The sequence below is a fragment of the Synechococcus sp. CS-1329 genome (genome assembly GCF_025128055.1).
In the GTDB taxonomy this organism is placed as follows: Bacteria; Cyanobacteriota; Cyanobacteriia; order PCC-6307; family Cyanobiaceae; genus Regnicoccus_A.
On record NZ_JAHLYS010000037.1, the window covers coordinates 1 to 55,852 of the forward strand.

Annotated in this window: 55 protein-coding genes (1 of these 55 cut by a window edge); 36 read left to right on the forward strand and 19 right to left on the reverse strand. The window is 68.1% G+C overall.

The window, feature by feature from the left end:
• Window positions 1-340: 340 nt before the first annotated feature.
• Genes KQ304_RS09080 through KQ304_RS09095 form a run of 4 tightly spaced genes read left to right on the forward strand, consistent with a single transcriptional unit; the run spans window position 341 to window position 4,081 of the window.
• Window positions 341-1,324, forward strand: coding sequence for a pyruvate dehydrogenase complex E1 component subunit beta (locus tag KQ304_RS09080; protein ID WP_259736783.1), 984 nt, complete (start codon window positions 341-343; stop codon window positions 1,322-1,324).
• Window position 1,325: 1 nt separating this feature from the next.
• Window positions 1,326-2,840: a protein translocase subunit SecD gene (gene secD / locus KQ304_RS09085; RefSeq protein WP_259736784.1), complete on the forward strand. Its 1,515-nt coding sequence runs from the start codon at window positions 1,326-1,328 to the stop codon at window positions 2,838-2,840.
• Between the two features lie 6 nt (window positions 2,841-2,846).
• Window positions 2,847-3,896 (forward strand): protein translocase subunit SecF, encoded by a 1,050-nt coding sequence (gene secF, locus KQ304_RS09090; RefSeq protein ID WP_259736785.1) that lies wholly within the window; start codon window positions 2,847-2,849, stop codon window positions 3,894-3,896.
• Window positions 3,896-4,081, forward strand: a complete 186-nt coding sequence (locus tag KQ304_RS09095; protein WP_259736786.1) for a hypothetical protein — start codon at window positions 3,896-3,898, stop codon at window positions 4,079-4,081. The genes secF and KQ304_RS09095 overlap by 1 nt, the downstream gene beginning before the upstream one ends.
• Here KQ304_RS09095 and KQ304_RS09100 read toward each other — a convergent pair whose 3' ends face one another.
• From KQ304_RS09100 to mnmH, 4 genes are read right to left on the reverse strand one after another with little or no spacing between them, the layout of a single operon-like run.
• A complete protein-coding gene (locus KQ304_RS09100; protein ID WP_259736787.1) occupies window positions 4,082-5,083 on the reverse strand; it encodes an AI-2E family transporter in 1,002 nt (333 codons plus the stop codon).
• On the reverse strand, window positions 5,080-6,150 hold the full coding sequence (locus KQ304_RS09105; protein WP_259736788.1) for an AI-2E family transporter: 1,071 nt from the start codon (window positions 6,148-6,150) through the stop codon (window positions 5,080-5,082). The genes KQ304_RS09100 and KQ304_RS09105 overlap by 4 nt, the downstream gene beginning before the upstream one ends.
• Window positions 6,147-6,548 carry a photosystem II reaction center protein Psb28 gene (gene psb28 / locus KQ304_RS09110; protein ID WP_259736789.1) on the reverse strand — a complete coding sequence of 134 codons (402 nt, stop codon included), beginning with the start codon at window positions 6,546-6,548 and terminating at the stop codon, window positions 6,147-6,149. Before psb28 ends, KQ304_RS09105 begins: the two co-directional genes overlap by 4 nt.
• Before the next feature lie 22 nt (window positions 6,549-6,570).
• Window positions 6,571-7,656: a tRNA 2-selenouridine(34) synthase MnmH gene (mnmH, locus tag KQ304_RS09115; RefSeq protein WP_259736790.1), complete on the reverse strand. Its 1,086-nt coding sequence runs from the start codon at window positions 7,654-7,656 to the stop codon at window positions 6,571-6,573.
• A gap of 72 nt (window positions 7,657-7,728) precedes the next feature.
• On the opposite strand from mnmH, the gene KQ304_RS09120 reads away from it, so the two are divergent.
• Window positions 7,729-8,454: a GUN4 domain-containing protein gene (locus KQ304_RS09120; RefSeq protein ID WP_259736791.1), complete on the forward strand. Its 726-nt coding sequence runs from the start codon at window positions 7,729-7,731 to the stop codon at window positions 8,452-8,454.
• Window positions 8,455-8,505: 51 nt separating this feature from the next.
• Window positions 8,506-8,919, forward strand: coding sequence for an ATP-binding protein (locus tag KQ304_RS09125; RefSeq protein ID WP_259736792.1), 414 nt, complete (start codon window positions 8,506-8,508; stop codon window positions 8,917-8,919).
• Between the two features lie 21 nt (window positions 8,920-8,940).
• Here KQ304_RS09125 and KQ304_RS09130 read toward each other — a convergent pair whose 3' ends face one another.
• Window positions 8,941-9,288 carry a DUF6439 family protein gene (locus KQ304_RS09130; protein ID WP_259736793.1) on the reverse strand — a complete coding sequence of 116 codons (348 nt, stop codon included), beginning with the start codon at window positions 9,286-9,288 and terminating at the stop codon, window positions 8,941-8,943.
• A gap of 9 nt (window positions 9,289-9,297) precedes the next feature.
• On the opposite strand from KQ304_RS09130, the gene KQ304_RS09135 reads away from it, so the two are divergent.
• Window positions 9,298-9,627, forward strand: a complete 330-nt coding sequence (locus KQ304_RS09135) for a hypothetical protein (RefSeq protein WP_259736794.1) — start codon at window positions 9,298-9,300, stop codon at window positions 9,625-9,627.
• Here KQ304_RS09135 and KQ304_RS09140 read toward each other — a convergent pair.
• From KQ304_RS09140 to glnA, 3 genes are all read right to left on the reverse strand, one after another.
• Window positions 9,624-9,962, reverse strand: coding sequence for a copper-binding protein (locus KQ304_RS09140; RefSeq protein WP_259736795.1), 339 nt, complete (start codon window positions 9,960-9,962; stop codon window positions 9,624-9,626). The genes KQ304_RS09135 and KQ304_RS09140 overlap by 4 nt on opposite strands.
• Window positions 9,963-10,057: 95 nt before the next feature.
• Window positions 10,058-11,119 carry a class I SAM-dependent methyltransferase gene (locus tag KQ304_RS09145; protein ID WP_259736796.1) on the reverse strand — a complete coding sequence of 354 codons (1,062 nt, stop codon included), beginning with the start codon at window positions 11,117-11,119 and terminating at the stop codon, window positions 10,058-10,060.
• Between the two features lie 68 nt (window positions 11,120-11,187).
• The gene (gene glnA, locus KQ304_RS09150; RefSeq protein ID WP_259736797.1) at window positions 11,188-12,609 is read right to left on the reverse strand and encodes a type I glutamate--ammonia ligase; all 1,422 of its coding nucleotides are present in this window, start codon (window positions 12,607-12,609) and stop codon (window positions 11,188-11,190) included.
• A gap of 252 nt (window positions 12,610-12,861) precedes the next feature.
• Between glnA and KQ304_RS09155 the strand changes: the two genes are divergently transcribed.
• A complete protein-coding gene (locus KQ304_RS09155) occupies window positions 12,862-13,380 on the forward strand; it encodes an allophycocyanin subunit beta (RefSeq protein ID WP_259736798.1) in 519 nt (172 codons plus the stop codon).
• Between the two features lie 58 nt (window positions 13,381-13,438).
• On the forward strand, window positions 13,439-14,647 hold the full coding sequence (locus tag KQ304_RS09160; RefSeq protein WP_259736799.1) for an alanine--glyoxylate aminotransferase family protein: 1,209 nt from the start codon (window positions 13,439-13,441) through the stop codon (window positions 14,645-14,647).
• Here the strand turns inward: KQ304_RS09160 and KQ304_RS09165 are convergent.
• Window positions 14,617-15,126 carry a nucleoside deaminase gene (locus KQ304_RS09165; protein ID WP_259736800.1) on the reverse strand — a complete coding sequence of 170 codons (510 nt, stop codon included), beginning with the start codon at window positions 15,124-15,126 and terminating at the stop codon, window positions 14,617-14,619. The two genes, KQ304_RS09160 and KQ304_RS09165, sit on opposite strands and share 31 nt — an antisense overlap.
• A 37-nt stretch (window positions 15,127-15,163) precedes the next feature.
• On the opposite strand from KQ304_RS09165, the gene KQ304_RS09170 reads away from it, so the two are divergent.
• Complete coding sequence (locus KQ304_RS09170; protein WP_259736801.1) at window positions 15,164-16,657, forward strand: aminotransferase class V-fold PLP-dependent enzyme; 1,494 nt, start codon at window positions 15,164-15,166, stop codon at window positions 16,655-16,657.
• A gap of 96 nt (window positions 16,658-16,753) precedes the next feature.
• Here KQ304_RS09170 and KQ304_RS09175 read toward each other — a convergent pair whose 3' ends face one another.
• The 4 genes from KQ304_RS09175 to KQ304_RS09190 are packed head-to-tail and all read right to left on the reverse strand — an operon-like array spanning window position 16,754 to window position 21,597.
• Window positions 16,754-18,346 carry a GTP-binding protein gene (locus KQ304_RS09175; RefSeq protein ID WP_259736802.1) on the reverse strand — a complete coding sequence of 531 codons (1,593 nt, stop codon included), beginning with the start codon at window positions 18,344-18,346 and terminating at the stop codon, window positions 16,754-16,756.
• Entirely contained in the window at window positions 18,346-20,559 is a 2,214-nt protein-coding gene (locus KQ304_RS09180; RefSeq protein ID WP_259736803.1) for a transglycosylase domain-containing protein, read from the reverse strand. Before KQ304_RS09180 ends, KQ304_RS09175 begins: the two co-directional genes overlap by 1 nt.
• Window positions 20,546-21,025, reverse strand: coding sequence for a signal peptidase II (gene lspA, locus KQ304_RS09185; protein WP_259736804.1), 480 nt, complete (start codon window positions 21,023-21,025; stop codon window positions 20,546-20,548). The genes KQ304_RS09180 and lspA overlap by 14 nt, the downstream gene beginning before the upstream one ends.
• Window positions 21,022-21,597, reverse strand: coding sequence for a biotin transporter BioY (locus tag KQ304_RS09190; protein WP_259736805.1), 576 nt, complete (start codon window positions 21,595-21,597; stop codon window positions 21,022-21,024). Before KQ304_RS09190 ends, lspA begins: the two co-directional genes overlap by 4 nt.
• A 61-nt stretch (window positions 21,598-21,658) precedes the next feature.
• Between KQ304_RS09190 and KQ304_RS09195 the strand changes: the two genes are divergently transcribed.
• Entirely contained in the window at window positions 21,659-21,976 is a 318-nt protein-coding gene (locus KQ304_RS09195) for an NAD(P)H dehydrogenase assembly family protein (protein ID WP_311133902.1), read from the forward strand.
• On the opposite strand, the gene KQ304_RS09200 is transcribed toward KQ304_RS09195, so the two are convergent.
• Together KQ304_RS09200 and KQ304_RS09205 are read right to left on the reverse strand one after the other, a co-directional pair.
• Window positions 21,934-23,256, reverse strand: coding sequence for a pitrilysin family protein (locus KQ304_RS09200; protein WP_259736806.1), 1,323 nt, complete (start codon window positions 23,254-23,256; stop codon window positions 21,934-21,936). The genes KQ304_RS09195 and KQ304_RS09200 overlap by 43 nt on opposite strands.
• Window positions 23,253-24,530, reverse strand: coding sequence for a pitrilysin family protein (locus tag KQ304_RS09205; protein ID WP_259736807.1), 1,278 nt, complete (start codon window positions 24,528-24,530; stop codon window positions 23,253-23,255). Before KQ304_RS09205 ends, KQ304_RS09200 begins: the two co-directional genes overlap by 4 nt.
• Before the next feature lie 55 nt (window positions 24,531-24,585).
• Between KQ304_RS09205 and KQ304_RS09210 the strand changes: the two genes are divergently transcribed.
• From KQ304_RS09210 to KQ304_RS09260, 11 genes are all read left to right on the forward strand, one after another.
• Window positions 24,586-25,350 (forward strand): phycocyanobilin:ferredoxin oxidoreductase, encoded by a 765-nt coding sequence (locus tag KQ304_RS09210; protein ID WP_259736808.1) that lies wholly within the window; start codon window positions 24,586-24,588, stop codon window positions 25,348-25,350.
• Window positions 25,347-26,261 carry an efflux RND transporter periplasmic adaptor subunit gene (locus KQ304_RS09215; RefSeq protein ID WP_259736809.1) on the forward strand — a complete coding sequence of 305 codons (915 nt, stop codon included), beginning with the start codon at window positions 25,347-25,349 and terminating at the stop codon, window positions 26,259-26,261. Before KQ304_RS09210 ends, KQ304_RS09215 begins: the two co-directional genes overlap by 4 nt.
• Window positions 26,258-27,445, forward strand: coding sequence for an ABC transporter permease DevC (gene devC, locus KQ304_RS09220; protein ID WP_259736810.1), 1,188 nt, complete (start codon window positions 26,258-26,260; stop codon window positions 27,443-27,445). The genes KQ304_RS09215 and devC overlap by 4 nt, the downstream gene beginning before the upstream one ends.
• Window positions 27,446-27,542: 97 nt before the next feature.
• Window positions 27,543-28,238: a DevA family ABC transporter ATP-binding protein gene (locus KQ304_RS09225; protein ID WP_259736859.1), complete on the forward strand. Its 696-nt coding sequence runs from the start codon at window positions 27,543-27,545 to the stop codon at window positions 28,236-28,238.
• Between the two features lie 58 nt (window positions 28,239-28,296).
• Window positions 28,297-28,452 carry a hypothetical protein gene (locus tag KQ304_RS09230; RefSeq protein WP_011129965.1) on the forward strand — a complete coding sequence of 52 codons (156 nt, stop codon included), beginning with the start codon at window positions 28,297-28,299 and terminating at the stop codon, window positions 28,450-28,452.
• A gap of 113 nt (window positions 28,453-28,565) precedes the next feature.
• Window positions 28,566-29,498, forward strand: coding sequence for a glycosyltransferase family 2 protein (locus tag KQ304_RS09235; protein WP_259736811.1), 933 nt, complete (start codon window positions 28,566-28,568; stop codon window positions 29,496-29,498).
• Between the two features lie 141 nt (window positions 29,499-29,639).
• Window positions 29,640-30,356, forward strand: coding sequence for a 30S ribosomal protein S2 (gene rpsB, locus KQ304_RS09240; protein ID WP_259736812.1), 717 nt, complete (start codon window positions 29,640-29,642; stop codon window positions 30,354-30,356).
• A 112-nt stretch (window positions 30,357-30,468) separates the two neighbouring features.
• A complete protein-coding gene (gene tsf, locus KQ304_RS09245) occupies window positions 30,469-31,131 on the forward strand; it encodes a translation elongation factor Ts (RefSeq protein ID WP_259736813.1) in 663 nt (220 codons plus the stop codon).
• Between the two features lie 62 nt (window positions 31,132-31,193).
• Window positions 31,194-32,480: a hypothetical protein gene (locus tag KQ304_RS09250; RefSeq protein WP_259736814.1), complete on the forward strand. Its 1,287-nt coding sequence runs from the start codon at window positions 31,194-31,196 to the stop codon at window positions 32,478-32,480.
• A gap of 8 nt (window positions 32,481-32,488) precedes the next feature.
• On the forward strand, window positions 32,489-35,008 hold the full coding sequence (gene recG, locus KQ304_RS09255) for an ATP-dependent DNA helicase RecG (RefSeq protein ID WP_399228972.1): 2,520 nt from the start codon (window positions 32,489-32,491) through the stop codon (window positions 35,006-35,008).
• 22 nt (window positions 35,009-35,030) lie between these two features.
• Complete coding sequence (locus KQ304_RS09260; protein ID WP_259736815.1) at window positions 35,031-35,774, forward strand: M15 family metallopeptidase; 744 nt, start codon at window positions 35,031-35,033, stop codon at window positions 35,772-35,774.
• Here KQ304_RS09260 and KQ304_RS09265 read toward each other — a convergent pair.
• Together KQ304_RS09265 and sir are read right to left on the reverse strand one after the other, a co-directional pair.
• Window positions 35,744-36,121, reverse strand: a complete 378-nt coding sequence (locus tag KQ304_RS09265; RefSeq protein ID WP_259736816.1) for a hypothetical protein — start codon at window positions 36,119-36,121, stop codon at window positions 35,744-35,746. The genes KQ304_RS09260 and KQ304_RS09265 overlap by 31 nt on opposite strands.
• Complete coding sequence (gene sir, locus KQ304_RS09270; protein ID WP_399228977.1) at window positions 36,121-37,962, reverse strand: sulfite reductase, ferredoxin dependent; 1,842 nt, start codon at window positions 37,960-37,962, stop codon at window positions 36,121-36,123. Before sir ends, KQ304_RS09265 begins: the two co-directional genes overlap by 1 nt.
• Window positions 37,963-38,050: 88 nt before the next feature.
• Between sir and glyS the strand changes: the two genes are divergently transcribed.
• Complete coding sequence (glyS, locus tag KQ304_RS09275; RefSeq protein ID WP_259736817.1) at window positions 38,051-40,219, forward strand: glycine--tRNA ligase subunit beta; 2,169 nt, start codon at window positions 38,051-38,053, stop codon at window positions 40,217-40,219.
• A 24-nt stretch (window positions 40,220-40,243) separates the two neighbouring features.
• Here glyS and chlP read toward each other — a convergent pair whose 3' ends face one another.
• Window positions 40,244-41,650 (reverse strand): geranylgeranyl reductase, encoded by a 1,407-nt coding sequence (chlP, locus tag KQ304_RS09280; RefSeq protein WP_259736818.1) that lies wholly within the window; start codon window positions 41,648-41,650, stop codon window positions 40,244-40,246.
• A gap of 119 nt (window positions 41,651-41,769) precedes the next feature.
• Between chlP and KQ304_RS09285 the strand changes: the two genes are divergently transcribed.
• The 7 genes from KQ304_RS09285 (at window position 41,770) to ccsB (ending at window position 48,410) form a co-directional block, all read left to right on the forward strand.
• A complete protein-coding gene (locus KQ304_RS09285; RefSeq protein ID WP_259736819.1) occupies window positions 41,770-42,516 on the forward strand; it encodes a D-alanyl-D-alanine carboxypeptidase family protein in 747 nt (248 codons plus the stop codon).
• A gap of 174 nt (window positions 42,517-42,690) precedes the next feature.
• A complete protein-coding gene (typA, locus tag KQ304_RS09290) occupies window positions 42,691-44,496 on the forward strand; it encodes a translational GTPase TypA (RefSeq protein ID WP_259736820.1) in 1,806 nt (601 codons plus the stop codon).
• Window positions 44,493-44,858, forward strand: coding sequence for a DUF309 domain-containing protein (locus KQ304_RS09295; protein ID WP_259736821.1), 366 nt, complete (start codon window positions 44,493-44,495; stop codon window positions 44,856-44,858). The genes typA and KQ304_RS09295 overlap by 4 nt, the downstream gene beginning before the upstream one ends.
• Window positions 44,859-44,958: 100 nt before the next feature.
• The gene (locus KQ304_RS09300; RefSeq protein ID WP_259736822.1) at window positions 44,959-45,504 is read left to right on the forward strand and encodes an LPS-assembly protein LptD; all 546 of its coding nucleotides are present in this window, start codon (window positions 44,959-44,961) and stop codon (window positions 45,502-45,504) included.
• Entirely contained in the window at window positions 45,501-46,229 is a 729-nt protein-coding gene (gene lptB, locus KQ304_RS09305) for an LPS export ABC transporter ATP-binding protein (RefSeq protein ID WP_259736823.1), read from the forward strand. Before KQ304_RS09300 ends, lptB begins: the two co-directional genes overlap by 4 nt.
• Complete coding sequence (locus KQ304_RS09310; RefSeq protein ID WP_399228984.1) at window positions 46,226-47,431, forward strand: LptF/LptG family permease; 1,206 nt, start codon at window positions 46,226-46,228, stop codon at window positions 47,429-47,431. Before lptB ends, KQ304_RS09310 begins: the two co-directional genes overlap by 4 nt.
• Before the next feature lie 22 nt (window positions 47,432-47,453).
• Window positions 47,454-48,410, forward strand: a complete 957-nt coding sequence (gene ccsB / locus KQ304_RS09315; RefSeq protein WP_259736863.1) for a c-type cytochrome biogenesis protein CcsB — start codon at window positions 47,454-47,456, stop codon at window positions 48,408-48,410.
• Window positions 48,411-48,547: 137 nt separating this feature from the next.
• On the opposite strand, the gene rpe is transcribed toward ccsB, so the two are convergent.
• Window positions 48,548-49,231 carry a ribulose-phosphate 3-epimerase gene (gene rpe / locus KQ304_RS09320; RefSeq protein ID WP_259736824.1) on the reverse strand — a complete coding sequence of 228 codons (684 nt, stop codon included), beginning with the start codon at window positions 49,229-49,231 and terminating at the stop codon, window positions 48,548-48,550.
• 166 nt (window positions 49,232-49,397) lie between these two features.
• On the opposite strand from rpe, the gene glpX reads away from it, so the two are divergent.
• From glpX to KQ304_RS09350, 6 genes are all read left to right on the forward strand, one after another.
• Window positions 49,398-50,402 (forward strand): class II fructose-bisphosphatase, encoded by a 1,005-nt coding sequence (glpX, locus tag KQ304_RS09325; protein ID WP_259736825.1) that lies wholly within the window; start codon window positions 49,398-49,400, stop codon window positions 50,400-50,402.
• A gap of 10 nt (window positions 50,403-50,412) precedes the next feature.
• Window positions 50,413-51,723, forward strand: a complete 1,311-nt coding sequence (locus tag KQ304_RS09330) for a glutamyl-tRNA reductase (protein WP_259736826.1) — start codon at window positions 50,413-50,415, stop codon at window positions 51,721-51,723.
• Window positions 51,724-51,844: 121 nt separating this feature from the next.
• Window positions 51,845-53,140: a glucose-1-phosphate adenylyltransferase gene (locus tag KQ304_RS09335; RefSeq protein ID WP_259736827.1), complete on the forward strand. Its 1,296-nt coding sequence runs from the start codon at window positions 51,845-51,847 to the stop codon at window positions 53,138-53,140.
• Between the two features lie 87 nt (window positions 53,141-53,227).
• The gene (gene gndA, locus KQ304_RS09340) at window positions 53,228-54,643 is read left to right on the forward strand and encodes an NADP-dependent phosphogluconate dehydrogenase (protein ID WP_259736828.1); all 1,416 of its coding nucleotides are present in this window, start codon (window positions 53,228-53,230) and stop codon (window positions 54,641-54,643) included.
• Window positions 54,643-55,374 (forward strand): 6-phosphogluconolactonase, encoded by a 732-nt coding sequence (pgl, locus tag KQ304_RS09345; protein WP_259736829.1) that lies wholly within the window; start codon window positions 54,643-54,645, stop codon window positions 55,372-55,374. Before gndA ends, pgl begins: the two co-directional genes overlap by 1 nt.
• A 14-nt stretch (window positions 55,375-55,388) precedes the next feature.
• A protein-coding gene (locus KQ304_RS09350) for a CIA30 family protein (RefSeq protein ID WP_259736830.1) crosses the window boundary here: on the forward strand, window positions 55,389-55,852 show its 5' portion. 91 nt of this gene lie beyond the right edge of the window; the window shows 464 of its 555 coding nt (coding positions 1-464); the start codon lies at window positions 55,389-55,391; its stop codon lies off the right edge, out of view.

The following is a 55,852-nucleotide window of genomic DNA, read 5'->3' on the forward strand; positions in this document are numbered from 1 at the left end:
ATGTCTTGCAGAGAGGCCAACGATGCCGAAATCGGGCAGTTTGCGGCTCTGATAGCCGCCGATCCGACTTTTTGAGCCGGAAATCCACTGATGCCTGTGGAAAACTGGCTCGTGGGCTCGTTTTTCAGCAAACTCCTAAGCTGCCATTGCGCCCCTTTCCGCCATGACTCCCCACGACCTCGGCCTGCTGGCCCTGCTGCTCTCTCCGGGCATGCTGCTCTCGGTGCTGCTGCTGGCCACCTTCGCCGCCGGGGGCTGAGGGCGGCCATCGGCTCCCCTGAGCCGATGCCTGAGATAAGTTGGCCGCTCCACCGGCAGCTGCCGGGTTCGCAGACCGTCCGTGGCCGAGACCCTTCTCTTCAACGCCCTGCGCGACGCCATCGACGAGGAGATGGCCCGAGACCCCTACGTGTGCGTGTTCGGCGAGGACGTCGGCCAGTACGGCGGCTCCTACAAGGTCACCAAGGACCTCTACGAGAAGTACGGCGAACTGCGGGTGCTGGACACCCCGATCGCCGAAAACAGCTTCACCGGCATGGCCGTGGGCGCCGCGATGACCGGCCTGAGGCCGATCGTGGAGGGCATGAACATGGGCTTCCTGCTGCTGGCCTTCAACCAGATCTCCAACAACATGGGGATGCTGCGCTACACCAGCGGCGGCAATTACACCATCCCCACGGTGGTGCGTGGCCCCGGCGGAGTGGGACGCCAGCTGGGGGCGGAGCACAGCCAGCGCCTGGAGGCCTATTTCCACGCGGTGCCGGGCATCAAGATCGTGGCGGTGAGCACCCCCACCAATGCCAAGGGGCTGATGAAGGCCGCCATCCGCGACAACAATCCCGTGCTCTTTTTTGAGCACGTGCTGCTTTACAACCTCAGCGAGGAGATTCCCGAGGGGGATTACATCTGCTCTCTGGATCAGGCCGAGGTGGTGCGCGAGGGCACCGACGTGACGATCCTCACCTATTCGCGCATGCGCTACCACTGCCTCAAGGCGGTGGAGCAACTGGACGCCGATGGGGTCAGTGTGGAACTGATCGATCTGGTCAGCCTCAAACCCTTCGATCTCGAGACCATCACCCGCTCGATCCGCAAGACCCACAAGGTGATCGTGGTGGAGGAGTGCATGAAAACCGGTGGCATCGGCGCCGAACTGCTGGCCCTGATCACCGAGCACTGCTTCGACGATCTCGACGCCCGACCCATCCGCCTCTCCAGTCAGGACATCCCCACCCCCTACAACGGCGCCCTGGAAAACCTGACGATCATTCAGCCGCATCAGATCGTCGAAGCGGCCCGCCAGCTCAAAGCGGGCACGATCTGAGATGGCACGCCAACAGGGGCTGTTCGCCCTGATCCTGGCCCTGGCGATCGCCGCCGGGGCCGTTCTGTTCAGCTTTCCCCTCCAGCTCGGGCTCGACCTGCGCGGCGGCAGTCAGCTCACCCTGCAGGTGCTGCCGGCCGGGGCCATCAAAACAGTGAAACGGGAGCAGCTGGAGGCTGTCAAGGAGGTGCTCGATCGTCGGGTCAATGGGCTTGGCGTGGCGGAATCCACCCTGCAGACCATCGGTGACGACCAGTTGGTGCTGCAGCTGCCGGGCGAGCAGGACCCCAGCCGGGCCGCCAAGGTGTTCGGCACCACCGCCCTGCTGGAGTTCCGCGCCCAGAAGCCAGGCACCGAAGGCGAGATGCAGGGTCTGCTGCGGCTCAAGCGCCAGGCCCAGTCGGTGCTTGAGCTCAGCCGGCGACGGGCCTCAGCCGATGCGAACCAGTCCGCAGCCCCCGGCCAACCGCCAGCACCGGCCCCCAGCTTTCCCGCCGAGGATTTGGCCAAGGCCCTCGGGGATCTCGGGGTGACGGTGCCGGCGGGAGCTGGTGAAACCGAGCAGATCGAAGCTCTGCTCGATGAAGTGAACAAGCGGGTGGTGGCTCTCTACGAACCGGCCACCCTCACCGGCAAGGACCTGGTCACCGCCGGCCGCCAGCAGCAGCAGACCGGCAGCGGCTGGGATGTGACCCTCAACTTCAACCGCCAGGGCGGCGAGGGCTTCGCCCGGCTCACCCAGTCGATCGCTGGCAGCAACAGGCTGCTGGGCATCGTGCTCGACGGTCGCTCGATCAGCGAGGCCTCCGTGAGCCAGGAATTCGCCGCGGCCGGTATCACCGGAGGCGCCGCCAGCATCACGGGTAATTTCAGCGCTGAGGAAGCCCGTGATCTGGAGGTGCAACTGCGGGGCGGCTCCCTGCCCCTGCCGGTGAAGATCATCGAGGTACGCACCGTCGGTCCGCTGCTGGGGGCCGAGAACATCCGCACCAGCCTGGTGGCGGCCCTGGCCGGCCTGGCCCTGGTGGCCGTGTTCATGGTGGTGGTCTACCGGCTGCCAGGGGCCGTGGCGGTGGTGGCCCTGAGCCTCTACGCCCTCTTCAACCTGGCCACCTACGCCCTGATTCCCGTCACCCTCACCCTGCCGGGCATCGCCGGCTTCATCCTCTCGATCGGCATGGCGGTCGACGCCAATGTGCTGATCTTCGAGCGGGTGAAAGAGGAGCTGCGCTCGGGCAACACCCTGATCCGCTCGATCGACGGGGGCTTCTCCCTGGCCTTCACCTCGATCCTCGATGGCCACGTCACCGGATTGATCAGCTGCATCGCCCTGTTTGCCCTGGGAACGGGCCTGGTCAAGGGCTTTGCTGTCACCCTCGGCATCGGTCTGCTGCTCAGCCTGTTCACCGCCCTCTCCTGCACCCGAGTCCTGTTGCGCCTGATGATGAGCTACCCAAACCTGCGGCGCCCCACTTACTTCCTGCCCAGCCGCCAGCTGCCCTCGCCGGCCGCCTGAGCACCCATGACCCCCTCCCCAGCCCCAGCTTCATCGGCGACGCCATCGCCAGTCCTGCCGCCGATCCAGTACTTCCGCATCACCCGTCATCGGCGCATCGCCTGGTGGGGGTCGGCTGTGGCCTGCCTGATCAGCCTGATCGGCATGGCTCTCTGCTGGCTCAACCCCGCCATCGGCGCCCCGCTCAAGCCCGGCCTGGATTTCACCGGGGGCACCAGGATCCAGCTGGAGCGCGCCTGTGATCCCAACTGCCCGGCGATCACGGTGAGCCAGGTGGCGGAACAGCTCGAGGATCTGCAGCTGCCCGAGGACGCCGGTGCCTCAGTGCCAGACCTGCGGGGCTCACCGGTGCAGGTGCTGGACCAGGGGAGCTCGATCGAGCTGCGTCTGCCCAGCCTCAGTGCCGAACAGGGAACCGCCGTGATTGAGCAGCTGGCCGGCAGCCTGGGACCCTTCAAGCCGGGTGGCACTTCGGTGGACACGATCGGCCCCACTCTCGGAGCCCAGTTGCTGCGCAGCAGCCTGATCTCCCTGCTGGTGAGCTTTGCGGCCATCGCCCTCTACATCACTCTCCGCTACGACAGGGTCTTCGCCTTCCTGGCAATCCTCGCTCTGGCCCACGATGTGCTGATCACCACCGGGCTGTTCGCCTGGCTCGGGCTGCTGCTGGGGGTTGAAGTGGATTCCCTCTTCGCCGTGGCTCTGATCACTGTGGCCGGCTACTCCGTCAACGACACCGTGGTGGTGTTCGACCGGATCCGTGAACAGAAGACAAGCCTGGAAGCCTTCCCCTTCAGTGATCAGGTGGATGTGGCGGTGGATGCCACCTTGACCCGCTCGATCTACACTTCGCTCACCACCCTGCTGCCCCTGCTGGGCATCCTCTTCTTCGGTGGCAGCAGCCTGTTCTGGTTCTCCGTGGCCCTCACCGCCGGCATCGGTTTCGGCAGCTGGTCGAGCATCGGTGTGGCTCCCACCCTGCTGCCCCTGTTCAGCGGCAAGGGCTTCGTGAGTTCAGCTCCAGAGGATGGGGCGTCCCCCACCGGCGCAGCTTGATGCGGCGTTTCCCGCCGCTCATTCCCGTCCTGCTGGCTCTCCTGGCCCTCGGCGATCTCGGCACGGAACTGCGCCTGCTGGCCGACCATTTCACCTGGGCGTCCCTGCTGGCGGCGATGCAGCAGCACCCCCTGGCCGTGGCGGTGCTGCTGCTCACTCCCAGCCTGATCAGGCACTACCGCTGATCAGGTCCAGCGGTCCATCACCTGCTCCACCAGCACCCGCTGGGACACCACCTGCAGCACCACCACCAGCGGCAGAGCCAGCAGCACCCCCGGCAGCCCCAGCAGAGCACCGAGGCTCAGCTGCGCCATCAGCGCCACGGTGGGCAGCAGATTGACCGTGCGGCTGAGCAGCAACGGCGTGAGCACGAAGGCTTCCGCGTTCTGCAGCAGCAGGCGCAGCACCAGCACCTGCACCACCTTGGCTGGAGAAATCAGCAGGGCCACCGCCAGCGGCAGGGCCGTGGCCACCGTGGGACCGATCGTGGGCACGAAGGTGAGCAGGCCGCAGACCAGGCCACTGAGCAGGGCCAGCGGCAGCCGCAGCAGCGCCAGGCCCGCCCAGGTGAGCAGAAAGACCGTCACCGCCGAGATGGTCATCCCCGCCAGCCAGCCGCCGAGGGCCTCGCGCCCCTCCCGCAACAGCGCGCGCATCGACCCACGCCAGAACTGGGGCGTGGCCGCCAGCACCAGCCGCTGGTGGGGTTTGGGATCGAGGGCCAGCAGGATCGCCAGCAGCACCATCAACAGGATCTGGATGGTGGAATTGGCGGCGCCCCCCGCCACCCCCAGCAGCTGGCCGCCCAGGGGCTGCAGCTTCTCCCAGGTGGCCAGCTCCAGCAGTCGCTGCTCGAAGCCACGAAAGGCCACCGAGCCCCCCGCCAGGTCGCCCAGACGCTGCAAGAGCACCGGCAGCAGCTCAGTGAACTGATTGGCCTGCTGCAGCAGCTCAGGCAGCAGCAATTCCGACACCTTCCAGCCCACCACCACCAGGGCCGCAATCACCAGGGCCACGGCGCTGGGGCGATTCAGGGGCAGCCGGCGGCGCAGCAGAGTGACTGGCACATCGAGGGCCACCGCCACCACCACGGCGCCGAAGAGGACCAGCAGCACCCAGCGCAGCTCCCAGACCAGCAGGGCCAGCAGCACAAGGGCCAGGGTCCCCAGCAGGGCACGGCCGTTCATGGCGACAATCGCTGACGCTTCCAGGGATCCAGGATGTCGTGGATCAGCACCTCACGCACGATCACCTGCACGCACACCGCCATCGGCAGGGCCAGCAGCAGACCCAGCGGCCCGAACAGCACGGTGAACAGGAACTGGGCCGTGAGGGTGAGCCCCGGCAGCAGCCGCAACTTGGCGTGCATCACCGATGGCGTGATCACATAGCTCTCCAGGTTCTGCACCACCACGTAGAGCCCCAGCACGGCCAGGGCCTTCCAGGGGGCCTCAAGCAGGGCCACCGACATCGGGAAGATCGTGCTCAAGGTGGGTCCCACATTGGGGATCACGTTGAGCAGGCCCGCCAGCAGGGCGTTGGCTACCACCAGCTTCACCCCCAGCAGCGACAGGCCGATGCCCGCCAGCAGGGCCACGCAGATGGAGCTGATCACCACTCCCACCATCCAGTCGCTCAGGGCCGCACCACAGAGATCGAGCACCTGGCGCAGGCGCCGGCGATAGAACGAGGGGGCCAGCAGAAGCAGCACATCGCGGTAGGCGGTGGGCTGGGCCGCCAGCATCAGGCTCACCGCCAGCACAAACACCAATTGCAGGGTGCCGCTGCCGAGGTTGCTGGCCAGGCCCACCAGCCGCAGGGCCCCGCCACCGAGACCACCGAGCAGATCGGGGCTGGGTCCATTGGTGGGCCAGAACTGCTGGAGCCACTGCAGCGAACCGTCATCACGGCCGTAGAGCACCCGGCTCAGATTGCCCAGCGTGCGGCGGACCAGGCCGATCAGCACATCCGCCGCATCGGGCAGCTTGGCGAGCAACTCCGCGAACTGCTCCGCGAAGGGCGGGATCAGCACAGCGCCTCCCACCACCACCACCAGGGCCAAGCCCCCCAGGCTGGTGATCAGGGCGAGGGGCCTGGAGCAGCCGGTCCGACGGCGCACAGCCCCCACCAGGGTGCAGATCGCCATCGCCAGCACCACGGCGGCAAAGAGCTGCAGCAGGATCCCGCGCAGGCTCCAGAACAGGGCAATGGCGGCAATGATCGCCGCCAGGCCCAGCCATTGACCGAATTTCAAGCGCTTTCGGGCTCGCCCTCAGCGGCCGGCTCTGGGCTGGCCTGATCCGCTGCGGAGTCCTCGTCCTTTTCGGCGAAGCCGAGGCCATGGCCAGCGGCGTAGCGATCGGCGAAGCGCATGAAGCGATCGAAATCCTCCTCCGTCTTCCAGGTGTAGGTGGCCTCAAGGGCGCTGGCTTTGCCGTTCACGAAGCGCGCTTTCACCTCCCGGGTCACCAGTTCACCCTCCTCATCGAGCAGGAACATCCCGGTGATGTCACCCATAGTTTCAGGAGCGAGCGCCAGGGGTTGCTCGAACACGAACAGGGCCTGGCCGGTTCGTCCATCGCGAGAACGGGTCAGCCGGATATCGGGGATCACGGGTTCGTCCACCCCGCGAAAGAACTGAATGGCCGTCATCGGGGTAGGGCAAAGGCCGATCCTAAGCAGACTCTCCGATCGGGCCTTCACAGTCTGCAGGAGCTTGACTCTGCAGCTGTTGCTGTTGGAGCGCGCTGGCGGAACGCTCCTCGTCCCAGTCGTGCAGGTCGAGGCAGTGGTGGGCGGCGCCGGGCTCCGGTCGCCGCCGCTGGCGCTCCAGCTCGTGGTCATAGCAGCGGTCGTAGTAGTCGAGCATCCAGCGGCAGGCCTCACTCCAGTCGCGCCGCTCGATCGCCGCGAGGGCGTCCTGGGTGCGCTGCGGTCCCAGTCGCCGGGCGATCCTGCGGGTCGCCTCCGCCAGGTCCTCGGGATCCTGCACCCCGTAGACCGCCACCAACCGGCGCAGGCGCTCCTCCAGGGGACGACGGATCTCCAGCACCGGAGCAGCCTGCATCTGCCGCCAGAGGCCCGCCGGGATGCGGCAGCGCCCCACCTGGGCACTTTCCGCCTCCAGCCAGATCGGAGCGGCGCCAGCGCAGGTCAGAAGAGCCGCCGCCAGACGGTTCTCGTAGTGCTCATTGCTGGGCTGTGGCGGCAGCCCGAGCCCCCCGAAGCTGCTGCCGCGATGGTGGGCCAGCCCCTCGAGATCCACCACCGCCAGCCCACGGCGGCTCAGCTCCAGCAGCAGGTCGGTCTTGCCGGTGCCGGTGCGCCCGCCCAGCAAGATCAACGGCCAGGGGCGCTCGAAGCTGGCCAGCACCCAGCGCCGGTAGGCCTTGTAGCCCCCCTCCAGCAGCTGCACCTGCAGGGCCAGGGTTTCGGCCAGCCAGCCGACGCTGGCGGAACGCATGCCGCCCCGCCAGCAATGGAGGCGCAGGGGTCCGGCCCCGCCGGCTGGCTGGTGGGCCAGCAGCGCATCCCCCAGGGCCGCCAGCTTCGGGCCCACCAGAGCCAGTCCCGCCTGCACCGCCGCCTGGGAGCCCTGCTGCCTGTAGGTCAGTCCCACCTCAGCGCGCTCCAGGTCGCTGAACAGGGGCAGGTTGCGGGCCCCGGGAATGTGACCCTGGGCGAATTCCGCCGGGCTGCGCACATCCAGCAGCGTTCCTTCGCCCGCCAGGAAGGCATCGATCGCCAGCCACGACGCCATCGCGCCCCACCTCCATGGACCTTGCCTGACATAGTGGGCCCACGCCGGCCCGGCACAGGCCCGCCGAACTTCATGCTCTCCGGTCCACCCGCCTCCGCCACGACCAGCGCCGAGCAGCTGCTGGAGCGTTTCAGCTCCAGCTCCCCGCGTCAGCGGCGGAGTCTGCTTCCCCAGATCGAGGCCCGCTCCCAGGAGCTGCGGCCCCTGCTGCTGGATGCCCTCAGCCGCCACGATCCCGACGGCGACGACTGGATCGCCGGCCTCTGGATTCAGCTGCTGCTGGCCGAGGACGACAGCCACAGTCAGGCTCTGCTGGAGCGCCATCCCCAGGGCTGGCTGAAGGCAGCCAGTGCTGACGGCGTGGCCTACGCCCCCCTGCAGGAGGCCCTGGCCCAGGGCTCCTTCGAGCTGGCCGATCGCATCACCAGTGAGGTGCTGCGCCAGCTGGCAGGCAGCGAAGCCGTGCGGCGGGGCTACGTCTATTACAGCGAGGTGGCTCCCATGCCCAGCCTCGATCTCACCAGCCTCGATCGGCTCTGGGTCTGCTACTCCCGCGGGCGTTTCGGGTTTTCCGTCCAGGGGCGGCTGCTGAGGGTCTGCAACGGCCGCTGGGAGCAGCTCTGGCCAAAGCTGGGCTGGAAGAGCGAGGGCATCTGGACCCGTTATCCCAGTGCGTTCCAGTGGAACCTGGAGGCGCCGGAAGGGCATATGCCGCTGATCAACCAGCTCCGGGGCGTGCGTCTGATGGATGCCCTGCTCACGCACCCGGCCTTACAACAACGAATCAGCACGGGCTGAACCGCCGGGAGCCCGGAGCGGTAGGGTCAAATCGAGCCATGGTTGGTGTGGATGCCTCGGCGCCTGATCAGTCCGCTGCAGTGGACCGACTACATCACCCCATCGACCCTTCAGCTGGCTCCGTTGCTGGAACTGCTGCTGGAGCCGATGGCCACGGCGGCCAACCTGGCCGAGCTGCAATTGGGCCTGCAGGAGGCCCTGGTCAATGCGGTGCGCCACGGCAATGGCGGCGACCCGCGCAAATGTCTGCGCATCCGCCGCATCCTCAGCCCCAATTGGGTGATCTGGCAGATCCAGGATGAGGGCGGCGGCGTGCCGGTCTGTGCCCGCACCAGCGCCTTGCCCGAGCGCAGCGATGCCTGCCGCGGCCGGGGCTTTTTTCTGATTCACCACTGCTTCGATGACGTGCGCTGGAGTGGCCGCGGCAACCGTCTGCAGCTGGCGGCCCAACGGCACCGGGCCTGAGCCCGGAGCCCGAAAGCCGGATCAGTGGCCGTGGCTGGGGCAGCCTGGATCGCGCAGATCCCCCTTCAACCAGGCCAGACCGTGCTCCAGCAGTTCGATCGCCCGCGCCTGAGCCTCTCCATCCAGCCGCTGGGGGGGGCTGTCCTCGGCCAGCAGATGCACCAGCGCGGCCGCCAGCTGCTCGGCCGCCCGCCTGGGTTTGTGGCCCTTGAGGGCGTGCCAGTCGCGGCCATCGATGGCCAGGAGTCGTTGCAGTTCCTCCGCCAGTTCACGGCTGCTGGTCGGCCAGGTCTGGGGGGATCCGCTCCGCGTGGCGGCAGCGGGCGCTGGGGAAAGCGGCACTGGACGGGAGACATCGTGGGGATCCATCCTGACGCGATGGCCAAGCCTTCGGGGCGTCAAGCGCGGCGCCGCTCCACCCATTCGTCGAAGCGGCCGTCCCGCCGCCGCTCAAGCTGGCTGCACGGGCTCTCCACCCTGCTCAGCGTGGCCAGCCAGGGGGAGCGCCTGGCGGAGCAGGAGCGGGACAGCCCCACTGAACTCTCCAGCTCCGGCCGGCGACTGGGCCAGCGGCTGGAGCTCGGTCAACGTCTGCTCAATCCCCTGCCCGCTGTCCTGAGGAGCGAGCCCTCCCAGGAGCAGTGGCTCTGGCGTGCCCTGCGCTGGGGCGGCGGCGGGCTGATCCTGGCCTGGTGGCTGCTGCGCTAGGCCGCCAGCACCAGCTCAGGGGCCGCCTCGATCACCTCCACCAGAAAAGGACTGCCCACAGCGAAGGGGCCACCACTGGCAAACAGCACATCCTTGGTGGGCGCCGGCAGCGGGCGCTGCAGCTGGCTGCGCTGCCAGGCGTGGTAAAGCGAGCGGCGGTGGCGATCCTCCTGAAACACGAGCCGGTCGGCGCCCGAGCTGGGGCTCTCACCCGCCAGCAGGGGGGTACGCAGGCGAATGCCATAGCCATGGGCCTCGATCTGCACATGGCCTTCCATCAGAACCGTCTGAAAGGACCAGCCCTGGAGCCAGCGCAGATGAAAGGGATTGGACATCAGGCGAAACACCCCGAGTAACGAAAACCTATTCACATTCGGCAAATCCTGCAGGATCTGGCCGAGCGATGGGCTTCCGGCACCGCTGACTCCGCTCAGGCCAGGGGCTTGCTGGCGCACCAGACCCGGGTCATGAAGTGGGAGTGGGCACTGATGCCGGCGAAACCAGCCTGGGCCAGGCGCGCTTCGATGTCGTCGGAGATGTAGTCGCGGTAGTAGGGCTCATGGAAGGCCCGGCGGAAATTCTCCAGCACCGCGGCGAACTCGGGGGAATCGGCCAGCTGGATCGAATCGGCCAGCACCAGCACACCGCCGGGCTCCATCACCCGGAAGCACTCCTGCAACACGTTCTGGCGGGCTTCAGGCGGGAGCTCATGGAAGAGGAACACGCAGCTCACCGCCTGGAAGGTGGCGTCGGCGAAGGGCAGCGCCTCGCCATTGCCCTGCACCAGCTGGGGCAGCTCCCCCGGCAACTGGCTGAGGCAACGGTTGGCCTCACGCAGATAGGAGGCCGAGAGATCGAGGCCCACCAGCTGGATCTCGCCCAGGCCCCCGCGCAGCTGACGCAGGGTGCGGCCGGTGCCGGTGGCCACATCCAGCAGACGCAGCTGGCCGGGCGAGCGCTGGGAGAATGCCCTCAGGCCCCGCTTGAGCGGGGCAATCAGGCGGCGACGCATGGCATCGGCGCTGCCGTTGAACAGGATCTCCACCTGAAGGTCGTAGAGGGCGGCGGAGTGATCGCTCAGGTAGCCATCGGTCTGGTGGTGAAAGTTCTGGAGGTAATAGGCGGGGTAGTCCTCGGGACGCACATCACGGGGCAGGTCCCGCACCTTGCGCTGGGTGCGGCGGTTCCACTGGCGGGGGGTGTCCAGCCAGACCAGGGGATAGCGGGCCGCCCAGTCGAGCCAGGGAGCATCGAAGAGCAGAGAGGGCGGGTAGAGGCCGCTCTCGGCCTCCTGCCAGTCGGTCTCCAGCAGCCGGTCCATCGAGGCCTTGAGGGCCATGGTCATCGGCGCCGGCACCGGCACCGTCTGGGGGGCGCCCTGGGGATCCACCAGGCGCATCAGCCGGCCACCCAGCTCCTTATGGGCCAGACCCATGATCGTCTTGCCCTGCTGCAGGGCCTGGTAGGCGAACTTGCTGACGGTGTCGGGCATGGGGTGCCGGGGAAGAGGCGGCGCTCAAGGTCCTCCATTTCAGCCGATCCGCCTGGTCGCCGCGAGGTTCAAGCGTCGTAGTAGAGGCTGAATTCGTAGGGATGGGGTCGCTGCCGCAGCTGTTGCACCTCCTCGGATTTGAGGGCGATCCAGGTGCTGATCAACTCTGAGCTGAACACATCCCCAGCCAGCAGATAGTCATGGTCGGCCCCGAGGGCCGCCAGCGCTCCCTCCAGGGAGGCGGGCACCGTGGCGATCCGGGCCAGATCCTCTGGAGGCAAGCTGAACAGGTCGAGGTCCATCCCCTCGCCCGGGTCGATCTGCTGACGGATGCCATCGAGCCCGGCCATCATCAGAGCGGAGAAGGCCAGGTAGGGATTGGCCATGGCATCGGCGCTGCGGAACTCCAGACGCTTGGCCCGGGGGTCATCGCCGCTGAGGGGAATGCGCACCGCTGCGGAACGATTGCCCTGGGAATAGACCAGATTCACTGGCGCCTCGAAGCCGGGCACCAGGCGCTTGTAGCTGTTGGTGGTGGGGTTGGTGAAGGCCAGCAGACTCGGGGCATGGCGCAGCAGTCCGCCGATGTACCAGCGGGCCGTCTGGGAAAGGTCGGCGTAGGTGCCCAGTCCGAAGAACAGCGGTTGGCCCTCGCGCCAGAGGCTCTGGTGCACATGCATGCCGCTGCCGTTGTCGGCGAAGACGGGCTTGGGCATGAACGTGGCGGTGCGGCCGTATTTACGGGCCACATTGCGCACCACGTACTTGTAGATCATCACGTTGTCGGCCGAGTTGATCAGCTCGGCGAACCTGATGCCCAGCTCCTGCTGGCCAGCGGCCGCCACTTCGTGGTGATGCTTCTCGATCGGCACCCCCAGCTGAGCCATGGTCAGCAGCATCTCGCTGCGGATGTCCTGGAAGGTGTCGCTGGGGGGAACGGGGAAGTAGCCCTCCTTCGCGTTCATCTTGTAGGCCAGATTGCCGCCCTCCTCCAGCCGGCCGCTGTTCCAGCCAGCTTCGATCGAATCGACGCTGTAGAAGCAGCCCCCCTCACTGGAGCCGTAGCGCACGTCCTCAAACAGGAAGAACTCCAGTTCAGGGCCGAAGTAGGCGGTGTCCGCCAGACCGGTGCCAGCCAGATGAGCCAGGGCCCGCTGGGCCAGGGAGCGGGGACACCTTCCATAGGGCTCACCGCTGCGGGGCTCCTGGATCGAGCAGATCAGACTGAGGGTCTTGTGACGGAGAAAGGGGTCGATCCAGGCCGTGGTGGGATCGGGCACGATCGCCATGTCGGATTCGTGGATCGCCTTCCAGCCCCGGATCGAGGAGCCATCGAAGGCCAGCCCGGTCTCAAAGGAGGCCTCATCCAGCAGGTCGGTGCAGACGGTGAGGTGCTGCCACTTGCCATGGAGATCAGCGAACTTGAGGTCGATCAGCTCAATGCCCTCCTCCCTGATCTGGCGAAGCACGTCCTGGGCTGAGTTGGCCATGGGGGCAGAGAAGAGCGGAGGGGAGAAAGGCGGGCCACTGGCCGCCGAAGGCGCCAGCAGGGACCGAGACTTGGGGCAATCCCGCAGGCCCTTGATGTCTGTTGTAACCCTCGCTCGGTGCCCGGGGATGGGGAAGCCGGGGGCCCGGGCTGCGTAACCGTTTCTGTCAGATTGGCCAGATCCCATGTCTGGACAGGGATCTGGCCAAACTCAGGTGCTAGCTTCCGCAGCAGGTGAGACGATCTCAACGTCATGCGCGATGCCATCACCGGTCTGATCGGCCGGTATGACCAGCTGGGGCGCTACCTCGATCGCGACGCGATCGACCGCATCGCCACCTACCACTCCCAGGCCGAAGTGCGTCTGGCCGCCGTGGAACTGATCAACCGTGAGGCGGCGGAGATCGTCCGCGATGCCAGCCGGCGTCTGTTCGAGCAGGATCCCGAACTGCTGCTGCCCGGTGGCAACGCCTACACCACCCGTCGGCTGTCCGCCTGCCTGCGGGACATGGACTACTTCCTGCGTTACGCCAGCTACGCGCTGGTGGCCGACGACCCCACCATCCTCAACGAGCGCGTCCTCAACGGCCTCGACGACACCTACAAGAGCCTGGGGGTGCCCACGGGGCCCACAGTGCGCAGCATCGTGCTGTTGGGTGAAGTGCTGGCCGAGCGGCTCTCCGAGGCAGGCCTGAACCCAGGGGAGCTGATCCGCGCTCCGTTCGAGCACATGGCCCGTGGCCTGGCCGACACCAATGTCAGGGCCAGCTGAGAGCCACTGGCTCCCTGCTTAGGCTGACGTCCACCGATCCTTCGTTGCTCTGCAGGTCTTGGTCACCCTGTCTTCCTCCCTTTCCACCGCCCCCGCGGACATCGTCAGCGATCGCCACCGGCTGCAGCTGGGGCCCATCGCCACACCGGATCGCCTGCTGCTCGGCCCAGGTCCATCGAACGCCCACCCCACGGTGCTGCAGGCTCTCGCCCGCAATCCGATCGGCCACCTGGATCCGCTCTACATCGAGCTGATGTCAGAGGTGCAGGATCTGCTGCGCTACGCCTGGCAGACCGAGAACCGGCTCACCATTCCCATGAGCGGCACCGGCAGTGCCGCCATGGAGGCCACCCTGGCCAACACCATCGAGCCGGGCGACAAGGTGCTGGTGGCGGTCAAGGGCTATTTCGGCCTGCGCCTGGTGGATATGGCCGGGCGCTACCGAGCCGAGGTGGCCACGATCGAGCGCCCCTGGGGCGAAGCCTTCACGCTCGCTGAGATCGAGCAGGGCCTGATCAAGCACCGCCCAGCGATCCTGGCGATGGTGCATGCCGAAACTTCCACCGGCGTCTGCCAGCCGATGGAGGGTATCGGCGAGCTCTGCCGCCGCCACAACTGCCTGCTCCTCCTCGACACGGTCACCTCCCTCGGGGCCGTGCCGCTGCACCTTGACGCCTGGGGTGTCGACCTGGCCTACAGCTGCAGCCAGAAAGGACTGAGCTGCCCCCCAGGCCTTGGCCCCTTCACCATGGGCGAGCGGGCTGAGGCCAAGCTGGCGGCCCGCAGCGGCAAGGTGCCCAACTGGTACCTGGATGTCTCGCTGCTCAACCAGTACTGGGGCAGCAACCGGGTGTATCACCACACCGCCCCGGTGAACATGAACTTCGGCATGCGCGAAGCCCTGCGCCTGCTCGCCGAGGAGGGCCTGGAGAACGCCTGGAGCCGCCACCGCAGCAACGCTGAGCGCCTCTGGACGGGCCTGGAGCGCCTCGGCCTGGAGCTGCACGTGCCCGATCACCTGCGTCTGCCCACCCTCACCACGGTGCGCATTCCCGAGGGCATCGATGGCAAGGCCTTCTCCCTTCACCTGCTCAACAGCCATGGCATCGAGGTGGGCGGTGGTCTCGGTGCCCTCGCCGGCAAGGTCTGGCGCATCGGCCTGATGGGGTACAATAGCCAGCCGGAGAACGTCGATCTGCTGCTCAACCTGCTGGAGACGGAACTGCCCGCCTTCCGTCAGTCACCAGCTGCGGCAGCGATCGCCTGAGCTCGCCGCCAGCGCCTGAACCAGCTCTCCAGCAGCTCGCGGGCCTCCGGCCCGCGCACACCCGCCAGCACCTCCATGTGGTGATGGGCACTGGGGTCTGCCGCCAGATCGAGGCAGCCGCCCAGGGCACCGCGCTTGGCATCAGCGGCGGCGAACACCACCCGACCCATACGGGCCTGGATCAGAGCGCCGGCGCACATCGGACAGGGCTCCAGGGTCACCAGCAGGCTGCAGGCATTGAAGCGCCAGTCGTCGAGCAGGCGGGCGGCCTGGCTGAGCGCCACCAGCTCGGCATGGCCCAGGGGATCCTGCTGGGTCTGACGACGGTTCGTACCCCAGCCCAGAGCCTGACCAGCTCCATCGAGCACCACGGCCGCCACAGGGATCTCGCCGGCCTCACCCGCCCGCCGGGCCATCCGCAGCAACCGCTCCATCCAGAGCTGCTGACTGCTGAGCGGCAGGGGGGCAGGCGGGCGCATGGCATCAGGCCGCGGCCGGCCCCAGTCACAGGAGAGAATGATGGCCCCGACCGCCTTGCCCTTGGCCGTCACGCCACACCAGGAGCGGGCACTCGATCCCCTGCCCTTCGCCGCACCGGACGCCTTTGATGCGGATCTGGAGGCTTTTCTCCAGGACGCCTCCCATCAGCTCTGCCACTGGCTGGGATCCGCCGTGAGCCGTCCGCCACTGCCGGGGCTGAGCTTGCTGCCGGCCGTGGAGCCGGAGCACAGGGGGCTGGGCGCCGAGCGGCTGCTGGCGGATCTGCATCTGGTGATGGAGGGGGCCTACAACCCCAACCACCCCGGCGCCCTGGCCCACCTCGATCCACCCCCTCTGAGCGCCTCGCTGGTGGGGGATCTGATCTGCGCCGGACTGAACAACAATCTGCTGGCCGAAGAACTCTCCCCCTCGCTCAGCCGGCTGGAGCGCAGCCTCTGCGGCTGGCTGGCCAGGCGGCTGGGCCTGGGGGAGCACTCCGGCGGAGTACCCGCCAGCGGTGGCAGCCTCAGCAATCTGATGGCCCTGGTGACGGCCCGGGAAAGCCGCGGCCTGCGCGGCGTTTCTGAGGCCGTGGTCCTCTGCGGCCTCGACAGCCACACCTCGCTGGAGAAGGCCGCGATGGTGATGGGTCTTCCGGCCGCATCCCTGCGCCGTCTGCCCCTCGATCACGACGGCCGCCTGGAGCCGGAGCGGGTGGCTGAGTGCCTGGAGGCCCTGAGCGCCGCTGGCCTGCCGGTGATCGCCCTGGTGGCCACCGCCGGCACCACCGTGCGCGGAGCCGTGGATCCCCTGGTGGCACTGGCCGCCCTCTGCCGCCGCCATGGCGTCTGGCTGCACATCGATGCCGCCATCGGCGGGGTGCTGGGCCTCAGTGAACGCCACCGCCAGCGGGTGGAAGGTCTGGCTCTGGCGGATTCAATCACGATCAACCCGCAGAAGCTGCTGGGAATCACCAAGACCTCCTCGCTGCTGCTGCTGGCTGATCCCTCCGCCCTGGAGCGAAGCTTCGCCACGGGCCTGCCCTACATGGAGCTCAGCCGCGAAGGGGGCCATGGGGGCGAGTGCGGCCTGCAGGGCAGCCGCGGCGCCGAGATTCTCAAGCTGTGGCTGGGACTGCGCCAGCTGGGCCTCGAGGGCATCGAGGCCGTGATCGAGGGGGCGATTCAGCGGCGGCGCACTCTGCAGCAGCTGCTGCAGAGTGCGCATGAGACCGGCGAGCTCAGCCTGCTGAGCGGCCCGCTGCACCTGCTGGCCTTCCGGCCCAGCCAGCTGGGGGCCAGCGGCTGCGAGCAGTGGTCGCAGCAGTGCCGCCAGCAGCTGCTCGCCCACGATCTGATGCTCTCGCGCCCCCGTTATCAGGGAAAGCACCACCTCAAGGCGGTGCTGGGCAATCCCCACACCGAGGAGGAGCATCTGCAGCTCCTTGCCGCGCTGGTCCGTCAGTCGTTGCCGCCACGCACCAGCGGTCATGGTGGAGCCGGCCCAGGCCCCAGTGAGCAGCAGCCATGAGCGATCAGCAACCCCAGAGCAATCCCCGCGGACGCTGGGTGGCCATCGTCACCGGTGCCCTGTCGATCCTGATCGGTGTGCTCTACCTCGGCCTGATCACGGTGCTCGACGCCCGGGGCCCCCTCCAGCCCCCTCCCCCCGAGGCCCTGGGCGTGGTGGCAACTGCCGATCCCGCCGCCGCTGCAGCGGTTCCACCACCCGCCGCAGGGCCACCTCCAGAAAACCGCGCAACGCCCCCTCCCGCCGGTTGAGGTCGTACTGGCGGCGCACCACCTCCTGCAGCCCCCCATCGCCCCAGTCCTGGCCCTGCTCGAAATAGGTCAGGAAGCTGAGGCCGGCGATCCGTGTCAACCAGGCTGCACTCACCCCCTGCACCGCCTTGCTGACCACCAACGCCGGCAGGTTGAGGCTCAGGGCCGTGGTGATCAGTCCCAGCCCCCCCTTGATCACCCCCAGGCCCGCCAGGGTGCGGCCCACCGAGAGGGCCAGGTCCTGACCGGCCTCCCGCGTCAGCGTCACCCCATAGACCCGGCCCAGCTCCACCACCATCTGGGCATTCACGGCCGCGGTGCCCAGCAAATCCACCACCGGCAGGGGGTTCACCACCAGCACCCCGGCACCGATCCACATGTAGCGATCGACAATGACTTCTCCGTCCTGGCGCCGCTGGCGCGAGAGCAGGGCGCGGCTGGCATCACTCAGGCGCTGGCTCTGCAGCAGGATGTTGTCGGCGATCAGCTCTTCGCCGTCCTGGTGCAGCACCTCCGAGAGCCGGCGCAGCAGGGCCTCCACTTCCGCAGCAGGCTGCAGCGGCCGGCCGCCGGGCCTGGGGATCGACTGGGGTGCAGCGGCGGCGGCGATCACATCCTCGGCGGCGATCCTGCCGCCGCAGCGCTGGCGCAGTAGGGCCAGCAGGCGACGCTCCTCCTCCTCGCCGCGCAGGTCGCACTTGTTGAGCACCAGCACCAGGCGCTTGCCCAGGCTGGCGAGGGCCTCGAACACCTGGAACTCGGCGGCCCGCAGGTCGCCATCCACCACCAGCACCAGCAGATCGGCCCGGGCCGCCTGGCCACGGGCCTCCTGCTCCCGCTCCTGGCCGTCGCGGCCCGACTCGAGAATTCCGGGGGTGTCCACCAGTTGCAGCCCCCGCTGCAGGCCCTTGAGCCGCAGCCGGTAGGTGTGACAGGTGGTGGTGGAGCCCATGGCGGCCCCCACCTCTCCCACCACCTGCTGCAGCAGAGCACGGATCAGGGAGGTCTTGCCGGCCGAACCACTGCCGAACACCACAAGCATCAGGTCGCCGCGGGCCAGATCCGCCTCGACGCGGTCGCGCTCCTGGCGCAGGGCCTCACGGGCCACCTCATCACGCACCCGCTCCAGCACCGGATCAATGGCCCGCAGCTGCTGGCCGGCCGCCTCCTGGCGGCTGCTGGGAGCGGCCAGGGGTGGGCGGCGGGGGGTCGCCTTGGTTCTGGGATTGCGCCAGGCCCGCAGCCAGGGCCAGACCAGGCGCAGCAGCAGCACCGTGCCGCCGCCCAGCACCAGCAGCAGCAGCGGGCCCACCAGGGCCGGTGGCAGCAGGTAGCTGAGCTGCCACACCAGGTTGTTGAAGGCCTGCAGCAGCAGCGACAGGGCCACGATCACGGCCAGTGCCGCCCCCGCCCAGATCCAGAGCCGCAGGCGCGGCATCAGGGTTTGGCGGCGGGAGGGCCGCTGCTCGACTCACCACGGCTCGGGGTGGCCTGGCGCATGATGTCGCCCCAGAGGCCGGCCGCCAGGGCGCTGTTGCTGCGGGTGGGGCTGTTGTCGTCGTTGCCCAGCCAGATGCCCATCACCCAGTGGCGGCTGGGCTCTGAGCCGATGAACAGCAGATCGCGGCCCCCGTTGGTGGTGCCGGTCTTACCGCCCTCCTGCCCGCCCAGATAGGCGGCCCGACCGGTGCCGGAGCGCACTGCCGCCTGGAGCAACCCCTGCATGCGGCGAGCCAGCTCGGGCTTGAGCACGCTGCGGCCGGCCTGGATGGCGCGGTTCGGTTGATCGCCTTTGTGGCGCAGCTGGCGGCAGCGTTCACTCTCAAGGCCTGAGCAGGTTTCGGCGTCGGTGAGACGGCGGATGGTGCTGGGGGCATGCCAGACCCCACCGTTGGCCACAGCCGCGTAGGCGGCGGTGAGCTCGATCAGCCGCACCTCGCTCTGGCCCAGGGTGAGGCCGGGCACCGGGCTGAGGCTGGAGCTGATGCCCAGGTCCCGGGCCTGCTGCACCACCGCCTCCAGGCCCACCCGCCGGGCCAGGCGCAGGGCAGCGGTGTTGCTGCTGACGGCAAAGGCCTGACGCAGGCTGAGGTTGCCGCCGCAGCCACTGGAGAAGGCCTGGCCGCGCCAGCTCAGGGGGCTGCAGCTGATGGGATCACCGGGGCGGGCGCCCCGCTGCAGGGCCGCCAGATAGGTGAAGAGCTTGAAGGTGCTGCCCGGTTGACGCTGGGCCTGGCTGGCCCGGTTGTACTGGCTGGTGCTGTAGTCGCGGCCACCGGCGATGGCGATCACGCCGCCGCTGCGGCTGTCCAGCAGCACCACCGCCCCTTCGCTCACCCCAAGGGCGGCGGAAGCGGCCAGGCGACGGCGCAGTTCGCGCTCCACCACCGCCTGCACCGGCGGATCCAGGTGGGTTTCCACCAGAAAATTCCCCTCCGCCGCCACATCCGCCCCCAGCAGGCGCTCCAGATCAAGACGCACCTGGTCGGTGTAGTAGGGCAGCGGGCGCCGGTCACCACTGCGGCAGGCCTGGCTCCCCAGCTGAATGGGACTGCGGCGGGAGCGGCGGGCCTGATCAGGGCTGAGGCGGCCGCTGTCGGCCATCTTCAGCAGCACCACATTGCGAGCCTCCAGGGCCGCCTGGGGATTGAGGCAGGGATCGTGGCCGTTGGGGGAGGGCAGGAGGCCCACCAGCAGGGCCGCCTCCTCCAGGCTGAGCTGGGCCGCGGGCTTGGCGAAGTAATGGCGGGCAGCATCCTCGAAACCCCAGCCCACCCCCAGATAGACGCGGTTGAGATAGCTGAGCAGCAGCTCGCCCTTGCTGAAGCGGGCCTCCAGTTGCAGGGCCACCAGCAGCTCCCGCCACTTGCGAATCAGTGTTTCGCCCTGGCCCACCTGTTCGGGATAGAGGCTGCGGGCCAGCTGCTGGGTGAGGGTGCTGCCCCCCTCCAGCACCCTCCCGCCGAGCACGTTGGTGGCCAGGGCCCGGGCGGTACCGATCGGATCCACACCGGGATGCCACCAGAAGCGGCTGTCCTCACTGGCGAGCAGGGCCTCCACCAGGGCCGGCGGAAAATCGGAGAGGGCGTCATTTTCGCGGTGTTCGCTCGATTCAGCGGCACTGACGGGCCGGTTCAGGCGGTCGTAGAGGGCAAGGGGGCCACGCACCGGCGCCAGGCTGCCGCGCACCGGCAGCCAGAGGAACGCCACGCCCAGCAGCAGCGCACCCCCTGAAGCCAGTCCCGCCAGCGCCAGGGTGAGGCCGCGGGCCAGCCGCGGGCCCCGGGGTCTGGGCTGGCGCTGGAACACCAGCTCCGGCAAAGCCGGCTGATCAGGCGGACCGAAGCGCAACACATCGCCATCGCGCAGCAGCAGCTCCCTGACCCTCTGGCCCCGCCAGAACAGCCCGTTGGTGGAGCCGCTGTCACGGATCAGCCAATGGCTCCCCACCGCTTCGAGCCGGGCGTGCTGCTTGCTGACCGCAGGGTGATCAACGTTCAGCTCCAGACCCGGATCGCGGCCGAGGCGCATCGATGGGCCATGCAGCGCCACCCTCCGGGGCGGCTGACCACTCAGCTGAATCTCCACCCGGGCCCGCGCCGGCCCCCCACGCTCCAGCTGCTCCCGCTTCAGGCCCTCAACGGCGCTCACGGGGACGGCCCTCCCAGAGGTCGAGGATCAGGCAGACCACCGCCACATTGATGGCCACATCGGCCAGGTTGAACACCGGGAACTGGATGGGCACCAGCTCCAGAAAATCGACCACACCGCCGATCCGCCAGCGGTCGAGGCCATTGCCGACAGCGCCCCCCAGCAACGAGCCCAGTCCCAGCCACTGCCAGCGCGGCAGCGACGGATGGCGTTGGATCCAGACCACCAGCAGCAGGGCCACCACCAGGCTCACCAGGGCCAGCCAGACCGTGTGGCCGGTGAACAGGCTGAAGGCGGCGCCGGTGTTGAACACCAGCCGCAGCCGCAGCAGCCCGGGGATCAATGGCTCCGCCAGACCCGAAGGCAGTGCGGCCGTGGCCCATGCCTTGCTGAGCTGATCGAGAACCACCACCAGCACCGCCACGGTCCAGGCGAAGCGGCGGCTGGAGCTTGTCGCAGCGCTCATGGCTGCACCAGCAGCAGACGGCGCAGGGGCCAGGCCAGCACCGCCACGCCACAGCAGAGCAGCAGCTGGGGCAGCAGCGGAGCGAGGCTGTAGGAGATCAGCAGATCGGGAAGGCCAGCAGGCCAACGGCCCGCCACAGCCCCCAGCAGCAGATTGGCGATGCCGCTGAGCTGAATCACCAGCAGGCCGAAGCAGGCCGAGGCCAGCAGTGGCAACAGCTCACCCATGCCCTCCTGACGCGCCAGCCGGCCACTCACCCAGGCCGCCGGCACGAATCCGGCCAGGTAGCCGAAGCCAGGATCCAGCAGATAGGCCATGCCGCCGCCGGAGTGGAACACGGGCAGCACCAGCAGACCGAGGCTGAGGTAGGCCACCGCCGCCAGCAGAGCCGGCCTGGGGCCGCAGACCAGGGCCGTGAGCAGCAGGGCCGGCACCTGGGCGGTGACCGGCAGATCCAGCAGACGCAGTCCATCCCCAGCCAGGGGCAGGGGGATGGCGGCCTGGATCAGGCCGCCCATGGTGATCAGCAGCAGCCCCACAAGGGCGCCACTCCAGTTGGCTAAGGCCCGCAAACGAACGCTGATTGGCTGCACCCATCCTGCTGTAGTGGAGGCCAGCTGAACAGCGGTGGCGATGAGCACTCCCGATCTGAGCACCGATCCACCGATTGATCACCCCTCCGATCAGCCGTTATCCCCAGGCACTGAGCCGGCGCCAGCCACCTTCACGGTGGGCGAGTGGGTTCAGATCACGGCCCGGATCACCTACCTCAAAACCGCCGATCCGATGCCGATGCTGCGCCCACCGGATCTGGTGGATGCCGATGAAGTGGGTCAGGTGATGGCCCTGCGGGCCATCAACCAGGTGGCGGTCCGCTTCCGGCGCGGCACGTTCCTGCTGGGCGCCGATCAGCTCAGCGCCTGCACCCCCGAGGGACGCCCCAGGGGGTGAGCCCCCCAGACCGTGCCGGCAGCCCGCAGGGCTTCGGGCGGTCCGCAGAGGCTCAGGCTTGGCCGGCTCAGCAGTTGGCGGGCCACGGCATGAAGAGTGGCGGCATCGAGGCTGTCGGCCCGCTCCAGGGCCTCGTCGGCGTAGGACCAGCCCAGGCCATGGCCCAGCACCATCGCCTGACGATCAGCGATCTGGCCGCAGGTCTGGCGGCCGGCGGCGGAGGCGCCACGGAACTTGGCGATCGCCAGGGCCAGTTCCTCCTCGCTCAGGGGCTGATCCAGCAGTCGCTGCCACTCAGCGAGCAACTCCCTGGTGGCCTCGGCGGCCCGCTCAGCGGAACTGGAGAGGTGGAACACGAAGGGGGCGGCGCCGCAGCGGGCCGGGGCGTGAACACCCACGTCGTAGGCCAGGCCGTGGTCTTCGCGCAGGGCCACGAACAGCCGGCTCGACATGCCCACCCCCAGGTGGCACTGCAGCAGGCGCAGGGCCAAGGAGCGGGGATCGGCCAGGGGCACGGTGGCGGTGCCGAGCATCAGCACCAGCTGCTCAGTGTCTTGCTCCTCCAGCAGCAGGCCAGGCTCGTTCTGAGCACCCTGCCCGTTCAGCAGCGACGCTGATCGGCTGCTCCAGGCCGGGCTGTCGGGGGGCTGCAGCAGCTCCTCCAGCCCAGCGGGCGGGCGGCCCACCAGCACCAGGGCCGCCCCCTGCCCCCCCAGAACCGCCGCCGCATCAAGCAGCTGGGGACGGTCCAGCCCGGCCAGCTCCACCTCCACCCCCAGTGGATCGTGGCCGTAGGGACCCTGGCCGAAGAGGTGGGAGCGCAGTTGGTCGTGGGCCTGCTGGAAGGGGTCTTCGCGCAGGCGGCCAAGGGTCTGCAGGTTGAGCTGGCGCTCCAGGCTGATCTGATCGGGATCGAGCCAGGGGCGCTGGACCATGACCCCCAGCAGGGGCAGCAGCGCCGGGGCGTCGTCGCTGGCGCACTTGAGGCTGATCACCATGGCGTCTTCGCAGGCTTCGCAGCGCAGCTCATCGCCGAGGCCCTCCACCAGATCGGCCAGCTGATCGCCGCTGAGGTCGCCGCAGCCCCGGCTGAGCAGGCCCGCCAGCAGCTGGGCGCGACCGCGCTGGCCTGGTGGATCGGCGGCACTGCCGCCGCGGATCCAGAGCCGGGCGGAGAGGATTGCCGGCCCCTGGCGATGCAGCACCGACACCGGGCAACCGCCGGGCAGCTCGAAGCGCTCGGGCTGAGGCAGGGGAGGAAGGGGAGTGGAGCGGCTCATGCGGGCAGGGCCAGCAGACGGCAGGCCCGCTCGGGCGCCAGCATCGGCAACAGCTCGCTGCTGAGGCGCTCCACACTCCAGCGCTGCAGCAGCTCCAGGGGCTGACGCAGCGGCTGCAGACGGCCCCAGAGGCACTGGTGACCGATCAGCCCCGCCACCGACGACGCCGATTCCAGGCCAAAGCGGTAGCCATTGGCCACCAGCCGCCTGGCACGCTCCAACTCACTCTCCGGCGGAGGGGTGCAGCAGATCTCCTGCCAGACCACCGCGATCTGCTCCTCCACCGCCGCCACCTGCTCCGGAGCACAGACCGCTTCGAGCAGGGCAAGGCTGCCGGCTTCGAGCACGTTCAGGTCCAGATCGATGCTCTCCACCAGGCGCAGCTCCTCCCGCAGCCGCTGCACCAGCCGACTGCGGCGGCCTTCGGCCAGCAGGCTGGTGAGCAGGTCGGCGCCGCCCACCGCCTCCTGATCGGCGGCGGCGGGCAGTTGCCAGGCCATCAGCAGCCGGGCCGCCTCCAGCCGGGGCAGCTTCAGCTCATGGACCCCAGGGCTCAGCTCCAGGGCTGGGCCCGCTGGACGGGCTGAGACCAGGGGTTCCAGGCCGGCCAGGGCGCTGTTCGCCAGCAGGGATTCGATCGGCAACTGATCAATGGCACCGGCCAGCGCCAGGCTGCAGCGACGGGGCCGGTAGGCGCCGCTGTGAAACGAGGCCATCCCCTTGGGGGTCTGAGCCTTGAGGGCCCCGCGGGTGCCGAGGATCGGCCGGCCATAGGGGTGCTGGGGGCAGGCCAGGGCCAGCAGGCGCTGGAAGGCCACTTCTTCGGGCTGGTCTTCACTCTGGGCCAACTCTTCGAGCACCACCTGGCGCTCCATGCGGAAATCGGCAGGATCGAGCCTTGGCTTGAGCACCAGATCCAGCAGCAGCTCCAGAGCCTCGGGCACCGCCTCCGCCGGCACCAGCACGTGGTAATGCACGTCGTCGAAGCCCGTGGCCGCATTGCTGCTGCCGCCCAGCGACTCGATGCGGCGATCGAACTCACCCGCCTCCAGGCGCTCGCTGCCCTTGAAGACCATGTGCTCGAGGAAGTGGGCCACGCCCTCCTGCCCGGATCCCTCACCGGCACTGCCGGCCTGACACCAGAAGTCGAGGCAGACCAGGGGGGCCTGCTCCTGGCGCAGGCTGACCACCTCCACCCCGTTGTCGAGGCGCAGCAGGCAGGGATCCTCGAAGCTGTCGGCAGCCTGGAGCGGTGGGCGGGAGGTAAGGGGCAACGGCTGGGCCGAAAGGGCGTGGCAGGATCAACATTCTGCTGGCCGAGGCTGCCCTGTGACCGCCACTGTCCCCGCCTCCAGCCCCGAACAGCGCCCTGCCGGCTCCGGTCTGCACCCCTTGGTGGATGCCCTGGCCGCAACGATCCGCCAAAGCTGGAGCGCCCTGCCGGAGCTGGCTCCGCTGGCCATCGAGCCCGACCTCGAAGCGATCAGCGGCAGCCTCGATGGCGAGAAGCTGTTCATCCGCAACGAGCTGCGCCGCTGCCGCGGCCTGCGCAAGCTGCACCTGGAAACCGCCCGGCTGGGGGCCGGTCTGCAGATCCTGCACTGCGTTTTCTTCCCGGATCCCCGCTACGACCTGCCGGTCTTCGGAGCCGACATCGTGGCTGGACCGGCCGGAGTGTCGGCCGCCATCGCCGATCTCTCCCCCACGAGCCCTGAGCTGGCCCCCGGGATCGCCGCCGACCTGGCCGCTCTGCCCCGCCACCCCTACAGCCAGCCGCGGGAGCTGCCGGCCTGGGGCACAATCTTCTCCCCCTTCGTGCGCTTCGTGCGGCCGATGAACGAGCAGGAGGACGGCTGGTTTCAGGAGGAGGTGGCGGGCCTGCTGGCGGTGATGGCCAAAGCCGTGGCCAGCACTCCGGAGGAGGCCACCGATGACCCCGCTACGGTTGCCCGATATCACGGGCAGCTCTCGTATTGCCAGCAGCAGAAACGGAACGACAAGACCCGCCGCGTGCTGGAGAAGGCGTTCAACCCGAGCTGGGCGGATCGCTACATCGAGCATCTGCTGTTCGACGATCCACTGCCGCTGGCATGAGTCGTCTGCCCCTGCGTCCGCTGTTGATCGGCGCCGCCGCCCTGGTGCTGGTGGCCGGCACCGTGACCCTGATCAGCCGCAACCAGCAGAGCGCCAGACCCGCAGCCACGCCCGATAGCGCCGCCCAGCCCCGAAAGCTGGAGGCGGTCTCGGCTCTGGGCCGGCTTGAGCCCGCCGGCGACATCCGCAAGCTGGCCGCACCGATCACCGGCATCGGCGGCAGCCCCCGCATCACCGAGCTGCTGGTGGACGAGGGCCAACGGGTGCAGGCGGGCCAGTTGCTCGCCACCTTCGACACCGGCCCGGCCCTGCAGGCCCAGCGGCGGTTGCTGCAGAGCCGCATCGCCAACCTCAACGACCAGGTGACGCTGCTGGGACGGGAAATCGCCCGCTACCGCCAGCTGGCCAAGGCGGGTGCCACCCCGGCGGCGGATCTCGAAAGCCGCGAACTGACCCTGGTGGAGCTCAAGGGCAACCTGCGTGAAGCCCAGGACGAACTGGTGAAGACCGAGGCCGATCTGGTCAACACCGAGCTGCGGGCTCCCTTCAGTGGCACCGTGCTCAAGCTGCAGTCGCGGGTGGGCGAGCGCCCCGGCGATGACGGCATTCTCGAGCTGGGGGCCAGCGACCAGATGGAGGTGATCGCCGAGGTGTATGAGAGCGACATCAACCGAGTGCAACTGGGCCAGCGGGCCAGCATCACCAGCGAGAACGGAGGGTTCAGCGGCAGCCTCAATGGGCGGGTGATACGCATCAGCCCCCAGGTGCGCCAGCGGGACGTGCTTTCTACAGATCCCACCGGCGATGCCGACGCCCGCATCGTTGAGGTGCGCCTCGCCCTGGATCCGGTCGACATCGCTCGGGTCAGAACCCGCGCCGGCCTCAAAACCGTGATCCGCTTCGAGACATGAGCGGACTGCCGGGGCTGGCGGCGATCTGGAGCCGGCGAAAGATTCCCCTCTCCTGGCTGCTGCTCACCCGCCAACCGGCGCGGCTGGCGGTGGCCCTGGCGGGCATCAGCTTCGCCGGGATTCTGATGTTCATGCAGTTCGGCTTCCGCGACGGACTGTTCGACGCCAGCATCACGGTGCACAAGCTGTTCGACACCGATCTGGTGCTGATCAGCCCGCGCTCCAGCAGTTCGGTGAGCATGGCCGGCTTCCCCCGCCGGCGCCTGGTCCAGACCCTCGCCGATCCCGATGTGGCCGGCATCACGCCGGTGCACTGGAATCTGGTGCTCTGGCGCAATCCCAAGGACCTCAGCACCCGCTCGATCCTGGCCCTGGGCTTCGAGCCGGGCGATCCCCTGTTCACCGATCCCGGCCTGGCGGCCAAGGCCAAGGTGCTCAACCAGCGGGGCCGTGTGCTCTTCGATGAACTCTCGCGCCCGGAATTCGGTCCGGTGGCGGAGTGGTTCCGGGAGGGCCGCACGGTGGAGAGCGAGATCGGCGGCAAGCGGGTGCGTGTCGGCGGCCTGGTGGCCCTCGGGGTGTCCTTCGGCGCCGACGGCAACATCCTCACCAGCAGCGAGACATATCAGCAGCTGCTGCCGAACACGCCCCCCGGCAGCATCGAAGTGGGTCTGATCCGCCTGCGGCCCGGGTCGGATCCAGCCGTGGTGATCAAGCGCCTCAAGGACTCCCTGCCCAAAGACGTGAACGTGCTCACGAAGCAGGGCTTCATGGACTTCGAGAAGGACTACTGGCGCAACAGCACGGCCATCGGCTTCATCTTCACCCTCGGTGCCGCCATGGGCTTCATCGTGGGCTGCGTGATCGTGTATCAGATCCTTTACAGCGATGTGAGTGATCACCTGCCGGAGTACGCCACCTTGATGGCGATGGGCTACCGCCTGCCCACCCTTCTGGGGGTGGTGGCGAGGGAGGGTCTGCTGCTGGCCCTGCTGGGCTATCTGCCGGCCTATGCGGCCGGTCAGGGCCTCTACTCCCTGGTGCGCTCCGCCACCCGGCTGCCGGTCTACATGGACACCCCGAGGGCCGTCCTGGTGTTCAGCCTGATCCTGGTGATGTGCATGGGCTCGGCCGGCATGGCCATGCGCCGCCTGGGGGATGCCGACCCCGCCGAGATCTTCTGAGTCTTCTGAGAACCAACGCCAGCTCAGCCGTGCCGCCATGACCACCGCCCCCTCACCCCCTTCAGCCCGCCCCGCCCCAAGGGGCTCCACGCCGCCGATGGTGGAGGTGGAGGGGCTCTGCCATTGGTATGGCAGCAGCGAGATGCGCCGTCAGGTGCTGCAGCAGGTGAATCTGACGATCCAGCCCGGCGAGGTGGTGCTGCTCACCGGGCCCTCGGGCTGCGGCAAGACCACCCTGCTCACCCTGGTGGGGGCCCTGCGCCAGGTGCAGCAGGGCCATGTGCGGGTGCTGGGCCAGGACCTGAACGGCTCCAGCCGACGGCAGCGGCAGCAACTGCGGCAGCGCATCGGCATGATTTTTCAGGGGCACAACCTGCTGCGCTGCCTCAGCGCCGAGCAGAACGTGCAGATGGGCTCCGACCTGCTGCCGAACCTCGGCTATCGGGCCCGGCGGGATCAGGCACGGGAATGGTTGCGGGCTGTGGGCCTGGGCGACCATCTCGACAAGCTGCCCCATGGGCTCTCGGGGGGCCAGAAGCAACGGGTGGCGATCGCCCGGGCCCTGGCGGCCCACCCCCGCCTGCTGCTGGCGGACGAGCCCACCGCCGCCCTCGACAAGCAGAGCGGCCGCGAGGTGGTGGATCTGCTCAAGCGCCTGGCCAGGGAGCAGCATTGCGCCGTGCTGATGGTGACCCACGACCCCCGCATCCTGGATGTGGCCGACCGGCTGGTGCAGATGGAGGACGGCCGCCTGATCGCCGCGCCGGTGCCCGAGCCTGAGCCGGCCCTGTGAAGCGCATCGATCGGGCTTGGTAGACTGGTGCATCACACCAACGGGCCGGAAGCACTACATGGCGAAACGCAGGAACCTGAAGAAGGAAAAGCAGGAGCGCAACCGCTCCTACGCCCGCAAGTTCAAGAAGCGCAAGCTGCGCAACGACGGCCGTGGTGAAGGGGCCGGCAACGGCGTCACCGGCACCGCCAACAACGGCGGCGCCGCCGACTGAGCCAGGCGCTGATGTCGCTCTCCAGGTGCCCGAGCGTGGCGCCTGACGGGCGTGGGGATCCCGAGGGATCCCTTTTTCATGTTCAAGCACCATCACCCCCCGGCAGCCGAACCATGGTTCCCAGCGTCGTCATCCCCACCTACAACCGCCGACCGATCCTGGAGAAGGCACTGCTGGCCCTGGAGGATCAGCGGCTGGAGCCGCCCCTGCAGGACTACGAGGTGGTGGTAGTCGATGACGGATCCACCGACGGCACCGCCGAGTGGCTGCGGCAGGAGGCGGAGCGCTTCCCCCATGTGCGCCTGGTCGAGCAGGACCACGGCGGACCGGCCGAGGGCCGCAACCGTGGCGTCGACCATGCCCGCGGTGATGTGATCGTGTTCATCGACAGCGATCTGGTGGTGACCGGCACGTTCCTGCTGGAGCATGCCCGGGCCCTCGAGGCCCGCTGGCAGCAGAGCGGCAACCGGCTCTGCTTCACCTATGGCGCCGTGATCAACACGGCCAATTTCGAGGATCCCACCAGCGAACCCCACAAGCTCAGCGATCACTCCTGGGCCTATTTCGCCACCGGCAACGTGGCGATCGATCGTCAGCTGCTGGAGCGCGCCGGCCTGTTCGACACCGGCTTCCGCCTCTACGGCTGGGAAGACCTGGAGTTGGGGGAGCGCTTGCGTCGCCTGGGGGTGGAGCTTGTGCGCTGCCCGGCGGCGGTGGGCTACCACTGGCACCCTGCCCTCAGCCTGGAGCAACTGCCCGATCTGGTGCGGATCGAGCAGGAGCGGGCACGCATGGGGCTGGTTTTTTACCGCAAGCACCCCACCCGGCGGGTGCGCTTCATCATTCAGTTCACCTGGTGGCACCGGCTGCTCTGGGAGCTGCTCACCCTGGGGGGCCTGATCAATGAGCGCACGCTGCGGCCCCTCCTGGCCTGGCTGATCCGACGCGGCAAGAACGCCCTGGCCATGGAGTTGCTGCGCCTGCCGCTCAACCGCCTGGGGGTGCGGGCCCTCTACCGCGAGGCCCGCGCCGAGGGCCTTCGCTGACCGTTTGGTAGCTTGGCTTGTCCCCTCATACACCGCACACCTGTCCGTTTCGGGTGCTCAGTCGGCACCGGTGATCCCCCATAGCGGGTCATCGCGTCTGATCCCTGGCAGGTGGAGGCGAACCCGAAACCCTTCCTAACCATGGCTGTTGTCACCCTCACCGAGATGATGGAGGCTGGCGCCCACTTCGGGCACCAGACGCGTCGTTGGAATCCCAAGATGTCGCGCTACATCTATTGCGCGCGCAACGGGGTTCATATCATTGATCTGGTGCAGACCGCCGTCTGCATGAACAACGCCTACAAGTGGACACGCAATGCCTCCCGCAGTGGCAAGCGCTTCCTCTTCGTGGGCACCAAGAAGCAGGCCTCCGAGGTGATCGCCATCGAGGCCAGCCGCTGCGGCGCCGCCTACGTGAACCAGCGCTGGTTGGGCGGCATGCTCACCAACTGGAGCACGATGCGCGCCCGCATCGATCGCCTCAAGGACCTTGAGCGGATGGAGAGCTCCGGCGCCATCGCCATGCGTCCGAAGAAGGAAGCCGCCGTGCTGCGTCGCGAGCTGGAGCGTCTGCAGAAGTACCTCGGAGGCCTCAAGTCGATGCGCCGTCTGCCCGATGTGGTGGTGCTGGTGGACCAGCGCCGTGAGAACAACGCGGTGCTCGAGTGCCGCAAGCTCGACATCCCCCTGGTGTCGATGCTCGACACCAACTGCGACCCTGACCTGGCCGACGTGCCCATCCCCTGCAACGACGACGCCGTGCGCTCCGTTCAGCTGGTGCTGGGCCGCCTGGCCGATGCGATCAACGAAGGTCGCCAAAGCGGTCAGGAGCCACGGGCCGAAGACGACGAGGCCTGAGGCCTCCCGCTTGCTGAGTTCAGGCCCCAGGCCTGAACGTTCCACGGGGTTCCGAGCTGCTTGGGACCCCTGATCACCACCACCAACCTTTTCCTTCCTCCTTTCCCCTCCCATGGCTGAGATCTCAGCGAAGCTCGTCAAGGAACTGCGCGAGAAAACCGGCGCCGGCATGATGAATTGCAAAAAGGCGCTGGGCGAATCCGCCGGCGACATGGGCAAGGCCGCCGAGTGGCTGCGCCAGAAGGGCATCGCCACCGCCGAGAAGAAAGCCGGCCGCACCGCCGCCGAGGGCGCCATCGGCAGCTACATCCACACCGGTGCTCGGGTGGGTGTGCTGGTGGAGCTGAACTGCGAAACCGATTTCGTCGCCCGTGGCGATGTCTTCCAGGAGCTGTTGCGCAACGTGGCGATGCAGATCGCCGCCTGCCCCAACGTCGAGTACGTGAGCACCGAGGAGATTCCTGCCGCCATCGCCGATCGCGAGAAGCAGATCGAGATGGGTCGTGACGACCTGGCCGGCAAGCCCGACAAGATGAAAGAGAAGATCGTTGAGGGCCGCATCGGCAAGCGCCTCAAGGAACTGGCCCTGCTGGAGCAACCCTTCATCAAGGACAGCTCGATCACCGTGGCCGAACTGGTCAAGCAGGTGGCCGGCAAGATCGGTGAAAACATCCAGGTGCGTCGCTTCACCCGCTACACCCTCGGCGAGGGCATTGAGGTGGAGCAGGCCGACTTCGCCGCTGAAGTGGCCGCCATGTCCGGCAAGGCGGCCTGAGCGCCCCCGGCGTTCCACTCCTGTCCCTCCGCCACAGCCGATTGGAGACCAGCGCCACCGCGTTGTCCGAAGCCCAAGGGCACCTGGAGCGGATCCGCCAGCGCCTGGGGGAAGGCCACCGGGACCTCTATCACGACCTGGCCCTCTACCTGCAGGTGCTGCGCGACGGCCTGCCGGAGGCCGTTCAGCAGGCCGTGTTTCATGTGGCCACCCAGGTGGTGCCGGAGCGCTACCAGCAACTGAACGACCGCCAGCGTCAGGAGCTGCCCCGCCGGCTGGCGCAGCTGGTGCAGCGCTGTGGCTGCCTGCTCACCCTGGAGCAGCTGTTGGTGCTGGCCCGTCAGGTGCAGGGAGAGCAGAGGCGCCAGGGACAGCAGGAGCAACGCCGTCTCGCTCAGGCTCTGGCGCAGCTGTCAGCCGGGCCTGATCAGGACGACGACAGCTCCGGGACCGAGGAGCGCGATGAAGCGGAGGGCTCGATCCGGCTGGGCCTGAATCTGCCCCTCACCGCCGAACTGTTCTCAGCCGGCCTCCCGTCCCTGGCCGGCCTCACCAACCTGGTGGACAGCGCCGAGGACGCCGCCGGGGTCTTCGGCGACGATCACACGGGTGAGGATGAGGACCTGGAGGAGTCGGAACTGGAGGGCGCTGAAGGCCTCGAGGACTTCGGCGCCAACGAAACTGACGACGCTGATGAGGCTGACAACGCTGACGAGGATGGCGAGGGCGCGCAGGATGGCGACGACGATCCCACCGACATCCTGCGCGCCCTGCTGGTGATGGCCGTGCCACCGGAGCAGCGCGACCGGGTCAGAGGCCCTGACCGCCCACTGGCGGAGTCAGCGGCAGGATCGCTCGCCGATGGCTCTGGCGGTGGCGATGGGGATCAGCGCCTGGTGCCCCAGCAGCCACTGGAGCTGCTGGAGTGGTGGAAGGCGCTCGACCTTGCCCTGCAGCGCCGCCTGCGCAACCTCTCCCATGCCGTCAACCTCGATCTGATCAAGCTGGGTCTCACCCGCAGCCTGCTGCCGCTGTCCCTGCTGGATGCCGTGTTGGAGGGAGATCTCGAAGCCCTGCCGGCCCCGGCCAATCTGTTGCGCATCCAATTGCCCTTCGGCAGCCCCGAAACACCGGTGCAGGTCCAGGCCCTGGGGCTGCTGCTGCGCACCAGCGACCTCGAATACGAACAACCCCGGCTGCGCACCTGCCGCAAGCGCCTGGAGCAGCGGCGCGCCAGCGTACGCAAAATGGCTCAGCAGTACCGCCACTGGCAGCGGCGGGCCCGGGCTTTGGAAGCGGAACAGCAGTGGATGCAGGACAGCCAATCCACCCCCGAGGGCCAGGCCTGAACCCGGCGGTGGATCCGCCTGCTGCCAGCTCCAGCGCCAGCCGGGCCGGCAGCCAACTCGAGCATGGGGGCTGGATCACCACCCTGCAGCAGGCGCTGCAGCTGGAGGTGGAACGCGGCTTTGAGAATCTGCAGGGGCGCCGGGAGACGTTCAGCCTCTTCCTGGAGCGCCAGTGCCGCCAGCCCCCCGAGGGGCTGATCCGCCGCATGCCGGAGGCGGAGTCGGCCCTGACCGCACTGGCCGAACTCTTCGCCCGCTACGACGACCTGTCCCTGGCCCAGCGCCAGTCGCTGCTGCGGCGCTGCCGGGAGCGGCTGCACGGACTGCGCCAGAGCCTGGAGCCACCCCGGCCGCCCAGCCCCCCACGGCTGAAGCTGGCACCGCCGCTGGCGGCGACGGCGCGCCGGGGGGCGGGTCCGATCCAGCCCGACACCCCCCTGGCCGAAGTGCCGGGGATCGGGCCGAAAACCGCCACCCGCCTTGCGGGCCTGGGCTTGTTGCTGGCCCGCGACCTGTTGCGCCACTACCCCCGCGACTACCTCGATTACGCCAATCTGGTGCGCATTCAGGAGCTGGTGCCGGGGAGCACCGCCACCATCGTGGCCACGGTGCAGCGCTCCCATGCCTTCGCCAGTCCGCGCAACCCCCGGCTGGTGATCCTGGAACTTCACCTGCGCGATATCAGCGGGCGGCTGCGGCTGAGCAAGTTCTTCGCCGGCCAGCGCTTCAGCTCACCGGGCTGGCTCAAGGCCCAGCAACGGCAGTTCCCGCCCGGCTGCAGCGTGGCCGCCAGTGGCCTGGTGCGCGAGACCCCCTACGGCCCCACCCTCCACGATCCCCTGCTGGAGGTGCTCGAGTCCCCCAACACGCCCGTGCGCTCGCGCCAGATCGGACGGCTGGTGCCGGTCTATGCCCTTACCGAAGGGCTCGGCGCCGAACGCCTGCGCCAGGCCATCGGGACCGTGCTGGCCGCCGCCGCCGCCTGGGGCGATCCCCTGCCTGCGGCCCTGAGGCGGCAGGAGGGCCTGCTGGATCGAGCCGCCGCCTGGCGCGGGCTGCACGATCCCGCCGACCGCGACCAGCTCAGGGCCAGCCGCCACCGGCTGGTCTTCGATGAATTCCTGCTGCTGCAGCTGAGCCTGCTGCAACGGCGCGCCCAGCTGGCCCGGCGGCCGGCCCCACCCCTGAAACTGCCGCAGGGAGCAGGCCGCTTGATGGCCTCCTTCCTGGAGCTGTTGCCCTTCCAGTTCACCGAGGCCCAGCGCCGGGTGCTGGCCGACATTCAGGCGGATCTGGAGCAGGAACAGCCCATGGCCCGCCTGCTGCAGGGGGATGTGGGCAGCGGCAAGACCGTGGTGGCCATCGCCGCCCTGCTGGTGGCCATCGAAGCGGGCTGCCAGGGCGCCCTGATGGCCCCCACGGAGGTGCTGGCCGAACAGCACGCCCGCAAGCTGGGGGAGTGGCTGAGCCAGCTGCATGTGAGCACCGCCCTGCTCACGGGATCCACCCCGCCGGCGCGGCGGCGCCAGCTGCTCCAGGACCTGGCCAACGGCCAGCTGCAGCTGCTGGTGGGCACCCATGCCCTGCTGGAGGATCCGGTGGCCTTCGCTCGCCTCGGGCTGGTGGTGGTGGATGAGCAGCACCGCTTTGGCGTACGCCAGCGCGATCGGCTGATGGGCAAGGGCCTGCAGCCCCACCTGCTGACGATGACCGCCACACCGATCCCGCGCACCCTGGCCCTTTCGGTGCATGGCGACCTGGAGGTGAGTCAGATCGATGGTCTGCCGCCGGGGCGAACCCCCATCCGCACCCGCCTGCTGCGGGGCGGCCAGCGCCGGGAGGCCTACGAGCTGATCCGCTCGGAGGTGGCCCAGGGCCAGCGGGCCTATGTGGTGCTGCCCCTGGTGGAGGAATCGGAGAAGCTGGATCTGCGCTCGGCGGTGGCCGTCCACCGGCAGTTGCAGGACGAGATCTTCCCCGACCTGCGCGTGGGCCTGCTGCACGGGAAGATGCCGAGCCCCCGCAAGCAGGAGGCGATCAACGCCTTCGCCAGCGGCCGCTGCGATGTGCTGGTGTCCACCACCGTGGTGGAGGTGGGGGTCGATGTGCCGGAGGCCAGCGTGATGGTGATCGAGCACGCCGAGCGCTTCGGGCTGGCGCAGCTGCACCAGCTGCGGGGCCGGGTGGGCCGCGGGGCGGCGGCCTCCCATTGCCTGCTGATCAACGATGGCAAGGCCGGACCGGCCCAGCAGCGGCTGGAGCTGCTGGTGCGCTCCAGCGATGGCTTTGAGATCGCTGAACTGGATCTGCAGCTGCGGGGGCCGGGCCAGGTGCTGGGAACCCGCCAGTCGGGCCTGCCCGATCTGGCCCTGGCCAGCCTCAGCGACGACGGGGACGTGCTGGAGCAGGCCCGCTCGCTGGCCAGGCGGCTGCTGGAGCTCGACCCTGGCCTTGAGGCCCACCCGGGCCTGCGCCAGGCCCTGAGCGAGCAGCGGCAGCGGCAGGTGGAGGCCAGCAGCTTGAATTGAGCACTCCCCGCCATCCCCGCGCGTGAGCCCCAGCCCGCTCAGGCCCTGGAGCCCGATCCCGATCCAGGACACGGCCGAAGGGCTGATCCCCCTGCCGAGCCAGTTGTTGCGGCTTGAGCCCCACCCCTATGCGGCGCTGGGGGCGCCCTACGGCGACGGCTGCAGCCCCTTCCAGCTGCGCAGTGGCGTGGTGGAGCGGCTGCTGCGGGCCCAGGGGGAGCTGCAGCGCCACCACAGCGACTGGTGCCTGGCGATCTTCGACGGCTGGCGGCCCGTGCGGGTGCAGCAATTCATGGTGGAGCACACGATCGAGAGCGAATGCCATCGGCTGGGGCTGGACCCTCGCCAGAGCGGCCCCGAGTTGGAGGCCGTGATCGCCGACGTGGGCCGCTTCTGGGCACCCCCCAGCCCCGATCCGGCCACACCGCCGCCCCACAGCACCGGCGGGGCCGTGGATCTGACCCTGGCCAGCGCCGCTGGCCTGCCGCTGGATCTGGGCGGAGAGATCGATGCGATCGGAGCGGTCTCAGAGCCTGATCACTACCACCCGTCCAGACGCAGCGAACGCCTGGACGCCACCCTCGAGCCCCGGCTGGCGCAGGAATGGCACCGGCGCCGCAGCCTGTTGCGCCAGGTGATGGCCACAGCCGGCTTTGTGCAGCATCCCCATGAGTGGTGGCACTTCAGCCACGGCGATCAGCTCTGGGCCTGGCGGCAGGGGGAAGCGAGTGCGATCTACGGCGGCTGGGATCCGGGCAGGGGCTGACGCTGCAGCTCACGCCAGATCCGGTCGGCTTCCTCGCGGCTGATCCGGTTCTCGTTGGCGCAGCGCTTCAAGCTGGCCTCCCCCAGCTCCAGCTGGATCTGGCGCAGCCGTTGCAGCACCTGCGGGGGTTGATCCGCGAACTGCAGCAGCTGGTTCTGATAGGCCTTGAGCATGTGATCGGCCTGGCAGGTGTCGCCATCGGGCTGATAGATCCTGACCGGGGTTTTCGGCGGTGGTGCCATGGTCCGGGCCTCCAGCGGAGGACTCCAGGGGCTGATCGTCACCAGGACCAGGCTGGCGCTGCCCAGCAGCAGCGACCCAACACAGGGGCGCAAGGACGACGCCATCAGCTCTCGGCGGGGAGCAGCGCCTGGATCCGCTCGGCCCCGAGGCCGGAGACGAACTGGCCGAAGCTCTGGCGGCCGCCGTCGTTCTTCCAGAGCAGCAGCAGCGGCTCGAGGGTGGCCTCCAGATCCGCCAGGGGCATGCGCTCCAGGTAGGGAACCGCCAGCTGGGTGAGGTTGGGGGTGCCGCCCAGCCAGAGCTGGTACTGCTCCACGCCACTGCCCACCAGCCCCACCTCGGCCATGTAAGGCCTGGCGCAGCCATTGGGGCAACCGGTCATGCGCAGCAGCAACGGCCGCTCGATGCCGAGCCGCTGCAGCTGGGTCTCGAGGCGCTCGAGCACCGCCGGCAGGATGCGCTCCGACTCGGTGATCGCCAGGCCGCAGGTGGGCAGCGCCGGACAGGCGATGGCATGGCGCGACAGCAACGACGGCGCTTCCGGCGAATCGAAACCGAGGGCGGCGAGGGCCTCCTTGACACTGCTGCGCTGGGAGGTGCCGATCGAGCAGAGCAGCAGATCCTGGTTGGGGGTGAGCCTCGCCTCCAGCTGATACGTCTCGACCAGGCGGCGCAGGCCGCGCTTGCGCTCTCCCTCCAGCCGGCCACAGAGCAGAGGCAGACCCACGAACCAGAGCCCACGGTTCTGGCGGTGCCAACCGAGGTAGTCGTCGAGGCGGGGTTTGGGTTCGGCCCGCAGGGGCTTGATCGGCGCCTCGAGGTAACGGCCGAGCTCCTGGCGGAACCACTCGACCCCACGGTCGTGGATCAGATACTTCATGCGGGCATGGCGCCGCTGCTCCCGGTCGCCGTGATCGCGCTGGAGGGCCACGATGGCCTGCACCAGATCGAGCACATGCTCCGCCGCCACGTAGCCGAGGGGATCGGCGGTGCGGGCGAAGGTCTCGTCCTTGTTGTGGGTGCGGCCCATGCCACCGCCCACGTACACATTGCAGCCACGCAGGCGGCCAGAGGGGTCGGTGAAGGCCACCAGACCGATGTCCTGGGTGAGGAGATCCACCGAGTTGTCACCGGGAACGGTGACCGCCACCTTGAACTTGCGGGGGAGATAGGTCCCCCCATAGAGCGGTTCGTTGGAATCACCGCTGAATCCAGGTCCCTGCGCTTGGCGCTGACGGGCGCGCTTGACGGCGGCGGCGGGCTTGAAGCGGTAGCTGTGGTCGCCATCCACCCAGAGATCCAGGTACGACCCCTCTGCCGCCAGCGGAGCGATCAGGTCGGCGATCTCATCGGCCAGACGCCGGGCGGCGGGATATCCGCCCTTCTCGAAGGGTGCGGCCGGCGCCATCACGTTGCGGTTGATGTCACCACAGGCGGCGAGGGTCGAGCCCATCGAGCGCACGATCGTGCCGATCACCTCGCGGATGTCGGCCTTGGCGATGCCATGCATCTGAAAGGCCTGGCGGGTGGTGAGCCGCAGGGTGCCGTTGCCGAGGCGGTCGGCGAGTTCATCCATCGCCAGGTACAGGGGCACCGGAATGCGACCAGCCGGACTGCGCAGACGCAGCATCATCTGCCAGTCCTTCTCCTGCCCCTTCTGGCGGTTGTCGCGGTTGTCCTGCTGATAACTGCCGTGGAACTTGAGGATCTGAACGGCCCCATCGGTGAAGAAGGGTTTGTCGTTCTCCAGCTCGGTGGCCAGGGGCTCCTTGAGGTAGTCGCTGGAGGCCTTCAGCCGCTCGAACTTGCTGGGGGGTTTGATCGCGGCGGCAGCGTGGCCGTTGCCGGTCGAAGACGATGGGGAGGCTGCACCCACAGGCTCGGATTCCACCTTGCTGCGGCCGGGACCCGACGACTTGCGATGACGTTCGGGGGTGAGGGTCACGACAAAGGCACCAGCGTCACTTGAAGGTAGCGAAGCAGGGTGAGGCTGACGGGCTTTCAATACAGTCACAGGCTGCTGAGCTGTGCAAGTGGCCACCTTCCTGCTGGAAATCGGAACCGAAGAACTGCCGGCCGATTTCGCGCGCCTGGCCCTGCCTCAACTGGAGCAGCAGGTGCGCCACGACCTGGCCGCCCAACGCCTGCCCCACGGCCTGGTGGAGGCCACCAGCACGCCGCGGCGCCTGGTGCTGCGCGTGGCGGATCTGCCCCTGCGCCAGGACGACCTGGCCGAGGAGCGCAAGGGCCCCCCAGGCGCTCAGGCCTTTGTGGATGGGCAACCGGGCCCGGCCGCCATCGGTTTCGCCAGCCGCTGTGGCGTCGATCCAGCCAGCCTCGAACTGCGGGAGACCCCCAAGGGCCCGTTCGTCTTCGCCCGCCTTCTGCAGCCGGGGCGAGCCAGCGACGAGGTGCTGGCGGAGCGCATCCCGGCCTGGATCGCCGCGCTGCAGGGACGGCGTTTCATGCGCTGGGGCGAGGGGGAACTGCGCTTCAGCCGTCCGGTGCGCTGGCTGGTGGCCCTGCTCGATCAGCAGGTGATTCCCCTGGTGCTGGAGGGCAGTGATCCCCTGATCAGCAGCGGCCGGATCAGCCGTGGCCATCGCCTGTCGAAGCAGACGCTCACCGTTGCCGACGCCGCTCTGCACAGCGAACTGCTGGCCAAGGCCGGCGTGCTGGTGGACCGGCAGCAGCGGGCCGACTGGATTCGCCAGCAGGTGCTCGCGGCCGCCAGCGCCGCCCAGGCCCGGCCCGATCTCCCCGAGGAGCTGTTCGAGGAACTGGTGGACCTGGTGGAGAGCCCCAGCCTGATCGAGGGATCGGTGGAGCCCCGTTTCCTCGACCTGCCGCCAGAGGTGTTGAGCACGGTGATGCGCAGCCACCAGCGCTATGTGCCCCTGCGCCGCCTGGACGCGGCGGAGGATCCCCTCGCCCTGACGGCCCAGGCCAGCCTGCTGCCCCGCTTCCTCTGCATCGGCAACGGCCTGCCCCAGGCGGCCGCCACGGTGCGGCGGGGGAATGAACGGGTGCTCAAGGCCCGCCTGGCCGATGCCGAGTTCTTCCTTCAGGCCGACCGTGCCGTCAGCTGCGAGCAGCGACGGGCTCGCCTCGCCAGCGTCACCTTTGCCGAAGGGCTCGGCAGCCTGCTGGATCGCAGTGATCGCCTGCACTGGCTGAGCGACCTGTTGCTGCAGCACCTCTCGCTGGCAGCGGAGCAGCGGGAGGCGGCCCTGCGGGCTGCCCACCTGTGCAAGCACGATCTGGTCTCTCAGATGGTGGGGGAATTCCCCGAACTGCAGGGGGTGATGGGGGCCAAGTACGCGCTGGCGGAGGGGGAATCCAGGGCCGTGGCCCTGGCGGTGCTGGAGCACTACCTGCCCCGGGGAGCCGGCGATCAGCCCCCCAGTTCCGATGCCGGCGCCGTGGTGGCCCTGGCCGAGCGACTGGAGCTGCTGCTCAGCATCTATGCCAAGGGTGAGCGGCCCAGCGGCTCCTCCGATCCCTATGCCCTGCGCCGGGCGGGCAACGGCGTGTTGCAGATCCTCTGGGAGCGGGGCTGGAGGCTGGATCTGGTCCGTGTGCTCTCACAGGCCAGTGTCCACTGGGCCCAGCTGCTGGCTGAGCTGAAGCTCGAGGCCCCCACCCTGGCCGCTGAGCTGATGGAGACCCTGCGTCAGCGCATGGTCTCCCTGCTGGATGACGAGGGCTTCGAGAACGACCTGGTCCAGGCCGTGGCCGGCGATGGAGTGGCCGCCGGGCGGCTGCTGGGCGATCCGATCGACGCTCGCCAGCGTCTTGCCCTGCTCGTCCAGCTGCGCAGCGATGGCCAGCTGGCACCACTGCAGGCCGTGGTGCAGCGGGCGGCACGGCTGGCCATCAAAGGAGATCTGGCGGCGGATGTGCTCAGCCCAGCAGGGGTGGTGGATCCGGCCCTATTCAGCTCCCCCAGCGAAGGGGGCATGCTGCAGGTGCTGCAGGAGTTGGAGCCGATCCTGTCGCTGCCCGATCCTGAGAGCCGCTACCGCCAGTTGGCGCACAAGCTGGCGGAGGGAGCCGAGGCCCTCTCCGCCTTCTTCGATGGCGCCAGCAGTGTGATGGTGATGTGCGACGACCTTTTAGTGCGCCGCAATCGCCTCAACCTGCTGGGGGTGTTGCGCAATCAGGCCGGTGTCCTGGCCGACTTCAGCAAGCTCAGCAGCTGAGGAAGGACTTTCAGCCTCAGTGGCTCAACCCTTGGCAGCCAGAGCGGGTTCCCGCTCCTCGCTCGCCTGGGGATCAGCGACCACGGGCTGGGCCACAGGCTCTGGCCTGGCCTTGCCCACGCCCTGCTGCTGCTCCGATTCCTGGGCCAGGGCAGCCAGCCAGGCTTCCATCTCCTCGGGACTGCGCACCATGCTGGGCACAGGCTTGTACGACTGGGGAGCGAGGGCATTGCCGCGCAGCACCGCACCAAGGGTCAGCAGGGTGAGCTTGATCTGCTGCCAGGGATTCATCATCACCACCCGCTTGTAGAGGTAGCTGTCGAAGGTGAGGCGTTGCACGTCCTTGTCGTCGCACATCTCGACGAAGGCTTCGCGGGCCGGATCGTTGCGATAGAAGATGTTCTGGAGGATTTCCAGCACCTTGTAGGTGGCGCCGTACTGCTTGTCCCACTGGCGGATGTAGACCTTGAGGTCGGCTTCCGTGGGGATCTTGGCTCCAGAGGCGCTGGCGGCAACGATCTGCTCAGCACACATGCGGCCACTCTTGGCGGCGAAGTAGATCCCTTCCCCTGAACTCTTGGTGACGTAGCCGGCGGCATCACCCACGAGCGCCATCTGACCGACGACGCGACGGGGCCTGGGATGCTCGGGAATCGGGTGAGCTTCCACCTTGATCACCTCACCGCGCAGCAGACGGGCACTGGCGCGCTTGCGAATGCCCTTCTGCAGGCTCTTGATCAGCGCCTGGTTCTTCTGCATGGTGCCGGTGCCCACGGCCACGTGGTCGTACTTGGGGAACACCCAGGCATAGAAATCGGGGGAGACGTCGGTGCCGACATACATCTCGGCCAGATCCTCGTAGTAGCTCATCTCCTCCTTGGGCAGGCGGATGCGCTCCTGGAAGGCGATGGCCACGTTGTAGTCGCCGGCGTCCATGGCCTTGGCCACGCGACTGTTGGCGCCGTCGGCACCCACGATCAGATCCACCTCAAGGCTCTTGATTTCGCCGGTGGGACCACCACCGGAGTAATCGGCGTAGTGGAGCGTGTAGGGACCCTGGCGGGCCTTGCCGGTGTCGATCGACTGAACCAGACCATTGATCAGGTGTGCTCCGAGCTCGGCGGCTCGGTTGCGCAGGAATCCATCCAGGATCTCCCGACGGCACATGCCGATGTATTCGTTCTCGTTTTCGAGATGAATATCCACCTCTCGGTTGGAGGGGGAGATCATGCGCATGTTGCGCACCTTGCGATCAATGATCGACTCGGGAAGATCGAATTCTTCGACCATGCAGAGTGGAATGGCTCCACCACATGGCTTGGCGTTGTCAAGCTTGCGCTCGAAGAGCCAGGTTTCGATTCCTGCCTTCGCTAGCACTTCGGCTGCGCAGGAACCGCTCGGGCCGCCACCCACCACTGCGACTCGCAACATCTTGAAACCTGCTCCGCGGGAATGATCCTTGGGCGCGAAGCTAACACCCACGCCCATCTCGATGTTGATCAGGCCAGGGCTGACATCTACGATTGTGACGAAGTTTGTTACGAGCTTGCGTGCCACCGCGAAGGCCGCTGCGCCAGAACCGCAGCGAACAGCGCGAGGATCTGCCGGTGGCGCGCCGCTCCCTGCCCGAGGGCGGTGCTCGAAGGAATCTGCTCAAGCCTGTGGCTGCCACCACCGCCGTGCTGGCGATGACGGCGGCAGCCGGGGTGCTGCTGTTCCTCGAACCGCTGCAGCGCTGGCTGGCCCCACCGCCGGTGCCAGGCCTGGAGGCGCGTCAGAGCCTCGACGGCCGCCTGCTCGGCCACTTCCCCTACCCGGAAACCACCGCCGCCAGCCTGGTGGCCGTGGCCCCTGGCCTGAAGTTGCGCTCGGAGGCCGCCGAAGCCCTGCTGGCCATGAAGCGCGCGGCCGGCGCCGACGGCGTGAATCTGCAACTGCTCAGCGGTTTCCGCTCGATTGAGCTGCAGAAGGACATTTTCTTTGATGTCAAGGCGGAGCGCAACCAGAGCGCCCAGGAGCGGGCCCAGGTGAGCGCACCACCGGGATTCTCCGAGCACAGCACCGGCTATGCCGTGGATCTCGGCGACGGCACCAGCCCCCAGAGCCACCTGAGTGAGAAGTTCGATCGCACCCCCGCCTTCCGCTGGCTGGAGGCCAATGCCAATCGCTTCCACTACCAGCTCTCCTTTCCCAGGGGCAACAGCCAGGGGGTGAGCTACGAGCCCTGGCACTGGCGTTACGAGGGATCCCTCGACGCCCTGCGCCTGTTCGAGCCGGCGCGGCAACTGGGCCGCTGATTCCTCAGCTCCAGGGCTGGAAAGTCTGACTATCCACACTCAGCTCGGGCAGCACTTGTGCTGGGCTTCCGATAACCGATCGGGCCCGAGGCTTCCAGGTGGTGCTGCGATATAGTGATGGATTGTTGCAACCGGTCTCGGTTGCTGCCGACAAGATTAAGCGAGAAATCCCGTATGAGCGCCAAGCAGAGCGCACCGATCCGCAACATCGCGATCATTGCCCACGTGGACCACGGCAAGACCACCCTGGTGGATGCCCTGCTTCAACAGTCCGGCATCTACCGCGAGGGCGAAGCCGTTCCCACCTGTGTCATGGACTCCAACGACCTGGAGCGTGAGCGCGGCATCACCATTCTCTCCAAGAACACGGCGGTCACCTACGCAGGCACCCGCATCAACATCGTTGACACCCCCGGCCACGCCGACTTCGGCGGTGAAGTGGAGCGGGTGCTGGGCATGGTGGACGGGGCGCTGCTGATCGTCGACGCCAACGAGGGGCCGATGCCCCAGACCCGTTTCGTGCTCAAGAAGGCCCTGGAGCAGGGTCTGCGGCCGATCGTCTTCGTCAACAAGATCGACCGGGCCCGCGTCGACCCTGAGCAGGCCGTCGACAAAGTGCTGGATCTCTTCCTCGAGCTGGGCGCCGACGACGACCAGTGCGACTTCCCTTACCTCTTCGGCAGTGGCATGGGCGGCTACGCCAAGCCCGACATGGCCACCGAGAGCGAAAACATGAAGCCGCTCTTCGACGCCATCCTGCGCCACGTGCCGCCCCCGGTCGGCGACCCCGAAAAGCCCCTGCAGATGCAGGTGACCACGCTTGATTACTCCGATTTCATCGGCCGGATCATGATCGGCCGGGTGCACAACGGCACGATCAGGGCCGGCCAGAGCGCAGCGCTGATCCGCGATGACGGCAGCATCAAGCGCGGCCGCATCAGCAAGCTGCTGGGCTTTGAAGGCCTGGCGCGGGTGGAGATCCCCGAGGCCCGCGCCGGTGACCTGGTGGCCGTGGCCGGCTTCGATGAAGTGAACATCGGCGAGACCATCGCCTGCCCTGATCACCCCGAAGCCCTGCCGCTGATCCGGGTGGACGAACCCACCCTGCAGATGACCTTCGTGGTCAACGACTCCCCCTTCGCCGGCAAGGAGGGCAAGTTCGTCACCAGCCGCCAGCTGCGCGATCGCCTCCAGAAGGAACTGCTCACCAACGTGGCCCTGCGCGTCGAAGACACCGACTCGCCGGACCGCTTTGCCGTCAGCGGCCGCGGTGAGCTGCACCTCGGCATCCTGATCGAGACCATGCGCCGGGAAGGCTTCGAATTCCAGGTGTCGCAACCCCAGGTGATCTTCCGCACCATCGATGGCACCCCGTGCGAGCCGGTGGAGACCCTGGTGATGGATGTCCCCGAGGATGCCGTCGGCAGCTGCATCGAGAAGCTGGGCATGCGCAAGGGCGAGATGCAGAACATGGAAACCGGCAGTGATGGCCGTACCCAGCTGGAGTTCGTGGTGCCGGCGCGGGGCCTGATCGGCTTCCGTGGCGAATTCGTGCGGGCCACCCGAGGCGAGGGCATCATGAGCCACTCCTTCTTCGAGTACCGCCCGATGCAGGGCGACTTCGACGCACGGCGCAACGGCGTGCTGATCGCCTACGAAGAGGGCACCGCCACCTTCTATGCCCTCAAGGGCGCCGAAGACCGCGGTCAGTTCTTCATCACCCCTGGCGCCAAGGTGTACAAGGGCATGATCGTCGGCGAGCACAACCGCCCGCCCGATCTCGAGCTCAATGTCTGCAAGGCCAAGCAGGTCACCAACATCCGCTCGGCCGGTGCTGAGGTGCTCGACACCCTGCAGTCGCCGATCCAGATGACGCTGGAGCGGGCCCTGGAGTACATCGGCCCCGACGAGATGCTGGAGGTGACGCCCGAATCGATCCGGCTGCGCAAGCTGCCGTCGAAGAAGCCCGCCAAGCGTTGAGCGAGGCCCTTGAGGACGACCTCCGCTTCCAGCAGGCGGTCGTCCTCTTCAATGCCGGCCAGTGGTACGCCTGCCACGACGGGCTTGAGGAGCTGTGGCATGAAACCCTGGGCCCGGACCGTCCCGTGCTCCAGGGGATCCTTCAGATCGCCGTGGCCCACCTCCACCTGGAGCGCGGCAACCGCAACGGCGCCACGGTGTTGCTGGGTGAAGGGCTGGGCCGTCTGGCCCGCAGCGGTCCCGAGGCCCTCGGTCTCGACCTCGACCATCTGCGCCAGGCCAGTGCCGCCCGGCTGAGTGTTCTTCAAGCTGGCGACAACCCGTCAGCCCTGCCCCTGCCCAGCCTGCGGCCACAGACCTGAGCGTCCGCCCCGCCGCTGGGCTTCCGGCACAGGCCCGTAGATTGCCCCATCGGCCTGGCTTCAAACCCACCCTTGCCGCTGAGATGTGAGCACTGCCCAGGTGAGCCCCATCGAGTTGCCCGAATCGCTCCTTCGACCACGGCGGCGGCTGTTGCCGGCCCTGAGCGCGCTGCTGCTGGTGCTGGCCCCAGGGGCCAGTGGCCACGCCCAGCCGATCCGGCCTGGGGAGCAGGTCGGTCCGCCTGTGGGGCAGGCACCGGCGCCGGCAGCAGCACCAGCCCCGGCACCCACCGGCCAGGTCACGATCGAATCCGACCGGCAGCAGGCCGACAACGTCACCGGAATCATCACGGCCACGGGCAATGTCCGAATCGTTTACCCCGATCAGCGGGTGGTGGCCACCTCCCGCCAGGCCCAGTACTTCACTCGCGAGGGAATGATCATTCTCAGCGGTGATGTGGACGTGATCCAGGAGGATGGCAACCTGCTCAAGGCCGATCGGGTCACTTACATGGTGGAGCAGGAGCGCACCCTCGCCCAGCCCCTGCAGGGCCAGCAGGTGTTCAGCAAACTGCTGATTCAGACCACGCCCCAGGTTAAGCCGCCGGGAGCGCCACTCCAGCCCCTCCCGCCGCCGCTGCGATGAGCCTCTCCCTGGAGAGCGTGAGCCTGAGCCTGGGCGGTCGCCCCCTGGTGAACGAGGTGAGCCTGGAGCTCGACCCAGGTGAGGTGGTGGGCCTGCTCGGACCCAACGGGGCGGGCAAGACCACCACCTTCAACCTGGTGACGGGCCAGCTCAGGCCCGATCGAGGCCAGGTGCTGCTGGATGGCCGTCGGGTCGAGGGCCTGCCGATGCCCAAGCGGGCGCGGCTCGGCATCGGCTATCTGCCCCAGGAAGCCAGTGTGTTCCGCCAGCTCAGCGTCCGGGAGAACCTGCAACTGGCCCTGCAACAGAGCGGCACCCCGCTGCGGGTGCGGCGTCAGCGCTTGGAGCAGTTGATCGAAGAATTCCATCTCAGCAGGTTCCAGCACCGCCGCGGCTTCCAGCTCTCCGGCGGTGAGCGCCGCCGCTGTGAGGTGGCCCGGGCCCTGGCCGTGGGCCAGGAGGGCCCGCGCTACCTGCTGCTGGATGAACCCTTCGCCGGCGTCGACCCCCTGGCGGTGGCCGATCTGCAGGTCCTGATCGGCAGCCTGCGCCAGCGCGGCATGGGCCTGCTGATCACCGACCACAACGTGCGCGAAACCCTGGCGATCACCGATCGGGCCTACATCCTCACGGAGGGCAGCATTCTGGCCTCGGGCCGCTCCTCCGAGGTGGCCCATGATCCGCTCGTGCGGCGTCACTATCTGGGTGAGGGATTTCAGCTGTGAGCGCATCCACCCCACCCCTGGCCAAACCCACGGCTCAGCGCCTGCTGCGGCCCTTGAGCCTGTTCTGGCAGCGCCTGCCACTGATGGATCGCTGGCTCACCAGCGAGCTGATGGGGCCCCTGCTGTTCGGTGTCGCGGCCTTCACGGCGGTGTCGCTCTCGGTGGGGGTGGTTTTCGAGCTGGTGCGGCGGGTGGCCGAATCAGGGCTGCCGCTGGTCACCGCCCTGCAGGTGCTGGGTCTGCGAATGCCCGGCTTCCTGGTGCTGTCCTTTCCGATGGCCACCTTGATGGCCACCCTGCTGGCCTACAGCACCCTCTCCAGCAACAGCGAACTGATCGCCCTGCGCAGCGTGGGGGTGAGCACCTGGCGCATGGTCCTGCCGGCCCTGATCGTGGCCGTGCTGATGAGCATGCTCACCTTCGTGTTCAACGATCTGATCGTTCCCAGCGCCAACCTGGAAGCGTCCAACACCTTGAATCAGGCCCTGGGCAAGGCGATCGCGGCCGAGAAGGGCAGCAACATCATCTATTCACGCTTCAGCCGTCGCCCCAACTCCAATAATGATTCGGGCAGCGAACGCTACCTCTCCCAGCTCTTCTACTCACGCCAGTTCAACGATGGCGAAATGGAGGAGGTGACGGTGCTGGACTTCAGCCGTCCCACCGGCACCCAGATCCTCAAGGCCAAAAAGGGCATCTGGAACGAAGAGGCGGGAATGTGGGAATTCCAAGATGGGCAGATCGTGCTGGTGGGCGACAGCGAAACCACCACCTCAGCCAAGTTTGATCGCTATCTCTATCCACTCGACGAGGGGCCGCTCAAGCTGGCGGCCCTGCCCAGGGATGCCGCCAGCATGTCGGTGTCCGAGGCCCTGCGGGCTGAGGTACTGCTGCGGGAGGCCGGGGATCAGAAGGAGTCCCGGCGGCTGAGGGTGCGCATCCAGGAAAAGTTCGCCTTCCCGGCCATCTGCCTGGTGTTCGGCCTGATCGGCAGCAGCCTCGGGGTCCGGCCCAATGCCCGCACCAGCCGCAGCCAGGGGTTCGGCATCAGCGTTCTGCTGATCTTTTCCTATTACCTGATGTCGTTCATCTTCAGCTCCCTGGGGGTGAAAGGCACGCTCGGGCCGCTGCTGGCGGCCTGGACACCGGTGCTGCTCGGCCTGTTGCTGGGACTGGTGCTGTTGCGCCAGGCCAGCCGCTGAACCAGGCCTCAGGCCGACAGGCCTGCAGGCAGACTGGCAGGCAGATCCTCCCCGCCCTGAGCGCGTTGCAGTGAACGATCCGGTTCTCTCCCTCGGCCTGCTGGCCTTTGCCCTGCTGCTGGTGGCCTTGCCCCTGGCCTTCTGGAGCCTCAGCGGCGGGCTCTCCAGCAGCCCCGTGCGCCTGCTGGTGGCCGCCGCCAACTTGAGCCTCACAGCCCAGCTCACCCTGCGCTGGTGGGACTCGGGTCACTTCCCGATCAGCAACCTCTACGAATCCCTCTGTTTCCTGGCCTGGGCCTGCACGCTCACCCAGCTGCTGGTGGAGCGCTCCTGGCCCAGTCCACTGGTGCCCGCGGCGGCCACACCCATGGCCCTGGGCTGCTTGGCCTTCGCCAGCTTTGCCCTGCCTGATCGACTGCAGGAGGCCTCACCGCTGGTGCCGGCCCTGCGCTCCAGCTGGCTGGTGATGCACGTGAGCGTGATCATGGTGAGCTACGCCGCTCTGCTGGTGGGATCGCTGCTCTCGGTGGCGGTGCTGTTCACCGATCGCGGCCAAGACCTGCAACTGCGCAGCAGCTCCATCGGCACTGGCGGCTTCCGTCAGGCCAAGCTGGCCACTGAGTCGGGCGAACTGCGGCTGAGCAGTGTCTCGATCGGGGTGAGCGAGCAGCTCGACAGCCTCAGCTACCGCACGATCACCGTGGGCTTCCTGCTGCTGTCCGTTGGTCTGGTGAGCGGGGCCGTGTGGGCCAACGAAGCCTGGGGCAGCTGGTGGAGCTGGGACCCCAAGGAAACCTGGGCCCTGATCTGCTGGCTCGTCTACGCGGCCTATCTGCACAGCCGCCTGAGCCGGGGCTGGCAGGGACGCCGTCCCGCCCTGGTGGCGGCGGCCGGTCTGGTGGTGATCGTGGTCTGCTACATCGGTGTCAACCTGCTGGGCATCGGCCTGCACAGCTACGGCTGGTTTCTGGGGGCCTGAGCCCCTCTGATCCCTCTACCGATCAGCAGCAGGGATCGCCGGAGCAGGCAAGCATCAAAAAAAGAGACCAGGTCGAAACCTGGTCTCCGGTCCTGCTGAACGAACTATCGCTCTGAACCGCCGCTCTGAACTGCCGCTCAGACCAGGGCGGCCTTCGGGCGGCGACTGTGGCGAATGCCCTCGATCGCAGCTCGGTAGTCGGGGGCGTTGAACACGGCCGAGCCGGCCACGATGGCGTTGGCGCCGGCCTCCACCACCTGCCAGGTGTTGGTGGCCTTGAGGCCGCCATCCACTTCGATCCAGGGATCGAGTCCGCGCTCATCGCACATCCGGCGCAGGCGACGCACCTTCTCCACGGCCGAGGGGATGAAGCTCTGGCCGCCGAAGCCGGGGTTGACGCTCATGATCAGCACCAGATCGCAGAGCTCAAGGCAGTACTCGAGGGTGTCGAGGGGCGTGCCTGGGTTGAGCACAGCGCCGGCTTTCTTGCCCAGGTCCTTGATCTGACCCAGGTTGCGGTGCAGGTGGGGGCAGGCTTCCACCTGCACATAGATGTGGTCGGCGCCGGCCTTGGCGAAATCGCCCACGTAGCGCTCGGGCTCCACGATCATCAGGTGAACATCGAGCGGCTTGCTGGTGACGGGGCGCAGGGCCTCGACGATCAGCGGGCCGATGGTGATGTTGGGAACGAAACGGCCGTCCATGACGTCGACATGGATCCAGTCGGCTCCAGCCTCGTCTACGGCCCTGACCTCGTCACCGAGGCGGGCAAAATCAGCGGAAAGGATCGACGGGGCGATCACCAGAGGCTTCGTGCTCATGGTTGGGGCCACCGGGGGCAAGGGAGCTCACCGATTGTAGGAACGCACGGTCAGGGGCCTCACACGGCGCTGATACAGTGACGCCCGCTTCTTGTCGGAAAGACCTTGCCGCAGCTGGTCTGCCTGTCTTTCTGCTGACGCCTTCTCTCCCCCCTGCCGGACCGTCGTGGATCGCACCCTCATTCAGGAACTGCTCGAAGTCGTCGAGCAGGCCGCCATCGCCTCCGCCCACCTCACCGGGCTCGGCAAGAAAGATGAGGCCGATGCCGCCGCCGTCGAGGCGATGCGCACCCGCATGGGCTCCATCGCCATGCAGGGCCGGATCGTGATCGGCGAGGGCGAGCGGGATGAGGCGCCGATGCTCTACATCGGCGAGGAAGTGGGCAGCGGCAGCGGCCCCGGCGTCGATTTCGCCGTGGATCCCTGCGAGGGCACCAACCTCTGCGCCAACGCCCAGGACGGTTCGATGGCCGTGCTGGCCGCCTCCGACCGCGGCGGCCTCTTCAATGCTCCCGACTTCTACATGAAGAAGCTGGCGGCCCCCCCGGCGGCCAAGGGCAAGGTGGACATCCGCAAGAGCGCCACCGAGAACATCGCCATCCTCAGCTCCTGCCTGGGCATGCCCGCCAGCGATCTGGTGATCGTGGTGATGGACCGCGCCCGCCACAAGGACCTGATCGCCGAGATCCGCGCCACCGGCGCCCGGGTGAAGCCCATCAGCGACGGTGACGTGCAGGCCGCGATTGCCTGCGGCTTCGCCGGCACCGGCACCCACTGCCTGATGGGCATCGGCGCCGCTCCCGAAGGTGTGATCTCCGCGGCGGCCCTGCGCTGCCTCGGCGCCCACTTCCAGGGCCAGCTGGTGTACGACCCCGCCATCGCCCAGACCAGCGAGTGGGCCGACTACACCAAGGAAGGCAACATCGAGCGGCTCAACTCGATGGGCATCACCGACATCGACAAGGTCTATGAGGCTGAAGAGCTGGCCTCCGGTGAGAACGTGGTGTTCGCCGGCAGCGGCATCACCCCCGGCCTGCTGTTCAAAGGGGTGGTCTTCGAGCGCGACTGCACCCGCACCAGCAGCCTGATCATCAGCTCGCTCGACTCGTCGGCCCGCTTCACCGATACGGTGCACATCAAGCCCGGCGCTCTCAGCGTCGCCCTGCGCTGAGCCGCCCCCCATGCACATCGCCGTTGTCGGCCTCAGCCACCGCACGGCTCCGGTCGAGATCCGGGAGCGACTGAGCATCCCCGAGCAGACCATGGAGGAATCCCTCCAGAACCTGCGTGGGGATTCCCAGGTGCTCGAGGCCTCCATCCTCAGCACCTGCAACCGGCTCGAGATCTACACCCTGCTGCGCAGCCCCGAGCAGGGGATCCATGCCGTGGGCAGCTTCCTGAGCCAGCACTCCGGGCTGGATTTCGGTGAGCTCACCCCCCACCTGTTCACCTACCACCACGAGGAAGCGGTGGCCCACCTGCTGCGGGTGGCCGCCGGCCTCGACAGCCTGGTGCTGGGGGAGGGCCAGATCCTTTCCCAGGTGAAGAAGATGGTGCGGCTGGGCCAGGAACACGGTTCGATCGGACCGATCCTCAACCGCCTGCTCAACCAGGCGGTGAGCACCGGCAAGCGGGTGCGCAGCGAAACGAACCTCGGCACCGGGGCGGTCTCGATCAGCTCCGCCGCCGTGGAGCTGGCCCAGCTCAAGGTGGGCCAGGCCCGCGGCCTCGACGAACTGGTGCCGCTGGATCAGGAGCAGGTGGCGGTGGTGGGGGCCGGGCGCATGGCCCGGCTGCTGCTGCAACACCTCCAGTCCAAGGGCTGTCGCGGCCTGGTGCTGCTCAACCGCACGGCCGAGCGCGCCGAGGCCCTCGCCGCCGACTTCCCCGAGTTCCCCGTCCAGTGCCGCCCCCTGAGCGATCTGGACCACTGCCTGAGCACCTGCTCGCTGGTGTTCACCAGCACCGGAGCCGAGGAGCCGATCATCGACGCCGGCCGGCTCGGCGGCCTCAACCGGCGCTCCTCGCTGATGCTCGTCGACATCGGCGTGCCGCGCAACATCAGCGCCGATGTGGGACAGCTCGCCGGTGTTGATTCCTTCGACGTCGATGACCTCCAGGAGGTGGTGACCCGCAACCAGGAGGCCCGGCGCGACATCGCCGCCGAAGCCGAGGGGCTGCTGCAGGAGGAGGCCCGTCAGTTCCTGGAGTGGTGGGATGGGCTGGAGGCGGTGCCCACCCTCAACCGCCTGCGCCAGCAGCTGGAGCAGATCCGCGAGCAGGAACTGCAGAAGGCCCTCAGCCGCATGGGCCCCGACCTCTCGGTGCGGGAGCGCAAGGTGGTGGAGGCCCTGAGCAAGGGCATCATCAACAAGATCCTGCACAGCCCGGTCACCAACCTGCGGGCACCCCAGCCCCGCCAGCGGCGCCATCAGGCGATGCAGGTGCTGCACCAGCTGTTTGCCCTCGACGCCGAGCCAGAGGAGAGCTGATGTCGCCTGGGCTACAGCGACTTACCACGAATCGGCACTCAGTTGTGGCTGACGGGCTTTGGCAGGCACCTGATCCGGTACGGTGCTCCCACGCTGACGGCAGCAGTCTCGGAGGGCAGTGATGAAGCGGGTTCTGGCGATCATTCTCGGCGGAGGCGCCGGTACCCGGCTCTATCCCCTCACGAAGATGCGGGCCAAGCCGGCTGTACCGCTCGCCGGCAAATATCGCCTGATCGATATTCCCATCAGCAACTGCATCAACTCGGGGATCAACAAGATCTACGTGCTGACACAGTTCAACAGCGCCTCCCTCAACCGCCACCTCACCCAGAGCTACAACCTCTCCGCGGGCTTCGGCCAGGGGTTCGTCGAAGTGCTGGCCGCCCAGCAGACCCCCGACAGTCCCAGCTGGTTTGAGGGCACCGCCGATGCCGTGCGCAAATACCAGTGGCTGTTCCAGGAATGGGATGTGGATCAGTACCTGATCCTCTCCGGTGACCAGCTCTACCGGATGGACTACAGCCGTTTCGTGGATCACCACATCCAATCGGGCGCTGACCTCACGGTGGGAGCCCTGCCGGTGGATGGCGCCCAGGCCGAAGGATTCGGGCTGATGCGCACCGATGCCGACGGTCGCATCCGCGAGTTCTCCGAGAAGCCCAAGGGCGCGGCCCTGGAGGCCATGAGGGTGGACACCGCCAGCCTGGGCCTGGCGGAAGCCGAGGCCGCCCGCCGGCCCTACCTGGCCTCGATGGGCATCTACGTCTTCAGCCGCAACACGCTGTTCGATCTGCTGGCGCAGAACCCCGGCTCCACCGATTTCGGCAAGGAGATCATTCCCACCGCCCTTGGCCAGGGAGACAACCTCAGGGCCTACCTCTTCGACGACTACTGGGAGGACATCGGCACGATCGGGGCCTTCTACGAGGCCAATCTGGCCCTGACCGACCAGCCCAGGCCCGCCTTCTCCTTCTACGACGAGAAGTTCCCGATCTACACCAGGCCCCGCTACCTCCCGCCCAGCAAATTGCTGGATGCCCAGGTCACCCAGTCGATCATCGGCGAAGGATCGCTGCTGCAGAACTGCAGCATTCTTCACTGCGTGCTCGGCGTGCGCTCCCGCATCGAAGCTGAGGTGGTGCTGCAGGACACCCTGGTGATGGGTGCCGACTTCTTTGAATCCAGCGAGGAGCGGGCTGTGCTGCGCGAGCGTGGCGGCATTCCAGTCGGCGTGGGCCGTGGCACCACCGTGCGTCGGGCAATCCTCGACAAGAACGTGCGCATCGGCCGGAACGTTTCAATCGTGAACAAGGACCGGATTGAGGAAGCGGATCGCCCGGAGCTGGGCTTCTACATCCGCAACGGCATCGTGGTGGTGGAGAAGAACGCCACCATCGCCAACGGCACCGTGATCTGAGCGCTTGCTGACACAGGGGCCGAGCCAACGGCGTTCGGGCAGGCGCAAGGCCACACTGAGGCCGAACGGCCTGCACGCCAACTTCTCATGAGCAAAGCACACTTCGGCCTGATCGGCCTCGGAGTGATGGGCGAGAACCTGGTCCTCAACGCCGAACGCAACGGTTACTCCAGCGTCGTCTTCAACCGCACCTACGCCAAGACCGAAGACTTCCTCAAGGGGCGGGCTGCCGGGCTGAACATCATCGGCGCCCACACCCTTGAAGAGTTCGTCGGTGCCCTGGAGCGGCCCCGCCGCATCCTGATGATGATCAAGGCGGGCGCACCGATCGACGCCATGATCGCCCAGATCTCGCCGTTGCTGGAGGACGGCGATCTGCTGATCGACGGCGGCAACTCCCTCTACACCGACACCGAGCGGCGGGTGAAGGAGCTGGAGAGCCAGAGCTTCGGCTACATCGGCATGGGGGTCTCCGGAGGCGCCAAGGGGGCCCTGGAGGGTCCGAGCATGATGCCCGGCGGCACCAAGGCCGCCTACGACGCCATCGAAGGGCTGGTGCGCAAGATGGCCGCCCAGGTCGAGGATGGCCCCTGCGTCACCTACATCGGCCCCGGCGGCGCCGGCCATTTCGTCAAGACCGTCCACAACGGCATCGAGTACGGGATCGAGCAGATCCTGGTGGAGGCCTACGACCTGATGAAGCGCTGCGCCGGCATGAATGGCCTGGCGATGGCCCAGGTGTTCGACGGCTGGAACCAGCTCGAAGAGCTCTCCTCCTATCTGGTGGAGATCACCGAGGTGTGCCTGCGCACCCGTGATCCCGAGGATGGCGGCGATCTGGTGGAGAAGATCCTCGACGTGGCCGGCCAGAAGGGCACCGGTCTCTGGACCGTGGTCAGCGCCCTCGAAATGGGGGTGCCGGTGCCCACCATCTACGCGGCGCTCAATGGCCGGGTGATGAGCTCCCTGCACGGCGAGCGGCAGCTGGCGGCCCAGGTGATCGGCGCTCCCGAGGCGGCGGCGGTGTCGCTGGGGGAGCCCTCCGAGGGCATGCCGGCCCTGCGTGATGCCATCACCCTGGCCTGCATCGCCAGCTACGCCCAGGGCATGGCCCTGATGGTGGAGGCCTCCACCCTGCACGACTACAACCTCAACCTCTCCTCGATCGCCCAGATCTGGAAGGGGGGCTGCATCATTCGCGCCAAGCTGCTGCAGCGCATCCAGAACGCCTACGACACCAATCCGGATCTGGCCAACCTGATGGTGGACCCCTGGTTCGCCGAGCAGGTGAACGCCCGTCTGAGCGGCCTGCGCCAGGTGGTGGCCGGGGCGGCCCTGGCCGGCATCCCGGTGCCCTGCCTGAGCAGCACCCTCGACTACATCGACAGCTACCGCACGGCCCGGCTGCCCCAGAACCTGCTGCAGGCCATGCGTGACTGCTTCGGCGCCCACACCTACCAACGGGTGGACCGCGAAGGCAGCTTCCACACCGAGTGGCTGTGATGCGCAGTCAGCCGCCGGCCAGCTACCGGATCGAAGTGGCCGCCGATGGCGACGAACTGGCCCGGCGCACCGCCGAGACCATCGCCGCCTGCATCGACCTGGCCCTGGCCCAGCGTGACCGGGCCCAGATCGCCCTCGCTGGCGGTGGCACCCCCGCCGCCGCCTACCGGCTGCTGGCGCGGGAGCGGCTGCCCTGGCAACGGGTGGATGTGCTGCTGGGCGATGAACGCTGGGTGGCGGCCGACGACCCCTCCAGCAACGCCCTGATGCTGCGCCAGACCCTGCTGGCGGAGGCCCCTGGCTGCGAGGCCCATTTCCAGCCGGTGCCCACCGATCTGGAGAGCCCCGAGGCCAGCGCTGCCGCCTACGCCGCCCTGGTGGCCAGGACCTGCCCCGGCGATCCACCGGTCTTCGATCTGGTGCTGCTGGGGCTCGGGGAAGACGGCCACACGGCCTCGCTCTTTCCCGGCACCGCCGCCACCGCAGTGACCGACCGTGAGGCCACGGTGAGCGAGGGCAAGGGGTTGCCCCGCGTCACCCTCACCGCTCCGGTGCTGAGTGCGGCCCGCCAGGTGCTGTTCCAGGTGAGCGGAGCGGGCAAGCAGCAGGCTCTGCGGCGGCTGCTGGATCCCGATGAATCACCCGAGCGCACGCCGGCCCGGCTGGTGAGCCCCCGTCAGCCGGTGCTGATCCTCGCCGATGCCGCCGCTGCGGCAGGCTTGGAGGAGTGATCGAGCTGGCCCTGATGGTGGCACCTCTGCTGGTGGTGAGTGGTGATGGCTTCAGCGGCTGGCTGGCCCTCAACGACACGATCATGGGCGGGAGCAGCAGCGGCGTCTGCCGCAGCGGACCATCGGGGCTGGTGCTGGAGGCGGAGGTGATCGAGGCCGGCGGCGGCTTCGTGAGCTGCCGCTCCCCCCTGTTCTCGCCGCCCCTGGATCTGAGTGCCTACCGGGCGCTGCAGATGGATCTGCGCGGCGATGGTCGGCGCTACAAGCTGGCGGTGGCCTGCGCCGATGGGGTGGCCGGCCTCACCGAGCTGATCCCGGGCGGGCTGCGCTGGGTGAGCGAATTCGCCACCAGCCCTGATGGCCTCACCACAGTGGAGATCCCCTTCAGCCAGCTCAAACCCTCGCTGCGGGCCCAGCCCATGACGCTGCCGCTGCTGCGCTTTGATGCCGGCCGGATCACGCGGCTGCAGATCCTGCA

What these genes read in the sequence shown, in the direction of transcription:
- secD (WP_259736784.1), top strand. Translation starts at nt 1,326, where the DNA reads ATGGCACGCCAACAGGGGCTGTTCGCCCTGATCCTGGCCCTGGCGATC.
- secF (WP_259736785.1), top strand. Translation starts at nt 2,847, where the DNA reads ATGACCCCCTCCCCAGCCCCAGCTTCATCGGCGACGCCATCGCCAGTC.
- KQ304_RS09095 (WP_259736786.1), top strand. Translation starts at nt 3,896, where the DNA reads ATGCGGCGTTTCCCGCCGCTCATTCCCGTCCTGCTGGCTCTCCTGGCC.
- KQ304_RS09100 (WP_259736787.1), bottom strand. Translation starts at nt 5,083, where the DNA reads ATGAACGGCCGTGCCCTGCTGGGGACCCTGGCCCTTGTGCTGCTGGCC.
- psb28 (WP_259736789.1), bottom strand. Translation starts at nt 6,548, where the DNA reads ATGACGGCCATTCAGTTCTTTCGCGGGGTGGACGAACCCGTGATCCCC.
- mnmH (WP_259736790.1), bottom strand. Translation starts at nt 7,656, where the DNA reads ATGGCGTCGTGGCTGGCGATCGATGCCTTCCTGGCGGGCGAAGGAACG.
- KQ304_RS09120 (WP_259736791.1), top strand. Translation starts at nt 7,729, where the DNA reads ATGCTCTCCGGTCCACCCGCCTCCGCCACGACCAGCGCCGAGCAGCTG.
- KQ304_RS09125 (WP_259736792.1), top strand. Translation starts at nt 8,506, where the DNA reads ATGCCTCGGCGCCTGATCAGTCCGCTGCAGTGGACCGACTACATCACC.
- KQ304_RS09130 (WP_259736793.1), bottom strand. Translation starts at nt 9,288, where the DNA reads ATGGATCCCCACGATGTCTCCCGTCCAGTGCCGCTTTCCCCAGCGCCC.
- KQ304_RS09135 (WP_259736794.1), top strand. Translation starts at nt 9,298, where the DNA reads ATGGCCAAGCCTTCGGGGCGTCAAGCGCGGCGCCGCTCCACCCATTCG.
- KQ304_RS09140 (WP_259736795.1), bottom strand. Translation starts at nt 9,962, where the DNA reads ATGTCCAATCCCTTTCATCTGCGCTGGCTCCAGGGCTGGTCCTTTCAG.
- KQ304_RS09145 (WP_259736796.1), bottom strand. Translation starts at nt 11,119, where the DNA reads ATGCCCGACACCGTCAGCAAGTTCGCCTACCAGGCCCTGCAGCAGGGC.
- glnA (WP_259736797.1), bottom strand. Translation starts at nt 12,609, where the DNA reads ATGGCCAACTCAGCCCAGGACGTGCTTCGCCAGATCAGGGAGGAGGGC.
- KQ304_RS09155 (WP_259736798.1), top strand. Translation starts at nt 12,862, where the DNA reads ATGCGCGATGCCATCACCGGTCTGATCGGCCGGTATGACCAGCTGGGG.
- KQ304_RS09165 (WP_259736800.1), bottom strand. Translation starts at nt 15,126, where the DNA reads ATGCGCCCGCCTGCCCCCCTGCCGCTCAGCAGTCAGCAGCTCTGGATG.
- KQ304_RS09170 (WP_259736801.1), top strand. Translation starts at nt 15,164, where the DNA reads ATGATGGCCCCGACCGCCTTGCCCTTGGCCGTCACGCCACACCAGGAG.
- KQ304_RS09175 (WP_259736802.1), bottom strand. Translation starts at nt 18,346, where the DNA reads ATGCCGCGCCTGCGGCTCTGGATCTGGGCGGGGGCGGCACTGGCCGTG.
- lspA (WP_259736804.1), bottom strand. Translation starts at nt 21,025, where the DNA reads ATGAGCGCTGCGACAAGCTCCAGCCGCCGCTTCGCCTGGACCGTGGCG.
- KQ304_RS09195 (WP_311133902.1), top strand. Translation starts at nt 21,659, where the DNA reads ATGAGCACTCCCGATCTGAGCACCGATCCACCGATTGATCACCCCTCC.
- KQ304_RS09200 (WP_259736806.1), bottom strand. Translation starts at nt 23,256, where the DNA reads ATGAGCCGCTCCACTCCCCTTCCTCCCCTGCCTCAGCCCGAGCGCTTC.
- KQ304_RS09215 (WP_259736809.1), top strand. Translation starts at nt 25,347, where the DNA reads ATGAGTCGTCTGCCCCTGCGTCCGCTGTTGATCGGCGCCGCCGCCCTG.
- devC (WP_259736810.1), top strand. Translation starts at nt 26,258, where the DNA reads ATGAGCGGACTGCCGGGGCTGGCGGCGATCTGGAGCCGGCGAAAGATT.
- KQ304_RS09225 (WP_259736859.1), top strand. Translation starts at nt 27,543, where the DNA reads ATGGTGGAGGTGGAGGGGCTCTGCCATTGGTATGGCAGCAGCGAGATG.
- KQ304_RS09230 (WP_011129965.1), top strand. Translation starts at nt 28,297, where the DNA reads ATGGCGAAACGCAGGAACCTGAAGAAGGAAAAGCAGGAGCGCAACCGC.
- KQ304_RS09235 (WP_259736811.1), top strand. Translation starts at nt 28,566, where the DNA reads ATGGTTCCCAGCGTCGTCATCCCCACCTACAACCGCCGACCGATCCTG.
- rpsB (WP_259736812.1), top strand. Translation starts at nt 29,640, where the DNA reads ATGGCTGTTGTCACCCTCACCGAGATGATGGAGGCTGGCGCCCACTTC.
- tsf (WP_259736813.1), top strand. Translation starts at nt 30,469, where the DNA reads ATGGCTGAGATCTCAGCGAAGCTCGTCAAGGAACTGCGCGAGAAAACC.
- KQ304_RS09265 (WP_259736816.1), bottom strand. Translation starts at nt 36,121, where the DNA reads ATGGCGTCGTCCTTGCGCCCCTGTGTTGGGTCGCTGCTGCTGGGCAGC.
- chlP (WP_259736818.1), bottom strand. Translation starts at nt 41,650, where the DNA reads ATGTTGCGAGTCGCAGTGGTGGGTGGCGGCCCGAGCGGTTCCTGCGCA.
- typA (WP_259736820.1), top strand. Translation starts at nt 42,691, where the DNA reads ATGAGCGCCAAGCAGAGCGCACCGATCCGCAACATCGCGATCATTGCC.
- lptB (WP_259736823.1), top strand. Translation starts at nt 45,501, where the DNA reads ATGAGCCTCTCCCTGGAGAGCGTGAGCCTGAGCCTGGGCGGTCGCCCC.
- rpe (WP_259736824.1), bottom strand. Translation starts at nt 49,231, where the DNA reads ATGAGCACGAAGCCTCTGGTGATCGCCCCGTCGATCCTTTCCGCTGAT.
- KQ304_RS09330 (WP_259736826.1), top strand. Translation starts at nt 50,413, where the DNA reads ATGCACATCGCCGTTGTCGGCCTCAGCCACCGCACGGCTCCGGTCGAG.
- KQ304_RS09335 (WP_259736827.1), top strand. Translation starts at nt 51,845, where the DNA reads ATGAAGCGGGTTCTGGCGATCATTCTCGGCGGAGGCGCCGGTACCCGG.
- gndA (WP_259736828.1), top strand. Translation starts at nt 53,228, where the DNA reads ATGAGCAAAGCACACTTCGGCCTGATCGGCCTCGGAGTGATGGGCGAG.
- pgl (WP_259736829.1), top strand. Translation starts at nt 54,643, where the DNA reads ATGCGCAGTCAGCCGCCGGCCAGCTACCGGATCGAAGTGGCCGCCGAT.